This is a genomic window from Aquipseudomonas alcaligenes NBRC 14159 (assembly GCF_000467105.1).
In the GTDB taxonomy this organism is placed as follows: Bacteria; Pseudomonadota; Gammaproteobacteria; order Pseudomonadales; family Pseudomonadaceae; genus Aquipseudomonas; species Aquipseudomonas alcaligenes.
Genome location: NZ_BATI01000038.1, coordinates 1 through 57044, shown reverse-complemented (window position 1 = coordinate 57044; position 57044 = coordinate 1). Strand labels below are relative to the sequence as shown.

50 protein-coding genes are annotated in these 57044 nt (G+C 58.3%); 19 read left to right on the top strand and 31 right to left on the bottom strand.

What is annotated here, in order from left to right; translation table 11 throughout:
* The 14 genes from PA6_RS23760 to PA6_RS18775 all read left to right on the top strand — a co-directional run.
* Window positions 1-539 (top strand): hypothetical protein (locus PA6_RS23760; RefSeq protein ID WP_021702561.1); only part of this gene is annotated, 539 nt, incomplete at its 5' end.
* 977 nt (window positions 540-1516) lie between these two features.
* Window positions 1517-2293 carry an ABC transporter permease gene (locus PA6_RS18825; RefSeq protein WP_021702560.1) on the top strand — a complete coding sequence of 259 codons (777 nt, stop codon included), beginning with the start codon at window positions 1517-1519 and terminating at the stop codon, window positions 2291-2293.
* Window positions 2290-2994, top strand: a complete 705-nt coding sequence (locus tag PA6_RS18820) for an ABC transporter ATP-binding protein (RefSeq protein ID WP_021702559.1) — start codon at window positions 2290-2292, stop codon at window positions 2992-2994. The genes PA6_RS18825 and PA6_RS18820 overlap by 4 nt, the downstream gene beginning before the upstream one ends.
* Before the next feature lie 71 nt (window positions 2995-3065).
* On the top strand, window positions 3066-3827 hold the full coding sequence (locus PA6_RS18815; RefSeq protein ID WP_021702558.1) for a glycosyltransferase family 2 protein: 762 nt from the start codon (window positions 3066-3068) through the stop codon (window positions 3825-3827).
* Window position 3828: 1 nt separating this feature from the next.
* Window positions 3829-4485: a PI-PLC domain-containing protein gene (locus PA6_RS18810; RefSeq protein WP_021702557.1), complete on the top strand. Its 657-nt coding sequence runs from the start codon at window positions 3829-3831 to the stop codon at window positions 4483-4485.
* Window positions 4478-5125 (top strand): HAD family hydrolase, encoded by a 648-nt coding sequence (locus PA6_RS18805; RefSeq protein WP_021702556.1) that lies wholly within the window; start codon window positions 4478-4480, stop codon window positions 5123-5125. The genes PA6_RS18810 and PA6_RS18805 overlap by 8 nt, the downstream gene beginning before the upstream one ends.
* Window positions 5122-5859 carry a glycosyltransferase family 2 protein gene (locus PA6_RS18800; protein WP_021702555.1) on the top strand — a complete coding sequence of 246 codons (738 nt, stop codon included), beginning with the start codon at window positions 5122-5124 and terminating at the stop codon, window positions 5857-5859. Before PA6_RS18805 ends, PA6_RS18800 begins: the two co-directional genes overlap by 4 nt.
* A complete protein-coding gene (locus PA6_RS18795; protein WP_021702554.1) occupies window positions 5856-6182 on the top strand; it encodes a cupin domain-containing protein in 327 nt (108 codons plus the stop codon). Before PA6_RS18800 ends, PA6_RS18795 begins: the two co-directional genes overlap by 4 nt.
* Window positions 6183-6185: 3 nt before the next feature.
* Window positions 6186-7961: a hypothetical protein gene (locus tag PA6_RS18790; protein ID WP_021702553.1), complete on the top strand. Its 1776-nt coding sequence runs from the start codon at window positions 6186-6188 to the stop codon at window positions 7959-7961.
* A complete protein-coding gene (locus tag PA6_RS18785) occupies window positions 7958-8572 on the top strand; it encodes a hypothetical protein (RefSeq protein WP_021702552.1) in 615 nt (204 codons plus the stop codon). The genes PA6_RS18790 and PA6_RS18785 overlap by 4 nt, the downstream gene beginning before the upstream one ends.
* Before the next feature lie 22 nt (window positions 8573-8594).
* Window positions 8595-9788, top strand: coding sequence for a sulfotransferase (locus PA6_RS23485; protein ID WP_147289548.1), 1194 nt, complete (start codon window positions 8595-8597; stop codon window positions 9786-9788).
* A 36-nt stretch (window positions 9789-9824) separates the two neighbouring features.
* Window positions 9825-10430: an adenylyl-sulfate kinase gene (cysC, locus tag PA6_RS22950; RefSeq protein WP_021702550.1), complete on the top strand. Its 606-nt coding sequence runs from the start codon at window positions 9825-9827 to the stop codon at window positions 10428-10430.
* A gap of 4 nt (window positions 10431-10434) precedes the next feature.
* Window positions 10435-11481, top strand: a complete 1047-nt coding sequence (locus tag PA6_RS18780; protein WP_021702549.1) for a WavE lipopolysaccharide synthesis family protein — start codon at window positions 10435-10437, stop codon at window positions 11479-11481.
* Between the two features lie 9 nt (window positions 11482-11490).
* Entirely contained in the window at window positions 11491-12435 is a 945-nt protein-coding gene (locus PA6_RS18775; protein WP_021702548.1) for an NAD-dependent epimerase/dehydratase family protein, read from the top strand.
* A 106-nt stretch (window positions 12436-12541) separates the two neighbouring features.
* Here PA6_RS18775 and PA6_RS18770 read toward each other — a convergent pair whose 3' ends face one another.
* From PA6_RS18770 to rpmH, 26 genes are all read right to left on the bottom strand, one after another.
* Complete coding sequence (locus PA6_RS18770; RefSeq protein ID WP_021702547.1) at window positions 12542-14164, bottom strand: Tn7-like element transposition protein TnsE; 1623 nt, start codon at window positions 14162-14164, stop codon at window positions 12542-12544.
* Entirely contained in the window at window positions 14161-15660 is a 1500-nt protein-coding gene (locus tag PA6_RS18765; protein ID WP_021702546.1) for a TnsD family Tn7-like transposition protein, read from the bottom strand. The genes PA6_RS18770 and PA6_RS18765 overlap by 4 nt, the downstream gene beginning before the upstream one ends.
* 1 nt (window position 15661) lies before the next feature.
* Window positions 15662-17272 carry an ATP-binding protein gene (locus PA6_RS18760; protein ID WP_021702545.1) on the bottom strand — a complete coding sequence of 537 codons (1611 nt, stop codon included), beginning with the start codon at window positions 17270-17272 and terminating at the stop codon, window positions 15662-15664.
* Complete coding sequence (locus tag PA6_RS18755) at window positions 17265-19325, bottom strand: Mu transposase C-terminal domain-containing protein (RefSeq protein WP_052520197.1); 2061 nt, start codon at window positions 19323-19325, stop codon at window positions 17265-17267. The genes PA6_RS18760 and PA6_RS18755 overlap by 8 nt, the downstream gene beginning before the upstream one ends.
* A gap of 13 nt (window positions 19326-19338) precedes the next feature.
* Window positions 19339-20166: a heteromeric transposase endonuclease subunit TnsA gene (locus PA6_RS18750; protein WP_021702543.1), complete on the bottom strand. Its 828-nt coding sequence runs from the start codon at window positions 20164-20166 to the stop codon at window positions 19339-19341.
* Window positions 20167-20311: 145 nt separating this feature from the next.
* Window positions 20312-22147 (bottom strand): glutamine--fructose-6-phosphate transaminase (isomerizing), encoded by a 1836-nt coding sequence (gene glmS / locus PA6_RS18745; protein ID WP_021702542.1) that lies wholly within the window; start codon window positions 22145-22147, stop codon window positions 20312-20314.
* Window positions 22148-22158: 11 nt separating this feature from the next.
* Entirely contained in the window at window positions 22159-22926 is a 768-nt protein-coding gene (locus PA6_RS18740) for a DeoR/GlpR family DNA-binding transcription regulator (protein ID WP_021702541.1), read from the bottom strand.
* A gap of 115 nt (window positions 22927-23041) precedes the next feature.
* Window positions 23042-24406, bottom strand: a complete 1365-nt coding sequence (gene glmU / locus PA6_RS18735; protein WP_021702540.1) for a bifunctional UDP-N-acetylglucosamine diphosphorylase/glucosamine-1-phosphate N-acetyltransferase GlmU — start codon at window positions 24404-24406, stop codon at window positions 23042-23044.
* A gap of 188 nt (window positions 24407-24594) precedes the next feature.
* The gene (locus PA6_RS18730) at window positions 24595-25014 is read right to left on the bottom strand and encodes a F0F1 ATP synthase subunit epsilon (RefSeq protein ID WP_021702539.1); all 420 of its coding nucleotides are present in this window, start codon (window positions 25012-25014) and stop codon (window positions 24595-24597) included.
* Window positions 25015-25055: 41 nt separating this feature from the next.
* Window positions 25056-26432 carry a F0F1 ATP synthase subunit beta gene (gene atpD, locus PA6_RS18725; RefSeq protein WP_021702538.1) on the bottom strand — a complete coding sequence of 459 codons (1377 nt, stop codon included), beginning with the start codon at window positions 26430-26432 and terminating at the stop codon, window positions 25056-25058.
* Between the two features lie 30 nt (window positions 26433-26462).
* A complete protein-coding gene (atpG, locus tag PA6_RS18720; protein WP_021702537.1) occupies window positions 26463-27323 on the bottom strand; it encodes a F0F1 ATP synthase subunit gamma in 861 nt (286 codons plus the stop codon).
* Window positions 27324-27373: 50 nt separating this feature from the next.
* Complete coding sequence (gene atpA, locus PA6_RS18715; protein WP_021702536.1) at window positions 27374-28918, bottom strand: F0F1 ATP synthase subunit alpha; 1545 nt, start codon at window positions 28916-28918, stop codon at window positions 27374-27376.
* 21 nt (window positions 28919-28939) lie between these two features.
* Window positions 28940-29476: a F0F1 ATP synthase subunit delta gene (locus PA6_RS18710; RefSeq protein ID WP_021702535.1), complete on the bottom strand. Its 537-nt coding sequence runs from the start codon at window positions 29474-29476 to the stop codon at window positions 28940-28942.
* A 12-nt stretch (window positions 29477-29488) separates the two neighbouring features.
* Entirely contained in the window at window positions 29489-29959 is a 471-nt protein-coding gene (locus PA6_RS18705) for a F0F1 ATP synthase subunit B (RefSeq protein WP_021702534.1), read from the bottom strand.
* 55 nt (window positions 29960-30014) lie between these two features.
* A complete protein-coding gene (gene atpE, locus PA6_RS18700; protein WP_003097235.1) occupies window positions 30015-30272 on the bottom strand; it encodes a F0F1 ATP synthase subunit C in 258 nt (85 codons plus the stop codon).
* A gap of 82 nt (window positions 30273-30354) precedes the next feature.
* A complete protein-coding gene (atpB, locus tag PA6_RS18695; RefSeq protein WP_021702533.1) occupies window positions 30355-31224 on the bottom strand; it encodes a F0F1 ATP synthase subunit A in 870 nt (289 codons plus the stop codon).
* 16 nt (window positions 31225-31240) lie between these two features.
* Window positions 31241-31648, bottom strand: coding sequence for a F0F1 ATP synthase subunit I (locus tag PA6_RS18690; protein WP_021702532.1), 408 nt, complete (start codon window positions 31646-31648; stop codon window positions 31241-31243).
* 157 nt (window positions 31649-31805) lie between these two features.
* Window positions 31806-32678 (bottom strand): ParB/RepB/Spo0J family partition protein, encoded by an 873-nt coding sequence (locus PA6_RS18685; RefSeq protein WP_021702531.1) that lies wholly within the window; start codon window positions 32676-32678, stop codon window positions 31806-31808.
* 9 nt (window positions 32679-32687) lie between these two features.
* Complete coding sequence (locus PA6_RS18680) at window positions 32688-33476, bottom strand: ParA family protein (protein WP_021702530.1); 789 nt, start codon at window positions 33474-33476, stop codon at window positions 32688-32690.
* A gap of 12 nt (window positions 33477-33488) precedes the next feature.
* Entirely contained in the window at window positions 33489-34136 is a 648-nt protein-coding gene (rsmG, locus tag PA6_RS18675) for a 16S rRNA (guanine(527)-N(7))-methyltransferase RsmG (protein WP_021702529.1), read from the bottom strand.
* A complete protein-coding gene (gene mnmG / locus PA6_RS18670) occupies window positions 34136-36028 on the bottom strand; it encodes a tRNA uridine-5-carboxymethylaminomethyl(34) synthesis enzyme MnmG (protein WP_021702528.1) in 1893 nt (630 codons plus the stop codon). Before mnmG ends, rsmG begins: the two co-directional genes overlap by 1 nt.
* Before the next feature lie 413 nt (window positions 36029-36441).
* The gene (mnmE, locus tag PA6_RS18665; protein ID WP_021702527.1) at window positions 36442-37809 is read right to left on the bottom strand and encodes a tRNA uridine-5-carboxymethylaminomethyl(34) synthesis GTPase MnmE; all 1368 of its coding nucleotides are present in this window, start codon (window positions 37807-37809) and stop codon (window positions 36442-36444) included.
* Window positions 37810-37886: 77 nt separating this feature from the next.
* Window positions 37887-39557 carry a membrane protein insertase YidC gene (gene yidC, locus PA6_RS18660; protein ID WP_021702526.1) on the bottom strand — a complete coding sequence of 557 codons (1671 nt, stop codon included), beginning with the start codon at window positions 39555-39557 and terminating at the stop codon, window positions 37887-37889.
* Between the two features lie 3 nt (window positions 39558-39560).
* The gene (gene yidD / locus PA6_RS22945; protein ID WP_021702525.1) at window positions 39561-39797 is read right to left on the bottom strand and encodes a membrane protein insertion efficiency factor YidD; all 237 of its coding nucleotides are present in this window, start codon (window positions 39795-39797) and stop codon (window positions 39561-39563) included.
* Window positions 39790-40185 (bottom strand): ribonuclease P protein component, encoded by a 396-nt coding sequence (gene rnpA / locus PA6_RS22940; RefSeq protein ID WP_081694018.1) that lies wholly within the window; start codon window positions 40183-40185, stop codon window positions 39790-39792. The genes yidD and rnpA overlap by 8 nt, the downstream gene beginning before the upstream one ends.
* A 13-nt stretch (window positions 40186-40198) precedes the next feature.
* Entirely contained in the window at window positions 40199-40333 is a 135-nt protein-coding gene (rpmH, locus tag PA6_RS22935; protein WP_021702523.1) for a 50S ribosomal protein L34, read from the bottom strand.
* 525 nt (window positions 40334-40858) lie between these two features.
* Between rpmH and dnaA the strand changes: the two genes are divergently transcribed.
* From dnaA to gyrB, 4 genes are read left to right on the top strand one after another with little or no spacing between them, the layout of a single operon-like run.
* Entirely contained in the window at window positions 40859-42310 is a 1452-nt protein-coding gene (gene dnaA / locus PA6_RS18650) for a chromosomal replication initiator protein DnaA (RefSeq protein ID WP_021702522.1), read from the top strand.
* Window positions 42311-42339: 29 nt separating this feature from the next.
* Complete coding sequence (gene dnaN, locus PA6_RS18645; protein WP_021702521.1) at window positions 42340-43443, top strand: DNA polymerase III subunit beta; 1104 nt, start codon at window positions 42340-42342, stop codon at window positions 43441-43443.
* Window positions 43444-43453: 10 nt separating this feature from the next.
* Window positions 43454-44554 (top strand): DNA replication/repair protein RecF, encoded by a 1101-nt coding sequence (gene recF / locus PA6_RS18640; protein ID WP_021702520.1) that lies wholly within the window; start codon window positions 43454-43456, stop codon window positions 44552-44554.
* Window positions 44551-46974: a DNA topoisomerase (ATP-hydrolyzing) subunit B gene (gene gyrB / locus PA6_RS18635; protein ID WP_021702519.1), complete on the top strand. Its 2424-nt coding sequence runs from the start codon at window positions 44551-44553 to the stop codon at window positions 46972-46974. Before recF ends, gyrB begins: the two co-directional genes overlap by 4 nt.
* Window positions 46975-47112: 138 nt before the next feature.
* Here the strand turns inward: gyrB and PA6_RS18630 are convergent, their stop codons facing one another.
* The 4 genes from PA6_RS18630 to PA6_RS18610 all read right to left on the bottom strand — a co-directional run bounded on the left by PA6_RS18630 (window position 47113) and on the right by PA6_RS18610 (window position 54870).
* Window positions 47113-49350, bottom strand: a complete 2238-nt coding sequence (locus PA6_RS18630; protein ID WP_052520193.1) for an NERD domain-containing protein kinase family protein — start codon at window positions 49348-49350, stop codon at window positions 47113-47115.
* A 27-nt stretch (window positions 49351-49377) separates the two neighbouring features.
* Entirely contained in the window at window positions 49378-51795 is a 2418-nt protein-coding gene (locus PA6_RS18625; RefSeq protein ID WP_052520196.1) for a DEAD/DEAH box helicase, read from the bottom strand.
* Window positions 51796-52232: 437 nt separating this feature from the next.
* Window positions 52233-54449 (bottom strand): hypothetical protein, encoded by a 2217-nt coding sequence (locus PA6_RS24295; protein ID WP_255209940.1) that lies wholly within the window; start codon window positions 54447-54449, stop codon window positions 52233-52235.
* 175 nt (window positions 54450-54624) lie between these two features.
* A complete protein-coding gene (locus PA6_RS18610) occupies window positions 54625-54870 on the bottom strand; it encodes a hypothetical protein (protein WP_021702515.1) in 246 nt (81 codons plus the stop codon).
* A gap of 120 nt (window positions 54871-54990) precedes the next feature.
* On the opposite strand from PA6_RS18610, the gene PA6_RS18605 reads away from it, so the two are divergent.
* Window positions 54991-55863, top strand: a complete 873-nt coding sequence (locus tag PA6_RS18605) for a helix-turn-helix transcriptional regulator (RefSeq protein WP_021702514.1) — start codon at window positions 54991-54993, stop codon at window positions 55861-55863.
* A 289-nt stretch (window positions 55864-56152) separates the two neighbouring features.
* Here PA6_RS18605 and PA6_RS18600 read toward each other — a convergent pair whose 3' ends face one another.
* A complete protein-coding gene (locus PA6_RS18600) occupies window positions 56153-56878 on the bottom strand; it encodes a M48 family metallopeptidase (RefSeq protein WP_021702513.1) in 726 nt (241 codons plus the stop codon).
* Window positions 56879-57044: the final 166 nt, after the last annotated feature.

Here is a 57044-nt window from a genome sequence, read left to right as displayed (position 1 = left end):
TTTCCCTAGCGGTCTGCAGTGCTTCTATTTGCCTAGCGACGGAATTTACCGAAAGCATCGAGATTCCCGACAGCCAATGGCGCGTCGACACTCAGTGCTCAACCGTGAGCAAGGCGACGCAGTGCGCTATCTCTGTTAGCGATGGCACGCAGGAAGAGAAAGTACTCGACTACCCAGCAGCCCCGGTATCGGCAAGCTATGAAGCAGGTGTATTCCTACTGACTTTCGGTTGCGGAACTGCCTGCTCGGCAACTTACGCCTACAAGCTCGGTGGCTCGTTGGGCGGGCCATTTCCGTCGGTGGAAATCGCCGATAGCGAGCGGGAAGTGCTGATGAGCCTGGGCGACAGCTCGGTGCGCTTCTATCGGATGTTCGAGGCGAACGATAAGCCGCTGTATGAGATCACACCCGAGTTCGGCGGCTATAGCCTGTTGGAGAGCATCGCCGATACGGGCATCGAGGATCATGTATTTCGCGTGACCTACCAGGGCAAGGCGGACCTGGAGATGCTGGAATACGAAGCGCCTCCACTCCCCTAATCAACAAAGAAAGAGCGGGCCATTGGCCCGCTGTGGGATAAAAATAAAGATTCATCCTAATAACCTCACGAAACGCCCATTTTACGAGGGGCAATGATTAGCAAAGGTGCTTAAAGTTTCATCCTAAGAAATGGCATACAGCCAAAAGGGGTGTAAACCGTGAAAATAAAGTTTCATCCTGATCTTGCATGCATTACGAAGTACCGCCGGCCTCAGTTGATGCCTGATCGGTGGATATCCTCCATGGAGATCTCCTTGGCGACCCCGGAGATGTCGACCATGAGGACAATCATGCAGAACAAAGGAGGAGCAACGCATAGGTACTGGGCAAGCTCGATTGACCTCTGCCTTGTGAATGTCCGTTCAAGTCCCAGGGCTGAGTTACGTCGTAGCGCCGACCTTCGGTGTGTCCCACCACGCGGGCCAACGCGGTTTCAGTGCCGGAACGCATGTCCAAGGGCTCGGTGGCGAGCCAGATGCTATCGACGCGAGTCGCTGAGCGACCCTACGAACAAAGAGGGCCTCCTTCAGGATCGGAGGCTGGCAATGGCGGCCTGACTTAAACGAAACGGCCTCCACGAAAATCAGTGCGATTCAATTGATGCCACAGATTGGTATGATAACCCTGAAATTTGTGATGCACACCTCAACTGGAGTTAAGGATGATCCGTCCCGCACCGATTCAGCTCACTTAAACCGTCTGTCATTTCAGCAAAAAACTCGGGGCGGCTCTGACTCAAGCTGTTCGCGTATGACTCGATTAGTAAATCTGAAAATGCCCCCAACGTTGCCCCATCGCAACGATTTGGCCTTGCGGCTACCGCCGAAGGGCAAAATACGCTGATTGCGCGTTATAACGACGGAACTGCTTAGGGAAACCTTAGGTTTCGATGAGCGATTCAGTCATCGGAGATTTGGGGGCGATTAATTAAGCGCCTCCCTAGTTTTTTCAGACCATTCTTAAGGCTTCTAGCACTATGCTGATCCGAAGATTTATTGATTTATGCAAGTGGCGAGACTTAGTGTTCAATCTTGTCGCGAAGGAAATCAAGATCCGCTATATGGGGGCCGCACTAGGCTTTGCATGGTCACTGGGTAACCCACTCGTCGTCACCCTCACCTACTACATGGTGTTCACCTACATACTGCCTAGTAATCAGGACAGATTCGCCTTGCATCTTGTGACTGGGGTAGTCCACTGGATGCTCTTCAGTCAGATAATCCTGCAAAGTAGCGATTGGCTTATCGGCAATAATAGCCTGATTCGCAAGCTTAGTTTCCCTAGGATATTGCTACCACTGTCAGGTGCCCTGACTGTCGGCGCGTTCTGGCTGGTAGCTATTGCGGTCTATGCAGCTCTCTACAAGTTCCTCGGCGGTTATCCAGGTAGTGCGTTGCAGTGGTACCCCCTGGTGCTAATGCCCTATGTCCTGATGATTATGGGCCTTGCCTTGGCCATCAGTGTTTTGCAAATCACTTGGCGCGACATAAAGCATGTCACCGAGGTGTTTGTACCTCTTCTGTTCTGGCTCACCCCCATAGTTTGGGTTACCTCGGCACTGCCGCACGATATCGCTAAGATCGTTTCATTCAACCCGCTTGCACCATTCTTCAACAGCTTCACGGCGATTTTGCACGAGAGCGTGCAGCCATCCTTGCGAGACCTCGCCCTGTGCTGGGGGATAGGGTTAGCCTCAATCATCACCGGGCTACTGGTGTTTAAGCGTGCAGACAAGGTGGTCGAACTTTTATGAGCAAGGTCATCCTCAAGGTCGAAAGCCTAGTCAAAGACTTCACCATCCGTCACAACCACGGCGGCATGAAACACAAGCTTGCCGGGCTATTTAATCCGCGCTTCCAGGAGCGCATCGAAACACTCCGCGCCGTAAACGATGTCTCCTTCACCCTATGCAAGGGCGAATCTCTTTCGCTTATCGGCCACAACGGCTCAGGGAAAAGCACGCTACTCCAGCTGGTCAGCGGAATTCTCCTGCCGAGCAGCGGTTCGGTTCAGTCTTTCGGTCGAGTGGCACCTTTGATCGAGCTTGGGGTCGGCTTCCACCCGGAGCTGACCGGAGAGGAAAATATCTACTTGAATGCCAGCCTCTATGGGCTGAGAAACAAAGAAACCCGCGCTCGTTTCAACGACATCGCTGATTTCTCCGGGCTTGGAGACTTCATTGATACGCCCGTCAAAAACTACTCGTCAGGCATGTACATGCGCCTGGGCTTCTCTGTGGCCGTACATGTTGAGCCGCAGATACTGCTGGCTGATGAGGTTCTGGCGGTAGGTGACCAAGATTTCCAAGACAAGTGCTATCAGCGCATTCGCCATATGCAGGAAGACGGTATGGCTTTGATTCTGGTGACCCATTCAAAAGAGCAGGGTCAGCGGTTCTGCCAGCGGTTCCTGCATCTTGAAAAGGGGCGCGCTATCGATGAGGGCTGCTTCTAGCGCTCAGTAATCGACGAACGCGACACAGACACGCCATCAGGCAAACACATAGACCAACTAGAGGTGACTCTATGCTCCAAATTATCGTACCTATGGCTGGCGCCGGCAGCCGTTTCGCAGTAGCAGGCTACAAAGATCCCAAGCCGCTCATCCCTGTGCATGGCGTGCCGATGATCAAGGTTGTGATCGACAACCTCACCCCCCAACGTGACCACAAATTCATCTTTATCTGCCAGGCCGCGCATGTTGCAACTTATGGTTTGCGCGAAAAACTCAGCACTTGGGCGCCGGGTTGCGAGATCGTAGAACTCAACGGCGTGACCGATGGCGCAGCCTGCACCGTTCATGCAGCCAAGGCCCTGATAGACAACGAGCACCCGGTAATGATCGCCAACAGCGATCAGTATGTTGACCTGGATATCGACGATTACCTAGCCGCGATGGATAACGCAGCTGCTGACGGCATCATTATGACCATGAAGGCTGACGATCCTAAGTGGTCCTTCGTTGGCTTCAATGAAATGGGCACGATCAACCGCGTAGTCGAGAAAGAGGTTATTTCCGACGAGGCAACCGTGGGTATTTACAACTTCCGCAGCGGTCATCAGCTGATCGAGGCCATCGAGCAGATGTTCCAGAAGGATCTGCGCGTCAACGGCGAATTCTATGTCGCTCCAGCCTATAACGAGATCATCGAGAAAGGCGCCAGGATCATCCACTACACCGTAGGCTCCGAAGGCCAGGGCATGTACGGCCTTGGCATCCCGGCAGACCTCGATTACTTCCTCGCTCAACCTATCAGCCTGCAGGCAACTGCTGGGAAGGTTTGCTGATATGGAAATCATTAGCCATCGAGGCTACTGGCTTGAACTGCATGAACGGAATCAGCCTATCGCTTTCCATCGTTCATTCGACTTGGGGTTTGGTACTGAAACCGATGTTCGCGACTGCGCTGGGCGCCTTCTAATCTCCCATGACATGCCTGCAGGCGATGAAATGACCCTGGATGACCTTCTGGACATCATGGGGGATCGGAATTTGCCGCTTGCGATCAACATCAAGGCAGACGGCCTGGCCAAGGCTATTGCAGCCAAGTTCACCGAGCGTGGCCATACCAACTGGTTTGTTTTCGACATGGCAGTGCCGGACATGCGCAGCTATCTCGCTGAGGGCGTCAGTACCTACACGCGATACAGTGATGTAGAGCCCTCGCCAGCGTGGTTGGAGCCGTGCGCCGGTGTCTGGCTTGATCATTTTGAGTCGGGTTACCACCCAAATCGTGAAATCGTAAAGCACCTGAACCAAGGGAAAAAGGTCTGCGTGGTTTCACCTGAGCTGCATGGCCGCGATGTTACCCACGCTTGGGATTCCCTACGTCTGCTCAATGATCTACCTGGGCTTACGCTTTGCACCGACAGGCCAGAGCAGGCTCATGCGTTTTTCAATAAGGCTCGTAAAGCGGCCATTCGTAAGGGATTAAACGATGATTAAAGCTGTTATTTTCGATATGGATGGCGTCCTAATCGAAGCCAAAGACTGGCACTACGACGCCCTGAACAAGGCACTGAATCTGTTTGGCTACAACATCAGCCGCCATGACCATCTGACCAGTTATGACGGCTTGCCGACTTCTCACAAGCTGGAAATGCTGAGCGTTGAGCACGGCCTCCCGAAAGCACTGCACCCCTTCATCAACGAGATGAAGCAGTCCTACACGATGGAAATCGTATACGCCCAATGCAAGCCCACTTTCGTTCATCAGTACGCGCTGTCCTCCCTGAAAAACCAGGGCTACAAGCTGGCCGTGGCCTCCAACTCCATCCGCAATACGGTTGAAGTCATGATGGAGAAATCGTGCCTGGATAAGTACCTGGATCTGAAGCTATCCAACCAAGATGTTGCCAAAGGCAAGCCCTCGCCGGATATCTACATCAAGGCCATTCAGGATCTCGGCCTGCTGCCCCACCAATGCCTGATTGTCGAAGACAACGAGAACGGCATTCGTGCTGCCCGCGCTTCGGGTGCCCACGTCCTAGAAGTCGCGGAGACATCTGATGTCAACCTCGACAACATTCTCAACAAGATCGCCGAAATCAACGCCCAGCAGGCCGCTAAGGAGATCGCCCAGTGAACGCGACCCGAAACATCATCATCCTGGCTGGATCCAAGGTCGACGAATCTCGTCCTGAGGGCGAATTTCCGCGTTATTTGAGCGAGTTCGATGGTACTCCGCTCATCCAGTCGCTCGTGGACAAATGCGCCAACCTCAACCCCTCCAAAATTATCTGCATGTTGCCCCATGCAGACATGAACAAGTATCACCTGCGCAACATGGTTGCGCAGATGCACCCTGCAGCGGTTGCGCATCCAGTTCATGACGCCACCAAAGGCGCTGCCTGTACAGCGCTGCTCTCCAGCGCAATTATCGACACAGATTGCGAACTGGTAATCCTCGGTGCCAACGAGATCTTGGATGTTTCATTTGAGACTATCGTCAACCAATTCCGCACTCAGGGCCGGGACGCTGGAGTCGTTATTTTCAAGTCGCTACACCCGCGATACGCCTTCGTTCGTCTCACTGATGCAGGCGATGTTGTAGAGGCAGCCGAGAAAAATCCGATCAGCCCACACGCTGTAGTCGGCATGTACTGGTTCAAGAGCGGTGCAATGTTCGTTGAGGCGGTTAAGAACATGATCCGCAAGGATGCCAAGGTCAACGACTCCTTCTACATCGCGCCGGCGCTCAATGAACTGATCCTTCTTAACAAGAAAATCGGCTCCTATCGCGTTGAGCCAAACCAGTACCGGCCGCTCAAAAACCAGTCTCAAATCCACGCCTATGAAACACAGGAGAGCCGCGTATGAATTCTGCCAAGCTGGGCGATATGGTCAAAGGCTGGTTTGTCGGCGGCTTCAAGCCGACCGCCTTCAGCACCGAAGCCTGCGAGGTTGGCGTCAAAGCCTACAAGGCTGGCGACAGCGAAGCTGCCCATTACCACAAGATCGCAACTGAAATAACGCTGGTCTTGTCCGGCAGCGTTTCCATGCGCGGCCAGACCTGGTGTGAGGGCGACATTATCGTCCTCGAACCAGGGGACATTACTGCTTTCGAGGCCATCACCGATGCCACAACTGTTGTGGTGAAGGTGCCTGGTGCTCTTGACGATAAGTATGTTGTTGGCGAATAACCGATGAAAACGACCCTCCTCAAGCATCACAAATCTCTCGGCTATCTCTCGACCCGCAAGCTCTCTGAGCTCCCGGTCGATCTTCAGCTGCCGCACGAATGCTCGAACCTAGTTACCTTCCGAGGCAGCAGCAATACCAAGTCCGGTGAAGTGATCAAAAATCTGCACGCCGCCGTGCGCCCGATCAGCATGTTTGGGGAAGGGTCATACTGTTTCTTCGGCATCCAGAGCGACTCCCCGCTTGCGCCCTTGCTGCTCTGGGATGCTGCTCACTTCTTGTCGGTTGGTCAAAAGCTGACGGTGATCGAAGACACCGCAGTGGCTTGCTACCTCGACAGGGATTACTTCTGCGCCGGGCTTGTTGCTGTGTCCCGCACGCCTACAGTGGTCACCTACGAAAAAGTAGCCAAGCTGCCGGCCGAGGGCGATGACGATCTCGATAGCTGGACCTTCGGCATTCCGGTAGGGCCTGAAGATGCCACGGTGCTCAATGCCGTGGTCAAGCGCATTCTGGAGATCGACATCCCCAACAAGGAAATCATCCTGTGCGGGAGTCCGGGGAAAAACTTCGCCTACTTCGATCAGGTCCGAATCGTCGGTGAGGACATCACCGCACCGCCGGTACAAATCTGCAAGAAAAAAAATCGCCTGGCGATTGAGGCTAAGTACAACAACCTGGTGATCCTCCACGACCGGGTTTTCCTGCCTAAGCACTTCGGTGAAATGGTGCGCCGCTTTGGCCCGCGCTATCCGTTGATGACCCTGCAAAGCATGTTCTTTGATAACCGAGTATCCATGCACCCTCGTCGCTACTCGGATTACGGCCTGGCGATGGGCGAAATTGCACAGGGCCTACAGGGCTTGCATCGCACCTCCAGCGCTGCTGTGAGCATCGCCCCTTCGATCTTCACCGAAATCGAGCGCACGGGCTTCTGTTTCGCCAGCCCAATGCGTTTCACCAAAGACATGAGCTACCCCACAGGCAGCCTCTATGTGTGCCGTAAAGAAGTCTGGAACGCCTTCCCCTTGGATGAGGCCTTGTTCTGGGTTGAGTTTGAAGACATTGAACAGGGTCTCCGCGCTGGCAAAGCTGGCGTTCCGAGCCGGGTTAATCCATTCGGCATTACCCAGTCTGTCACTTCTAGGGCGTTGCTCGGGGTGCGTTCGCCTGTCGAAATGGCAAATGGGAAGCTTGGCCATACCAGCCCGAATTATTTCTCGATCCTCAACAAAAAACCTCTGTTCAAGGTTTCTACGGCGCTCGCGCTTAGCAAATTACGCACCTTCGCCAATGAGTATGTCGCGAGCCACGAGGGCTTTAGCATCCCTACTGGTGCCAAGAAAATGCCCGCCCGTGACTGGGTAGAGCTGGTCAACCTGGTGGTCCAGCAGTCTACCTTCGAGAACGACATTGAGTCGGTGCGCAAGTTCATCGCGGATTACGAGAAGCTGGTTCTCTTGGATCAGCTGCCGAACATTCAGCAAGACACGCTCTCACTTCAGTTCTTGGTTGATCCTGTTGCGGCTAAACAAACCCTGATCACCAGCAGCAGCGAAATTCGCAACATGCTCTACCAGCGACCTTATCAGAGCTGGTTCTATCAATGCCTGGGAGATTATTTTCACCACAACTGGCTTTCGCTGCCCGGCATCGTCATTTCCGCTGTCAGGGCGTACGCCGGCAACGGCAAGGTTTTTTACTTCGAAAGTTTGTTTGCAGCTGTAAAGGCCATCTACAACTCGACTCCCTTCAGTTCGTACGTGGAGAAATCCAAGTGAAAATCTACGTTGTCTCAAACGGTGGCCAGGCAACGGCTGATCAGCTCGTTAAACAACTTTCGCGGATCACGCTGCAGCATGGCAAGGCATCGCCGGTGATCGTGGTGGATGATCGCTATAACCTTGACCAGGTGTTGATGGATGATGCGCCAGTGGCGAACACCTCATACCACCTCGATGATTTTCTTCACGACAAGGGGAGCATCGCGGATGGGGTGATGATGGTTGATGCAAACCAGATAGCGACCAAGCTCAGGGCGCTGACCGCCGAATGGGTGCTGTTCGAATTCGGTCAGAACGACCAGGCGACATGCCTCGATTTTGTGCGAAAGCTGGCTCGTTACAACTACATGACGCCGACACTGCGTACAAAAAGTGTTGTTTTCTCGGTGCCCAGTATGTACCTCGCGTTTTTTGCCAGAACGCTTAACGAGTCATTCAACAGTCTCCCCTCCAGCCCAATTGCAGTTGCCCAGTCTGGGCAGGTTGGGATGCTGCTGTTATCTACTAAGATCGAACGTGTGTTTGTCAGCCTCCCGCTGCTTTCGGCGCCTTTGATCCGCCTGAATCGACTGATGATGTTCATTTATCGGCGATTTATGTCGGCGTGATATTTATTGGGATCTTGCACAAATGCAGAATACAACTTGGTTAAATATATCTGGATGCCCTCGAAGTGGTACAACAGCGCTCGGAGCGGAGCTTAACAAAAGCAGCGATATTTCTCTCCTACATGAGCATTTGCCACGCGACCTTTTCGGTCCGATAAATTTACTATTTCGAAATGAGAGTTTGCACATTGCGCACGAGGCTGAGGAGGGGCTATTTCAGTCAATTCTTTGCGCTGAGCGTGACTTACTCCCAATTGTTAAATCCATTTTCAGCTGTGTTTTTAAAAAGAACACCCCTGTCATCGGCACAAAATGTCCGAACCTACACAAGTACGATACCGATCAATACCCTTCAGGCCTAGAGCGAAAGCAAATTCATATAACTCGGCACCCGATTGCAGTTGTGAACTCTTATGTTGTAAAAGGTGACACAGTTTGTGTAGATGATCCGGAGCATGCTTTTTGCGACTGGCTAACATCGCTTAACTACGCCATCGAAAACTATCGCACACCAAATTTTATGTGCCTGCTCTACGAGTCTTTTGATGGTCAATCGAACCACGAACAGGCAAAGCAGGTAGCCTCGTTCTTGGGTGTCACATCAGACTTTGATTTAAGCGGTCTTCGAGCACCCGCAACGCATCCGATGCCTGATTTCCTAGAGCATCCAACAGGTAGTCGTGTGTTTTGTGCTATCAATCGACTTTTCGATCTGGAGAACTGGATTGGCTCGTATTCGGTAACTCTGGAAAAGGGCCGAATGGTTGGCTTCCCGCTGCAAAAGAGTGAAACGATATCCTTAAAAGCATCCGGTAACGGGTGGAAGTACATCCAGAGAGGCTTCTATCCTGCAGAAGCTGAAGGTTCTTGGACTCACGGGGGCGAAAGCGTTCTCTGCTTCACTCCTGACGAGCCACTATCAGGGCCGTTTGCAGTGATGCTTGATGTTTCCTGGTTGATTGAAATCCAAGATGAACCTACTCGATTCCATATTTACCTAGACGATACACTTCTAGGTAAATCCTCTATCCTGGTTGGGAAGTCAAATGGCAGCACTAATCTCTTTATTTTCAACATAGAGCGCTTTGAGCAGTTGTCCCCGTCGATAACTGTAAGGGTTGTGATCGAAAACCCACGCAATCCATCACTGATAGGGCTATCCAATGACAATCGAAATCTTGGCCTGATGGTTCGAGGTATTTCCTTTGTTTCGTAAAGAGAAAGACGCTATTTAGCCATTGGGAGCCAGATTATGAAAACTCAGCAGCAATCCTTGTCGGACGTGAGATGGCACGATAACTCAGTCAGCATAGAGATGCGATCCAAAAACATGGGCCAAAACGGTGCCTGCGTCTGGTTCACAGGGCTCTCTGGCTCTGGAAAGTCAACTCTCGCTAATGCGCTGGATGTTCAGCTTGTCTCCATGGGCATGAAAACGTTTTTACTGGATGGTGACAACCTGCGCCACGGGCTATGCAGCGACCTAGGCATGACCGAATCTGACCGCAGAGAGAACATTCGTCGCGCAGGTGAAGTAGCAAAATTGATGGCTGACTCTGGCCTCATTGTACCCTGTGCATTTATTTCACCATATGAAAGAGATAGAGCCTTGGTGCGAAGGCTTTTCAGTGAGTCACGGTTCCTGGAGGTTTATGTTGCTACTGATCTCCAAGTATGTGAGCGCCGCGATCCGAAGGGACTATATAGCAAGGCACGTCAAGGCTTGATAAGCAATTTTACCGGCATCGACTCTGCCTATGAGCCGCCTCTTCAGCCCGAACTGAAGGTCGACACGAATATCCAGACTGTCGAAACGGTTGTTTCGAAGTTACTTCAACTTTTGCAATTAAGAGCCTGAACGTATGCAGTCGTGGCGGACACAAGTTCCTTCTGAGTTAATTTCAGTAGTTATTCAAGGCCCTCTTCACCGATCACTGGCCCCAGCCAGGGGAATCGACGCCTGTATATCGTCCGTTCGGGCACATCTGCCCCACGCGGAAATTATCGTCTCCACTTGGGTTGATGAGGATCTGGAGGGAATAGAGGCCGATATTGTTGTGACTTCCGCCGATCCAGGCGTGCTGCTGGACTTCAACAGCAACCGGCACAACACAAACCGCCAGATCGTATCGACCCTAACAGGGATACGCGCAGCCTCACGCAAGCACGTCTTGAAGCTGCGATCTGATCATATCCTGACGGGCTCGCAAATCGCCGTGATGGGCGCCTATGACTCACTGGTGCCGGCGCCTGATCGCTTGCTTCGACAGCCAATAACAGTCACCACTCTGTTTATCCGCAATCCGGCAAAAGTGCCGCTGCTGTTTCACCTCTCAGACCTTGTTCAGTTCGGCGCCAGGGAAGACATGCTTGAGTTTTGGGGCCAACGCCTCAGGCTTCAGCATGAGGTGTTCGCCAAGGAGCCATACAAAAACCCTATCGGGAATTTTGTCGGCTACAGCGCGATGCGGATGACCCCTGAGCAGTGCTTGATGCTCGGTTTTATGGCCAAGAAGGGTTTCGACATCAGCCTGGAAACCCCGGGGGAAATTTCCCCTGAGCTTGTGAGGCTGTCTGACAAGCTGCTGGCAGAGAACTTCACCGTGCTCGACTGGGAAACCAGCGAGGTGGATTTCCCTGAGCGCTTCCGCAAAACCGGCTACTCGCTGAAAACGGTCTACACGGCCAGTGAGCTGAAGGCTGCTGGAGAACTTGATCCATATGGCCGTAAAGCGCGGTACCGAAAGATTTGGCTGAACAAGTACGTCTTCAACTATGGCCGCCTGGCTTGGTGGATTGCGCTGGCGTCGATCCTGCTCACAGCAGTGTCTCCAGACATCGCAAAGACCGCCAGGGCCTTCATGCGCAAAATCAGGGGGCTTGAGCACCCCAATAACGACAGGGTTTGAGGGGTAGTCGTGAAGGTATTGGTTACTGGTGCTTCAGGCTTTATGGCCCGTTCGTTACTGGCCCGTCTTCGGGCAACGCAGGGGCTTCAGGTCGTAACGCTTTCAAGGAAAAAGGAACTCCCTGACGTCCTCGACTCCAGCACCCTCAATCAGTGCTTCTCTACTGCGAACTTCCTGGACCTTCTCAGCGGCGTTGATGTTGTTGTCCATACCGCAGCACGAGCCCACGTCTTGAATGAGACCGCAGCCGATCCGCTCGCCGAGTACCGGAAGGTCAATGTAGATTTCACGCTCAACCTCGCCCGGCAATGCGTACAGAGTCAGGTGAAACGCTTCATCTACATCAGCTCAATCGGCGTTCATGGTGTTACCAGCGACCGGCCATTCACTGTATGCGACGTGCCCGCACCGGAGGAGCCATACGCCATTTCTAAGATCGAAGCGGAGCGTGGGCTGGTGAATCTATGCCAAGCTCGTGATATGGAGCTAGTCATCATTCGCCCACCACTAATCTACGGTCGGGAGGCTCCGGGCAACTTCGCCAGAATGGTAGGCTGGGTTTCCAGCGGTATACCTCTCCCCCTAGGGGCTGTCGATAACCGGCGATCACTGATCAGCGTCGCCAACCTCGTCGACCTTATCTTGGTCTGTCTCGATCACCCCCGTGCAGCAGGCAAGGTACTACTGGCCTCAGATGGGGAGGATGTTTCCACCCCCGATTTGCTGCGCCGCGTCGCACGAGCGATGGGCAAACCCGCCCGCCTGATCCCCGTCCCCACAACGGTTCTTCGTGCTGTCGCTAGTCTTGTAGGTAAAAAAAGCATGGCCAGACGGCTTACCGGCTCGCTGCAAGTTGACATGAGCAGCACGACCGCATTGCTCGGATGGACTCCACCCTTCAGCCTTGATGAAAGCCTAGCTCAATGCTTCGGGAGCCCCGATGTGCGCCAGTAAGGATCAGCACTCTCATACTCATGCCAAGCTGATTCGAGCACCCAACATTATTCAATCCTTGGCAAGCATATTGGCCGCACTAAGGTGATTCCAAGCGGTTCGGCGTTCAGCCTAGGGCATCACGTATACGCTGCTTCCAGCCATAAAACCCAGCATGGTTGGTGCCAGATAAACCTTCTTTGGGGTGATTTACAGAGTGCAAAGGCTCACAGAAGCCCGTCATAGTGCGCGGCCAGCGCAACGAACCTTTCACTGTCTGCCTCAGGATCTTGTCGATGCATTTCTCGGCTTCAACACCTGCTTTGAAGCCCATGATCCGCGTTGACATGGTCTTCCGGTTGTCTGAGGTATCTATTTCTAGAAGGTAGCGTTGATCGCCGTTTTGCAATTTGAACCTTGCCAGCAGATAGCAGCGTGATTTTTCGTGGTCGATCATGTGGTAGCTGCAACGTGGAACGGGCGGCAGCGGTCTCACCTCCAGTGATACCAACGCAACTCCAGACTCTTGGGTGATTTGTTCAAGAATCTCTCGGAGCAGCGAGAAGCGATCTGCAAGCCGTTCATGCTCGTCCCCATTACCCTCTCCCTCACCTAATTGTTGGAACTCTCCTGACGCTATGCTGCCCTCGCTCACAGGATCAGCCACGCAGAAGAGTTGGCTTTCTCTGCTCGGGCATTGCTCGTCGTCGACCTTCTTGCCGTGACCGTTGGCACGCTCCCCGTTGTAGGCGATCTTGGTGCGCAGCTGAGCATCAAACGTGACGCCCTCAACGGGCAGGTGAATCAACCTCTGATCCTTGGCAGCAGTCGGCTCTTCGTCAGCATCCACCTCCAACTCCTTGGCTCCCGACAGCACGGATACACAGCCTGTGCTATCTCCCCTGACGGGTAACTTGAGAGCAGGATGGTGGAAAAAAATTTCTCCGCGATGGCTAAACCGGAGCCCCTGAAGCTTTTCGATCTCCCAGACCAGCAATTCGTTGCTTTCCGGATCAAAGGGGCCTCGCACATCCATGGTGGTACCTTCGAGGGAAGGGGGTACTTGAAAGTCGAACTGCCACCTGGCATACGCCGACTCTTGCGGTACCTGCTCTTGCCTTTGATTGAGGCTTTGCCAGATTGACTCGAAGGATCGCTTCACATCCTGATTCAGCAGAAGCCAACTGAAATGGTCTCTATATCCCTTGATTTTGAGAAGCTGACTTGGCGCACCTGTCTTCGGGGGCGTATGGATATGAACAGCATCGCCCACTCTGTAGAGCGTGAATGCCATATCCAAGCCATTCGGTGCGAAGCCTGCACGGACGATGAAGGCAGCGTGGAAGAACATTTTCCGCGCTAGCTCGAATTTCGGTAACCAAACGGTCAGACCATCGATCTCGAACACAAAGCATCGCTGTCCAGATATCTCAGGATTTGCAGCAAGCCTTCTGGCCAGACGTGGGCACTCACCCAACTGCCGTTCCCACCAGGTATCTATTGCAGGAAGCACCACCGTCTTCTTGAAACCACTGGGACGATAAGGAGCCCCTTCTTCGCCAAGAAACTCGCGACCAACGGCCAAGACACACGACATCTCCTGTGCGAACCGCTGCAACTGCAACTGACCGTTACGCTCAAAGAGAGCCGCCAAGCGCCACTCAGCTGCCGGAGTCGGGGCCCTGAAAAAATTTCCAACGGCCAGCAACCTGGATCCGTTCGGGATCTGACGAAATACTGTCCTATTCAATCCATCATTCCTATCAATCGAATGAACGCAGTGGTCAGCGGTGCCACCCTGCTTTTTCCCAATCCACAACGCCTTTCCAGCTCCCAGCGCCTGGACGTTATGCCTGTCTGTACATCCTCCAGCATCGCTGCAGTCAGGCGACGGATCTGATACTCGCCGACTGACTCGGCATAGCGATCCAGGAAGGTGCGGCACAGAGGCAGTTGATCGAGATGGTGCTCGACTGATGCCCGATGGGGTAGTTGCTGCAGGAACCAGTTGCGACTCCTGCGCGGAAGGCCTAGGTCTTCTTCGCTACCTCTACCAATCCGGATCAGCAGGCGCACCAACCTTCTGTCACGCGCTCCCCAGTCGATGTGGCTGTTGTTGCCCTGTCGGCGCTGCCTGGCCTGGTTCGCAGCCATCAGCCAGTGTCGGTCATGACGATAGAGCCAGCCGTAACATGCCTCCCCTCCGTTTTTCCTGGCTGCCTTGGCTCCACCGTGATTATCCAGTGCTTGCAGCCAAACGGCTCGGTATTGCTGCTTTTGCTCAAACTCAGCGGGGAGCAGCTGCGCTGACCGGTCGGAGGCAAGGTCGACCTGGCGAGTATTCACCTCACCGATCAGCTCACCAGCATGCTGGCCGGGGCGCAGGCTGGTCCAGACGATAAGATGCTGCAGCGCACTGAATCCCTTGCGATGTTTCCTGAACATCGCCAACAGCCAGGGCGGAGGCTCCCCTGATGTCAGCAGACCGTTCGCAGCAAGCCAGTCCCTGCGATGGGATGCCAGGATCTTCTCCCAGATGAATTCAGCCCAGACCTGCCGACCGCGCCGGGCACCGCACTCTGTTGCCAGGTACCGATACAGGTTGGTCCAGCGCCCGTAGCCAGGCGATTGCACCTCTTCGAGCGCCAGCAGTTGCGTAGCGGCCGTGGCGATCCTGATAGCCTCTTCGCTCGCAGGACTCGCACGAAGATCACGAGGCAAAAACAGTGGGGAGGCTGGATGAAACTCATGCCGCTGCGCTCGACGAAACGGGATGGGTGAGTCCAAGAGCTGGCAGCCATGCTCTGGGCAGGCATCTATCCCTTGGATCTGCCAGCTACGCTGCCAGTAGGGCTCACCGAAACGATCCGCCATGTCCTCGAAGCAGACCGGGCAGTAACGCAGCCACTCGGGCCATTTGACCAAGGCCGTCGATGCCCCAGACAGGCCAATCGTCGGCCGGTCGGAAGCGAGCATGGCCTGAAAAAGTTCGGTACGACGCTCCGGCGGAATGAAAGGGGCATAGAGCGGGAACAGCGTGTGATTCAGGATCATGCCTTCCGCATCCAAGCCCGTGTTGTTCGCCAACGCAGTCAGGTGTGTGGGCAGATCGGTGATCGCAGCGACCTTGCTGTCACCGAACAGCATGTGCAGCAAGGTCTTGTGGTTGCCTATCCCCAGATGTACCCGGCACCGGGCAATACCGCTGTAAAGCAGTTCGTCCGGGTAGAGCCTGGGGAAGTACATGTCAGCTCGCTCTCAGCAGAGGCCGCAGATCGAGGATCAAGCCAGCCTGCTTGAATCTGTCATAGGCCTCGCTTTCAGGCCCATCGGCATAATGTCGGCGCAGATCCTCCTCGGATAGGCACCCCCAATCCGTCCTCTTAACTCTGGAAATGCCGGGCCTCTTGGGAGCGTCCTGCGCGAGGTAGGCCGTGGCCTTGTGAATCAGGGCCGCCAGCGGGATGTCCGGATTCTCCGCCAACAATTCATCGGCCATGGGAATGGCGATGTCCCTCGGGATTTCCATACCTTCGAGCAGGGCGGCCAGCCGCTTTGCCTTGTCATCAGCCGGAGGGGCCGGCGGTTTCGGTTGGGGGACGTTATCCAGAGCGCGCGTCAGGGTCAGCAACCGTCCCTCGATCTCTGGCATCAGCAGGTCGTCATATTTGGCGATCAGTTCGGGCCTACCGCTCCGCAAGGCCGCCAGCATCGGATGGACCGGTTTGAACTCGTCCTCGAAAACCTTGCGCAGCAACAGCGGCTTGATGCACTCGACGCCTGTCACTATCGCCCGGATCTGCGCCAGCGCGAACAGCTTGATGATGATGTCCATGACCCCTTGGGTGAGGTCGTACATGGTCGATTCTAGCTCGTCATCCAGCGGTGCTGCATTTCGCAGCCACTGGTACTTCCAGAGCCGCTTCAACAGGCGCTTCCAATGCTCGTCCCGAGGCAACCTATCCCAGCGGATGCTGCCCAACCCGGAGACCCGCCGAGCAGCCCGGAACGTGCGCTGGAAGAACTTGCTAGCCCGGTGGGTGCCGACCTGAATGATCGGAACACCGATGGTGTTCACCAGCGATACGAAGAAATTGTGCATTTTCTCGGCACCACCGGAGCGTGCCTCGTTGAGGTTCTGAACCTCGTCGATGATCAGCGCTCCGAGCGCGTGCAGATTGGCCACCTGGCACATGGATGCCAGCAGACGTTTGGTACCCAGCTTCTTGCGCCCGTGGCTACGGCTGTAGTGGGTACCCAGGATCTTGTCTACTTCGTTGAAGAAGCTCAGGCACAGCTCATCCAAGTCACCGTCAATTGGGCAGTCGATCTTCAGGTAGACCAATTGGGTGATGTTGTAATCAGGGTGATAGAGAGCTTGGGGGTACATGCCCAGAATTCGCTCCAGCGTGCGCGTCTTGCCGCAACCGGAGCAGCCGAACAGCGACAGGCTGTTGGCCGTAGAGGAGACACTCTGGTACACCGCCGCATCCAGATCCTCCTCCTCGACACGGCGATAGCCATTCTGCAGGTGCGCATACCAGGCACCGCTGGCCGGATTCCGACCGATGTACCCTTGACGGATCATCAGGCTGATCTTGCTCTCCAGCTCCAAATGATGGCTCAGCGGCTGGAAGAAGCCGTGCAACAGGCGGGCAATCGCATGTGCCCTGAGCCGACCATCCAGAAGCGCCTCCTGCGGCTCGAAACCGGGAAGCTGCTGCAATAGACCGACCACCTCCTGCAGATCAGGAATCGGAGGTAATGCGCTGATGAGCGGATTGTCCTGATACTCGGGAAGCTGCTGCTCCTGGTAACGCGCCAGGGGAATGACTCCGCGCTGGAATTCTTCAGTCATCCTCTTCCTCCTTGAATATCAGGTCACTGAGATCTGGAAAGGCATAATCTTCCTGCTTCTCGCCCCGCAGTGGGATCACCTCGGCTGGCTTTTCCTGCTGTACTTTCTCCGGTTTGAATGCTGTTTTCTGGCGTTCCTGGCGCTTTTCCTGCTGCTTGTTCTCGCGGATCTGGGTTCCCAGATCCTTCGTGGTCATACCCGTATTGACCGGACTGGCATCCTCTGCCTGAGCAACGATGGACTCGATCTGCTTCAGAAGATTGCCTCTCTCTACCAAAGCTTCCGCCGCCGCGTTGGTATCGCTACGCCGTTCCTCTCTGGACAGCAGCCAGACATCCCAGAAGGTCATCCCCCTGAAGCGTCGACTGCGGTCGGCAAGATCGCAAACCCAGTAGTCCTTGAGACTATTGGACGGCCGCAGATAGATGTGGTCGGCGCTACGTGGATCGTATGCGACCGTTACCCCTGTTGGCCGGCGCCCCTGGCCTCGGTGAAACCAACCCTCCCTGATTGCTTCCTGGCAGGTGTAGAAGCAGCCGAACAGCCTGATTCCCAGCTCCGAAACCGTGGCCGACTCATGGGGCAAAAGATTGATCCGCACCAGCTCCTCGGGCGCAGTACGTAACCGGCCGGTCAGGTTAGCCAAGCCCCAGTTCCACAGCATGACCGGGATGGCTGGCAGATCGCCCGGCATACCAGAGGTCCTGTCGTATTTGCTCAAGGTATGAAAGTTGTTGTGGTAGAGGATGCCGGCAATGATGATCTGGGTGAACTCGGGCAAGGTCAGACTGGCATCAAGTCTGTAGTCGTGGCCACCCCGCTTCCGGCTGGTGGTGTCCTCGACCACACCGCTGGCATAGGGCTTGAAACGCTCCTGCACCGTCCGGAAATAACGCTCGACGATCCCCTTGGCATCTCCTCGCCTGGCAGGTGCATTCTCGATGCGAACGCCGAAGGCTTGGGAAAATGCTTCCACCTTGGTGCCATTCAGTTCGCCCTTATCGGCCAGCACCACATCCGGCAAGCCTTTGACCGGCCAGTCGCTGGCATCGATCTCCACGCCATACTGGCGGCAATACTCAACCTTGTCGGCGACCGTGTTGGCCAATGCCACCATGGCACTGACCCAGGAAGGCCCCTCGAATCCGACGTACATACCAACGACCATGCGGCTGAACACGTCGATTACCATGTAAACGACAGGCCTGCCGACGATAAGGCTGCGATCATGTTCTGAAACCAGATAGATATCGGCGATGGTGGCATCGATCTGGTAGCGGTATCCGGGCCCCAGTGCCTCGGTCGTCGATGTACTGCTGAGCGGTCGAAAGTCCTTGGCAAAATCCACTGCGGACACCCTGCATGGCAAGGTGTCGGTGAAGTGATATTCGCGCCCATAGAAGTAACGGAACTGCCCCAATGTAGGCAGTTCGGAGGTCGGCAGCTCCGGCAGAACAGCACGGAGCAGGTTCAGCCCGGAGGAGTAGGCATCCGGAATGGACGGATGTTTTTCCTTGAGCAAGCGTTCCTCGATGACCCGGCGAAAAATGCGCTCGATGTCCGGCGTGACATTGCTCCCTTTCCCCTCCATCACCACTCTGGGCCTGCCCAGCTTGGCCTGGCTCGGCTTTCTGCGCTTGCCACGGGCGCCCGAGTTGACATAGTCCGGCAAAAGGGCGTTCCTGCACATGCCTCGCTGCCAGTAGCGCCTCAGTAACCTATACACCGTCTGATTAGTGACACCATGGCGCTCCATGATGCCTCTGACAATGAGCCCTCTGGGGCGCCGCACGAAAAGCTGGGGATCGTGCACAAAATCCGCCAGCATTGCCCAAGCTTCATCACGCTTCTGCTGATCAAGAGAACCTTCCTCAACCTCCCGTAGGACTGTCTCCTCGAAGGGATCGGCAATGCTCTCCAGCTCCCGCTCCATGAGCAGACGCTCCAGCTCTGCAACCGATATCGGTTCGGGCAACGCCGTGTCCGAATCGATATCGATCCAGATGGCCTGCTCGGTGCCGGACCACAGCAGGCGCTTTCGCAGTTCCCCTATCCGGAACACCTGATTAACGGGAAACACTGCTCAGCTCCTGATGCATTTGATGAGCGTTGGCAACCAGGTCTTTCGGCTTCAGCTCCCGGTAAGGAGTGTCAAGATCGAACAAGAAACAGTGCCGGGCCAACAACTGGCGTAGCCAATAGAGCGCCTGACCGGCCTCCAGCTGGCCGGAGGTATCCAGTCCTTGGGCAATAGCGGTCACCTTCCGGTCTGGGTGACGCTGAAACTCGAGCAGAAACAGCTGCTGGTAATGGGCGAGATCGTCCTGAGCGATGTCGTCTTCAGCATGGGCAGGATAGAGCCATTGGATATTGGCAAATGCCACCTTGGATACCTCGCGCTCCGTGACGATGGCCCAGGGAATACCTTTTTCCTGCCAGTAGCGCCTTTCAAGCTCAAGCCTCTCGGTAACTTCAGGCTTCTGCAGGTCGGTACTGTACTTGGCCTGAATCGCGATGCTCGGGCGCTGAGGATCTTCGAAATCCACCAGAAAGTCGCTGGTCAGTACCTGCGGGGTGCCCTTGTAACGCCCGTGGGGCAAGCCAAGCTCCTCGGCGATGCGCACCGTATCTTCGACCCGCATCGGAAACTGTTCACGGATATCGGTGACATGGGGAGACCGATCCAAGGTCAGGAAGATGGCCAGTTCAAGATCGGATAGAAGATGGTGTAAACGCCGGGTCTTGCTGCCAGGCAGGCGGTGGGAGCGCCCCAGCGAGGACACGTCCCTAGTGTAGATGAACGGCTTGTAGTCTGATCCCTGGCCTTGGCCACGCCCGTCCTTGAGCCTTCTATCGATCTGGGCCTGGGTCAGCCCCTTGAATGTTCCAGACATGAGAAAGCCTGCACCCCCTGTGTCGATGACCTCAACATAGCAGATACAGGCTCAGGATGAAACTTTATTTGCAAGGATGATACTTTATTAAAACGGATGAAACTTTATTTGCATCCCACACCCGCTTTCTCGTTTCGCTTTCGGCTTATTCCACCGTCACCGACTTGGCCAGGTTACGCGGCTGGTCCACGTCGGTGCCCTTGAGCACGGCCACGTAGTAAGACAGCAGCTGCAGCGGCACGGTGTAGAGGATCGGCGCCAACACGTCGTGGATGTGCGGCATATTGATGACGTGCGTGCCTTCGCCATTGCCCAGGCCGGCGGCGCCGTCGGCGAAGACGATCAGCTGGCCGCCACGGGCGCGGACTTCCTGCAGGTTGGACTTGAGCTTCTCCAGCAGCTCGTTGTTCGGTGCCACGGTGACCACCGGCATGTCGGCGTCGACCAGGGCCAGCGGGCCGTGCTTGAGTTCGCCGGCCGGGTAGGCCTCGGCGTGGATGTAGGAGATTTCCTTGAGCTTGAGCGCACCTTCCATGGCCACCGGGTATTGGGCACCGCGGCCGAGGAACAGGGTGTGGTGCTTCTCGGCGAACAGCTCGGCGACCTTCTCCACGGTCTTGTCCATGGCCAGCGCCTCGCCCAGGCGAGTCGGCAGGCGACGCAGCTCTTCCACCAGCTCGGCAGCGACACCGGCCTGCAGGGTGCCGCGCACCTGGCCGAGGGCCAGGGTCAGCAGCAGCAGGGAGACCAGCTGGGTGGTGAAGGCCTTGGTCGAGGCGACGCCGATTTCCGGACCAGCCTGGGTCAGCAGGCACAGGTCGGACTCGCGCACCAGGGAGCTGGTGCCGACATTGCAGATGGTCAGGCTGGCCAGATACCCGGCTTGTTTGGCATTGCGCAGGGCGGCCAGGGTGTCGGCAGTCTCGCCGGACTGGGAGATGGTGATGAACAGGCTGTCCGGCTGCACGGCCACCTGGCGGTAGCGGAATTCGCTGGCCACTTCGATCTGGCAGGGAATGCCGGTCAGCGCCTCCAGCCAGTAACGAGCGACCATGCCGGCGTGGTAGCTGGTACCGCAGGCGACGATCTGCACGTTGCGCACCTTGGCGAACAGTTCGGCGGCTTGCGGGCCGAAGGCCTGGACCAGCACGTGATCGCCGCCCAGGCGGCCTTCCAGGGTGCGCTGCACGACCTTGGGCTGCTCGTGGATTTCCTTGAGCATGAAGTGGCGGTACTCGCCCTTGTCGGCGGCCTCGGCGCCCTCGTGGTACTGCACCGACTCACGCTGTACCGGTTGGCCAGCAACGTCCCAGATCTGCACGCTGTCGCGACGGATCTCGGCGATATCGCCCTCCTCCAGGTACATAAAGCGGTCCGTCACTTGTCTCAATGCGAGCTGGTCGGAGGCGAGGAAGTTCTCGCCCAGGCCCAGGCCGATCACCAGGGGGCTGCCGCTGCGCGCGGCGAGGATGCGGTCCGGCTGCTTGGCGCTGATCACCGCCAGGCCGTAGGCGCCATGCAGCTCGGGAATCGCGGCCTTGAGCGCAGCAGTGAGGTCGCCGAGCTGCTGCAGCTTGTGCTGCAGCAGGTGGACGATGGTCTCGGTGTCGGTGTCGGAGGTGAAGACATAGCCAAGGCCTTTGAGGCGCTCGCGCAGCTCCTCGTGGTTCTCAATGATGCCGTTGTGCACCACGGCCAATTCTTCCCCGGAGAAATGCGGGTGGGCGTTGCGCTCGCTCGGCGCGCCGTGGGTGGCCCAGCGGGTGTGGGCGATGCCCAGGTTGCCGGTCAGCGGCTCAGCGGCTAGGGCCTGTTCCAGCTCGGCGACCTTGCCGACGCGGCGACGACGCTGCAGCGTACCGGCCTGGGTGAAGACCGCTACGCCGGCGCTGTCATAGCCGCGGTACTCCAGGCGCTTGAGGCCTTCGACCAGGATCGGGGTGATGTTGCGTTCGGCGACGGCGCCAACGATGCCACACATAGGGGTTCTCCTCAGGAAGCGGCGGCGAGGATCAGCTGGACCCCGCGCGCGCGTATCTGTTCGGCCACCTGGCTATCCAGGCGGTCGTCGGTGATCAGGGTATGGACGCTGCTCCAGGGCAGCTCCAGATTGGGAATACGCCGGCCGACCTTGTCGCTCTCGACCATGACGATGACCTCGCGGGCCACTTCGGCCATGACCCGCGACAGACCCAGCAGCTCGTTGAAGGTGGTAGTGCCGCGCTCCAGGTCAATGCCATCGGCACCGATGAACAGCTGGTCGAAATCATAGGAGCGCAGCACCTGTTCGGCGACCTGGCCCTGGAAGGACTCCGAGTGCGGGTCCCAGGTGCCGCCGGTCATCAGCAGCACCGGTTCGTGCTCGATATCGCGCAAGGCGTTGGCCACGTTCAGCGAGTTGGTCATCACCACCAGGCCCGGCTGGCGGCCAAGCTGCGGGATCATCGCCGCGGTGGTACTACCACTGTCGATGATGATGCGCGCGTGCTCGCGGATCAGGCCGACCGCCGCGCGGGCAATGGCCTGCTTGTGGCGGGAAATGGGCTGGGCCGGCTCGCCGATCAGCTCCTGCGGCATGGGCACCGCACCGCCGTAACGACGCAGCAGCAGACCGTTCTTCTCCAGTTCGGCCAGGTCCTTTCGGATCGTAACTTCGGAAGTGGCGAAATGCTGCGCCAAGGCATCTACGACTACCTCGCCCTGCTCGTTGAGCAAGGCCAGGATTGCGTGGCGGCGCTGGGGCGTGTTGCGTTTCGACATTTAAGTTTCGATTCGAAAGATAAGTGCGCGAATCAAAACCTAACGAAAGCGTCAGGTCAAGCGCCAGATTGACGAAAGGCGGCCTGAGCCGCCTTTCAGCACAATGGCAGGCCTGCTACTTCGGCGCCTTCTGCGGGCGCTTCCAGCCTTCGATATTGCGCTGCTTGGCACGCCCAACGGCCAGGGCGGCCGCCGGTACATCCTGGGTCACGGTAGAGCCGGCACCGGTGGTGGCGCCATTGCCCAGGGTCACGGGGGCGACGATGGAGCTATTGGAACCGATGAACACGTCTTCGCCCATCACGGTGCGGTGCTTGTTGGCGCCGTCGTAGTTGCAAGTGATGGTGCCGGCGCCGATGTTGGTGCGCGCGCCGATCTCGGCGTCGCCCAGGTAGCTCAGGTGCCCGGCCTTGGCACCGTCGCCCAGCACGGCGTTCTTCAGCTCGACGAAGTTGCCGACATGGGCCTTGGCGCCCAGCCTGGCGCCCGGACGCAGACGGGCAAACGGACCGCAATCGGCGCCCTCGCCCAGTTCGGCACCTTCCAGGTGGCTGTTGGCTTTGACGATGGCGCCGCGGCGCAGCACCGAGTCCTTGATTACGCAGTTCGGGCCGATCTGCACGTCGTCCTCGATGACCACCTTGCCTTCGAGGATCACGTTGACGTCGATCAGCACATCGCGGCCCACCGTTGCCTCACCCCGCAGGTCGAAGCGTGCCGGGTCCAGCAGGGTCACGCCTTGGGCCATCAGGCCGCGGGCAGCGCGCTGCTGGTAGTAGCGCTCGAGTTGCGCCAGCTGCAAACGGTCGTTGGCACCGAGCACTTCCAGTTCGTCCTGCGGGTGTTCGGTGACCACCGGAATACCGTCCGCCACCGCCAGCGCCACCACGTCGGTCAGGTAGTACTCGCCCTGGGCGTTGTTGTTGGACAACCGGCTCAGCCAATCGCCCAGGCGCTTGCCTGGCAGGGCGAAGATGCCGGTGTTGCCCTCCTTGATCGCCCGCTGTTCCGGCGTGGCGTCCTTCTGCTCGACGATGCCCAGCACGCGCCCGGCATCATCGCGCAGGATGCGGCCGTAGCCGGTGGGGTCCTGCATCACCACGCTGAGCAGCGCCGCCTGGTCCACGCTGGAGCGCTCCAGCAGACGGCGCAGGGTATCGGCCTGGATCAATGGCACATCGCCGTAGAGCACCAGGACTCGCTCGGCATCGATGCCCGGCACGGCCTGCGCCACGGCATGGCCGGTGCCCAGCTGCTCTGCCTGCAGCACGAAGTGAACATCGTCGGCCGCCAGGCGCTCGCGCACCCGTTCGGCACCGTGGCCGATCACCACGTGGATCTTGCGCGGCGCAAGCGCGCGGGCGGTGTCGATGACGTGGCCGAGCATGGGCTTGCCGGCCACCGGGTGCAGGACCTTGGGCAGAGCCGAACGCATGCGGGTGCCCTGGCCGGCGGCGAGAATGACGATATCGAGGGACATAGAGGCAGATCCTGTAACTGTATTGCCCGGATGCGAGCCCATGGAAGGCCGCCGATAGACAAGGGAGCTCACTCCCTCGCCCTAGCCCTTCTCCCGGGGGGAGAGGGGGATATATTCCGGCAGAAAAAGAAAAAGGGTAGCCAAGGCTACCCTTTTACTCGCTGACGCTGGAAGCCGGAGGACGAGCCTCAGTACTTCTTGCGCATCTGCTGGACGGTGCGCAGCTGAGCTGCCACTTCGGCCAGGTGAGCGGCGGCGGAACCATAGTTGAATTCCGAGCCTTTCTCGTTGAGCGCTTTCTCGGCGGCCTTGAGGGCCTCCTGAGCAGCAGCTTCGTCGATGTCGCCGGCACGAGTCACGGTGTCGGCCAGGACCTTCACCATGTTCGGCTGCACTTCGAGGAAACCACCCGAGATGTAGAACACCTCATGCTCGCCACCCTGCTTGACCAGGCGGATGGGGCCCGGCTTCAGGTCGGTGATCAGCGGGGCGTGGCCCGGAGCGATACCGAGATCGCCCAGGTTGCCGTGCGCGATCACCATCTCGACCAGACCGGAGAAGATCTCCGCTTCGGCACTGACGATGTCGCAATGGACAGTAATGGCCATACGCTTGCCTCACGAGCGCCCGTTGCCGGGCGCACAGGGGATTACAGTTTCTTGGCTTTCTCGATGGCTTCGTCGATGCTGCCAACCATGTAGAACGCCTGCTCCGGCAGGTGATCGTAGTCACCTTTCAGGATGCCGCTGAAACCAGCGATGGTGTCCTTCAGGGAAACGTACTTGCCCGGGGAGCCGGTGAAGACTTCAGCCACGAAGAACGGCTGGGACAGGAAGCGCTGGATCTTACGAGCACGGGCTACCAGTTGCTTGTCCGCTTCGGACAGCTCGTCCATACCGAGGATCGCGATGATGTCCTTCAGTTCCTTGTAGCGCTGCAGTACGTACTGCACGCCACGCGCGGTCTCGTAGTGCTCCTGACCAACCACCAGCGGATCGAGCTGACGGGAGGTGGAGTCCAGCGGATCCACAGCCGGGTAGATACCCAGGGAGGCGATGTCACGCGACAGTACGACGGTGGCGTCCAAGTGGGCGAAGGTGGTTGCCGGGCTCGGGTCGGTCAGGTCGTCCGCGGGTACGTATACGGCCTGTACCGAGGTGATCGAGCCGTTCTTGGTGGAGGTAATACGCTCCTGCAGAACGCCCATCTCTTCGGCCAGAGTCGGCTGGTAACCTACTGCGGAAGGCATACGGCCCAGCAGTGCGGATACTTCGGTACCGGCGAGGGTGTAACGGTAGATGTTGTCGACGAACAGCAGAACGTCACGACCTTCGTCACGGAACTTCTCGGCCATGGTCAGGCCGGTCAGTGCCACGCGCAAACGGTTGCCTGGCGGCTCGTTCATCTGGCCGTAGACCAGGGCCACTTTGTCGAGAACGTTGGAGTCCTTCATCTCGTGGTAGAAGTCGTTACCCTCACGAGTACGCTCACCCACACCAGCGAACACGGAATAACCGCTGTGTTCCATGGCGATGTTACGGATCAGTTCCATCATGTTCACGGTCTTGCCGACGCCGGCGCCACCGAACAGACCGACCTTACCGCCCTTGGCGAACGGGCAGACCAGGTCGATTACCTTGATACCGGTTTCCAGCAGGTCGTTGCCGCCCGCTTGCTCGGCGTACGACGGCGCAGCGCGGTGGATTTCCCACTGCTCTTCTTCGCCGATCGGGCCAGCTTCGTCAATCGGATTGCCCAGCACGTCCATGATCCGGCCCAGGGTCGCTTTACCGACCGGTACGGAGATGGCCTTGCCAGTACGGGTGACGTCCAGGCCACGCTTCAGACCTTCGGTCGAGCCCATGGCGATGGAACGCACCACACCGTCGCCCAGCTGCTGCTGAACTTCCAGGGTGGTTTCGGCGCCAACTACTTTCAGCGCTTCATAAACACTCGGCACTTGATCACGCGGGAATTCCACGTCGATAACGGCGCCGATGATTTGAACGATACGTCCGCTACTCATCTTTGGTTCCTCTGAATATTTGAACCGTTCTTAAACCGCGGCAGCGCCGCCGACGATTTCCGAAATTTCCTGGGTGATCGCTGCCTGACGCGCCTTGTTGTAAATCAGCTGCAGGTCTTTGATCAGATCGCCAGCGTTGTCGGTGGCGTTCTTCATTGCGATCATCCGTGCCGCCTGTTCAGCAGCAGCGTTCTCGACCACCGCCTGGTACACCTGCGACTCCACATAACGCACCATCAGACCGTCGAGCAGCTGTTTGGCGTCGGGTTCGTACAGGTAGTCCCAGTGGTGCTTGAGACCTTCATCCGGAGTCGCCACCAGGGGAACGAGCTGCTCCACTGTCGGCTTTTGCGTCATGGTATTGACGAACTTGTTCGAGACCACGGACAGACGATCGATGCGACCTTCCAGGTAAGCATCGAGCATGACCTTGACGGAACCGATCAGATCGTTGATCGAGGGTTCTTCGCCCAGGTGACTGATCGCAGCAACGACATTGCCACCAAAGTTGCGGAAGAACGCCGCACCCTTGCTGCCAATCACGCAGAGATCGATCTCCACGCCTTGCTCGCGATTGCTCGTCATGTCCTTGACCAGAGCCTTGAACAGGTTGGTATTCAGACCACCGCACAGACCACGGTCCGAACTCACCACCACGTAACCGACGCGCTTGACTTCACGCTCGATCATGAACGGGTGACGATATTCCGGGTTGGCGTTGGCCAGATGACCAATCACCTGGCGGATACGCTCCGCGTAGGGACGACTGGCAGCCATGCGCTGTTGAGCCCTGCGCATCTTGCTGGTCGCCACCTTCTCCATGGCGCTGGTGATCTTCTGCGTGCTTTTGATGCTCGCAATCTTGCTGCGAATCTCTTTTGCGCCTGCCATGTAACACCTATCAGGTTAGCAAGCGGGGACCTCGCGGCCCCCACTGCGGCTTACCAGGTTTGGGTGGCCTTGAACTTCTCGATACCGGCTTTCAGCTGGCCATCGATGTCGTCATTGAAGTCGCCCTTCTCGTTGATCTTCGCCATCAGTGCGGCGTTCTCACGGTTGAAGAAGGCGATCAGGGCCTGCTCGAAGCTGATGATCTTGGCGACTTCGACGTCGGCCAGGAAACCACGCTCGGCGGCATACAGGCTCACCGACATGTCGGCGATGGACATCGGCGCGTACTGCTTCTGCTTCATCAGCTCGGTAACGCGCTGACCGTGATCCAGCTGCTTGCGGGTAGCCTCGTCCAGGTCAGAAGCGAACTGGGCGAAAGCCGCCAGTTCACGGTACTGAGCCAGAGCGGTACGGATACCACCGGACAGCTTCTTGATGATCTTGGTCTGAGCGGCACCACCCACGCGGGAAACCGAGATACCGGCGTTGACGGCCGGACGGATACCCGAGTTGAACATGGCCGATTCCAGGAAGATCTGACCGTCGGTGATGGAGATCACGTTGGTAGGAACGAACGCGGAAACGTCACCAGCCTGGGTTTCGATGATCGGCAGAGCGGTCAGGGAACCGGTCTTGCCAGTCACGGCGCCATTGGTGAACTTCTCGACGTACTCTTCGGAAACGCGGGAAGCGCGCTCCAGCAGACGGCTGTGGAGATAGAACACGTCGCCCGGATAAGCTTCGCGGCCCGGCGGACGGCGCAGCAGCAGGGAGATCTGGCGGTAGGCAACAGCCTGTTTGGACAGGTCGTCGTACACGATCAGGGCGTCTTCACCGCGGTCGCGGAAGTATTCGCCCATGGTGCAACCGGCGTACGGAGCCAGGAACTGCAGAGCAGCCGACTCGGAAGCGCTAGCGGCTACCACGATGGTGTTGGCCAGGGCGCCAGCTTCTTCCAGCTTGCGCACTACGTTGGCGATGGTCGATTGCTTCTGACCGATGGCAACGTAGACGCAGCGGATACCGCTGTTCTTCTGGTTGATGATGGCGTCGACGGCCAGAGCGGTCTTACCGATCTGACGGTCACCGATGATCAGCTCGCGCTGACCACGGCCTACCGGGATCATGGCGTCAACCGACTTGTAACCGGTCTGTACCGGCTGGTCGACCGACTTACGCCAGATCACGCCCGGTGCAACTTTTTCAACGGCGTCGGTGGCCTGAGCATTGATCGGGCCTTTGCCGTCGATCGGGTTGCCCAGTGCGTCGACTACGCGACCCAGCAGTTCCGGACCAACCGGGACTTCCAGGATGCGGCCGGTGCACTTGGCGCTCATGCCTTCGGCGAGGCTGGTGTATGCACCCAGCACAACGGCACCAACGGAGTCTTGCTCCAGGTTCAGCGCCATACCGTAGACACCACCCGGGAACTCGATCATTTCGCCGTACATGACGTCGGCCAGACCGTAGATACGCACGATACCGTCGGAAACGGATACCACGGTACCTTCGTTGCGGGCTTGGGAAGAGACGTCGAGTTTCTCGATACGTCCCTTGATGATTTCACTAATTTCGGAAGGATTGAGTTGCTGCATTGCTCTGCTGCCCCTTCAAACTCAAGATTTCAACGCTTCGGCCAGTTTCGCGATTTTGCCGCGAACCGAGCCATCGATAACCAGGTCGCCTGCGCGGATAACCACACCACCGATGAGGGCGGCGTCTTCCGTCACATGCAGACGCACTTCTCGGCTGAGCCGTGCGTTGAGAACCTTGGCGAGTTTGTCTTGCTGTTCTGTGCTCAATGCGAAGGCACTGGTCACTTCCACGTCCACCGACTTTTCCTGCTCGGCCTTGTACAGCTCGAACTGGGCGGCGATTTCCGGCAACAGATCGAGACGACCGTTTTCGGCTACCACGGAAATGAAGTTGCGTGCCTGGGCGTCGAACTTGTCACCACACACTTCGTTGAAAGTGGTGGCCTTCTCTGCGCTCGTCAGACGCGGGGCCTTGAGCACGCGCTGCATGGTGTCGTCTTGCGACACCGCCGCAGCCAGGCCGAGCATGGCTGACCAGGAGGCCAGTTGCTGGTGGGCCTGAGCGTGCTCGAAAGCTGCCTTGGCGTAAGGTCGGGCCAGCGTGGTCAGTTCTGCCATGATCGCCCTCGCTTAGATTTCGGCAGCCAGTTTGTTAACCAGCTCCGCATGCGCGTTTTGATCGATGGATGCACCCAGGATCTTCTCGGCACCGCCAACAGCCAGGGCACCCACTTGGGCACGCAGGGCGTCTTTGACGCTGTTCAGTTCCTGTTCGATCTCGGCCTGAGCCTGAGCCTTCACACGGTCAGCTTCGACACGAGCCTGATCACGGGCTTCGTCGACGATCTGGGTCGCGCGCTTCTTGGCCTGCTCGATGATTTCAGCAGCCTGGGTTTTGGCTTCGCGCAGTTGCTGAGCCACTTTCTCGTGGGCCAGTTCCAGATCGCGAGCCGCACGGTTGGCGGCGTCCAGACCATCGGCGATCTTCTTTTGGCGTTCGCGCAGAGCCGTGATGACCGGAGGCCATACGAACTTCATGCAGAACAGCACGAAAATGAAGAACGCAACGGCCTGGCCAATCAGGGTTGCATTAATGTTCACGCCAGTACCTCGCTGTTCGTTGTTTCGTCAAACCAATCAACTCGCAAGCGAGTGATTAGCCGGCGATCTGACCAACGAAGGGGTTCGCGAAGGTGAAGAACAGAGCGATACCAACGCCGATCATGGTCACGGCGTCCAGCAGACCGGCGACGATGAACATTTTCACCTGCAGCATCGGAACCATTTCCGGCTGACGAGCAGCGCCTTCCAGGAACTTGCCGCCCAGCAGACCGAAGCCAATGGCAGTACCCAGAGCGCCCAGACCGATCAGCAGGGCAACAGCAATCGCGGTGAGACCAACTACAGTTTCCATTTTTCCTCCCGACTTTTACGTCGTATTGGTTTAGGTTGAAGCGATAAAGCGGTTTTCGTTTACCCCAAGAGGCGAGCGCCTCTTAGTGGTTGTCTTCGTGCGCCATCGACAGATAGACGATGGTCAACATCATGAAGATGAAGGCCTGCAGGGTGATGATCAGGATGTGGAACACGGCCCACGCCCAGTTCAGCGCCACGCCCAGAGTGCTCAGCAGGAACAGGCCGCTGCCGAACATCACGGCGATCAGGATGAAGATCAGTTCGCCGGCATACATGTTGCCGAACAGACGCAGAGCCAGGGAAATCGGCTTGGCGATCAGGGTGACGAACTCGAGCAGGAAGTTGACCGGGATCAGCAGGATCTGCACAACGATGTTGCTGCTGCTGAACGGGTGCAGGGTCAGCTCGCCGAGGAAGCCGCCGATGCCCTTGACCTTGATGCTGTAGAACACGATCAGGGCGAACACCGACAGGGCCAGGCCCAGGGTGGCGTTCGGGTCAGTGGTCGGCACCACGCGGAAGAACAGATGCTCGTTGCCGGTGATCTTGGCGGCCAGGACCGGCAGGAAGTCGACCGGCACCAGGTCCATCAGGTTCATCAGGAAGATCCAGACGAAGATGGTCAGGGCCAGCGGAGCGATCAGGGCGTTGCGGCCGTGGAAGGTGTCCTTGACGCTGCCGTCAACGAACTCGACCATGACTTCAACGAAGTTCTGCAGGGCACCTGGCTGGCCGCTGGTGGCGCGCTTGGCGGCCATGCGGAACAGCAGGATGAAGATCAGGCCAAGGAAAACGGACCAGCCGAGAGTATCGACGTGGAAGGCCCAGAAGCCCATTTCCTTTGCTTCTTGCGCGGTGTGGGCGAAGCCCCAGTCACCATTCGGCAGTTGCCCGAAGGTCAGGTTCTGCAGGTGGTGCTGGATGTAGCCCGAAGCGGTTTGTTCTGCCATGTTTGCCTCAAACGCTCTAAGGTCTCGAAAGTCTTGTTCTCATCAGCAGCGGGGCGAACCAGCCGACGCTGAGCGCCAGCACGAAGATGCCGAACAGCGCCGGCGCCTCCAGGGGTTTCACCACTACAAACGCCAGTGCAAACAGCACTGCCGTCAGAATCAGCTTGCCCGCTTCGCCGGCATAGAAAGACCGGACGATGCTCTGGGCCGCCCGCGCCCCGCTGAAACGGAACGCCTTGTGGGCGAAATACAGATTGGGGAGCCAGGCAATAAGCCCCCCGCAGAGTCCCGAGTAGCCACTCACTGCACCGCGCCAGCCGAACAGGGCGGCAGCGGCCAGCAGAATCACGGCCAGTTGGGCCAGCAGTACCGGAAACACCGGTAAACGATGGAAGGGCAGGCGGTTCGGCGTGCGGGCATCCATCTCTTGCTGTTCCTCTGGGTCGGCACGTTAAATCAACAACTTGGCATACTTTGTGCCGACAAAATGCGCGCAGAGTATAGGGGGGGTTCCCCCCCTGTTCAACTGGCCGGTAGTGAATTCCGACCGCCCGCTACACGGGCAACGATGAGCAATTGTTTCAGCGAATGTGGGCCAGTACACCCTGCAGTTCGTCCAGCGAACTGTAGCGGATCACCAGTTGCCCCTTGCCCTTGGCACCATGCTTGATCTGCACCGGAGCCCCTAGCTTCTCGGCCAGGCGCTGTTCCAGGCGGTTGATGTCCGGGTCGGCCTTGGCCTTCTCGGCGGGCTTGTCCTTGCTGTTCAGCCACTGGCGCACCAGTGCTTCGGTTTGGCGCACGGTGAGGCCGCGTGCGACAACATGTCGCGCGCCTTCCACCTGCTGTTCCAGCGGCAGACCGAGCAGGGCACGGGCATGGCCCATCTCCAGATCGCCATGGGCGAGCAGGGTCTTGATCTCTTCCGGCAGGGCGATCAGGCGCAGCAGGTTGGTGATGGTCACCCGCGACTTGCCGACCGCATCGGCGACCTGCTGCTGGGTCAGCTCGAACTCCTGCTGCAGGCGCTGCAGGGCCACGGCTTCCTCGATCGGGTTGAGGTCTTCGCGCTGGATGTTCTCGATCAGCGCCATGGCGATGGCGGCTTCGTCCGGCACTTCACGAACCATGGCCGGGATCTTGTCCAGGCCGGCCTGCTGGCTGGCACGCCAGCGGCGTTCACCGGCGATGATCTCGAAGCGACCACCGCCGATGGGGCGCACCACGATCGGCTGCATCACGCCCTGGACCTTGATCGAGTTGGCCAGCTCTTCCAGGGCAGAGGGGTCCATGTCGCGGCGCGGCTGGTACTTGCCGCGCTGGATCAGGTCCAGCGGCAGGTGCTGCAGCTCGCGGCTGTCGACCTTGACCGCTTCTTCTTCCAGGGTAGCGGCGGTGCTGCCGCCGAGCAGGGCGTCCAGTCCGCGGCCAAGTCCGCGTTTCTTGATGGCCATGAGATTCCTTTATGCGGTTGCGGTTTTCGCGGCGGCGCGCTGACGGCGCACCAGTTCGCCGGCCAGCGCCAGGTAGGCGATGGCGCCGCGTGATTGCTTGTCATAGGCCAGCGCCGGCATGCCGAAGCTGGGCGCCTCGGCCAGGCGCACGTTGCGCGGGATAACCACGTCGTACAGCTGCTCGCCGAAGTGCTCCTTGAGCTGGGCGCTGACGTCGTTGGTCAGGCTGATGCGCGGGTCATACATGGTGCGCAGCAGGCCTTCGATCTTCAGGCTCGGGTTGAGCAGCGCACCGATGCGCTGAATGCTGTTCATCAGGTCGGTCAGGCCCTCCAGCGCGTAGTACTCGCACTGCATGGGGATGATCACGCCGTCGGCGGCGACCAGGGCGTTGACCGTGAGCATCGACAGCGCCGGTGGGCAGTCGATGAGGATGTAGTCGTAGTTCTCGCGGATCGGCGCCAGTGCGTAACGCAGGCGGCTCTCCTTCATCTTCATCTCGAGCAGGGCCACTTCGGCGGCGGTCAGGTCGCGGTTGGCCGGCAGCAGCTGGTAGCCGCCGTGCTCGGAGAACTGCATGGCCTCGCCGACGGTGCTCTCGCCGATCAGCACGTCGTAGATGGAGTGCTCCAGGGCCTGCTTATCCACACCGCTGCCCATGGTGGCGTTGCCCTGTGGATCGAGGTCGATCAGCAGCACGCGGCGCTTGGTGGCGACCAGCGAGGCGGCCAGGTTGATGCAGGTGGTGGTCTTGCCGACCCCGCCTTTCTGATTGGCGATCGCGAATACCTTGGCCATCTGTGCTTCCCCCTAGACCGAGCGTCGCAGTATCAACAGGTGACGCTGGCCTTGGCAACCGGGAACCTTGAGCACGTCGCAGCTTTGCAGGCGGAAGTCCGCCGGCAGCGCCTGCAGCTCGTCGTCCGGCTGCACGCCCTTCATCGCCAGCCAGTGGGTATCGCCGTTGCCCAGATGACGGGTCCAGTCGGTGAAGTCCTGCAGCGAGCTGAAGGCGCGCGAGCAGATGCCGCTGAACGGAACTTGCGGACGGAACTCCTCGACCCGGCTGTGGATAACTTCCAGGTTGGCCAGCTTGAGCTCCAGCTTCACCTGGGTCAGAAAGCGCGTCTTCTTGCCGTTGGAATCGAGCAGGGTGAAACGCCGCTCGGGAAACAGGATCGCCAGGGGAATACCGGGCATGCCGCCGCCACTGCCGACGTCCAGCCAGTTGTCACCGTATTGGGCCACGAAGGGCACCACGCTGAGGCTGTCGAGCAGATGACGCGAGACCATCTCGTCCGGGTTGCGCACGGCAGTGAGGTTGTAGGCCTTGTTCCACTTGATCAGCAGGGCCAGATAGGCCAGCAGCTGTTCCTGCTGCAGAGGGCTGAGCGCCACGCCGAGCGTCTGCGCGCCCTGCGCGAGTTCATCGGCATGGCGTTGGGTGACCTGGGACATCAGGCGCTGGCCTCCAGAGTCTGGCCGGCGCTGCGCTTCTTCAGGTGGATCAGCAGCAGGGAGATGGCCGCCGGGGTCACGCCCGGGATACGCCCGGCTTGGCCGAGGGTCTCGGGGCGGATCTTGCCCAGCTTGCCCTGAATTTCCTTGGACAGGCCGGAGATGCTGGCGTAGTCGATATCGGCCGGCAGCTTGGTGTCCTCGCTGGCGCGCAGACGCTCGATCTCTTCCTGCTGGCGGTCGATGTAGCCGGCGTACTTGGTCTTGATCTCCACCTGCTCGGCAACCTGGGCATCCACGGCCGGGGCCTCGGTCACTTCGGCCAGGGCGGCGTAGTCGATTTCCGGACGGGCCAGCAGGTTGAGCAGGTTGTATTCATGGGCCAGCGGCGTACCGAAGCGCGCGACTATGGCATCGCCCTGCAGCGTGCCGGGGCGCACCCAGGTGCTCTTCAGGCGCTGTTCTTCCTGGGCGATGCCCTCGCGCTTGGCCTCGAACGCAGCCCAACGGCTGTCGTCGATCAGCCCCAGCTCGCGACCTTTCTCTGTCAGGCGCAGGTCGGCGTTGTCCTCGCGCAGGATCAGCCGGTACTCGGCGCGCGAAGTGAACATGCGGTAGGGCTCCTGGGTGCCCAGGGTGATCAGGTCGTCGACCAGCACGCCGATGTAGGCCTCGTCACGGCGCGGACACCAGGCATCCTTGCCCTGGGCGCGCAGCGCGGCGTTGGCCCCGGCCAGCAGGCCCTGGGCACCGGCTTCTTCATAGCCGGTGGTGCCGTTGATCTGGCCGGCGAAGAACAGGCCGCCGATGACCTTGGTCTCCAGGCTGTACTTGAGGTCGCGCGGATCGAAGTAGTCGTACTCGATGGCGTAGCCGGGACGCACGATATGGGCGTTCTCCATGCCGCGAATGGAGCGCACGATCTCCAACTGCACGTCGAACGGCAGCGAAGTGGAGATGCCGTTGGGATACAGCTCATGGGTGGTCAGGCCTTCCGGCTCGATGAACACCTGGTGGCTGTCCTTGTCGGCGAAGCGGTGGATCTTGTCTTCGATCGACGGGCAGTAGCGCGGGCCGATACCTTCGATCACGCCCGAGTACATCGGCGAGCGATCCAAGTTGCTGGCGATGATCTCGTGAGTGCGCGCGTTGGTGTGGGTCATCCAGCAGCTGATCTGGCGCGGATGCATGGCCTGATTGCCGAGGAAGGACATCACCGGGGTCGGGGTGTCGCCAGGCTGCTCGGTCATCACCGAGAAATCCACCGAGCGGCCATCGATACGCGGCGGGGTGCCGGTCTTCAGGCGGCCGACACGCAGCGGCAGCTCGCGCAGGCGTTTGGCCAGGGCGATCGAGGGCGGATCGCCGGCACGGCCGCCGGAGTAGTTCTGCAGGCCGATGTGGATAAGTCCGCCGAGGAAGGTGCCGGTGGTCAATACCACGTTGTCGGCCATGAAGCGCAGGCCCATCTGGGTGACCACGCCCTTGACCTGGTCCTGCTCGACGATCAGGTCGTCGGCGGCCTGCTGGAATATCCACAGGTTGGCCTGGTTCTCCAGGATCTCGCGGATCGCCGCCTTGTACAGCACGCGGTCGGCCTGGGCGCGAGTGGCGCGTACGGCCGGGCCCTTGCGGCTGTTGAGCACGCGGAACTGGATACCGCCCTTGTCGGTGGCCAGCGCCATGGCGCCGCCCAGGGCATCGATTTCCTTGACCAGGTGGCTCTTGCCGATACCGCCGATGGCCGGGTTACAGCTCATCTGGCCGAGGGTTTCCACGTTGTGGGTCAACAGCAGGGTCTTCACGCCCATGCGTGCGGCTGCCAGCGCAGCCTCGGTGCCGGCATGACCGCCGCCGATCACGATCACGTCAAAACGGGAAGGGAAGTCCACCACGCACCTCGTGCCTGTAGAAAAAGGGGGAATAGAGAAGGGGCGCAAGTATAGGGACTTAGCCGGGGTGAATGAAGCCTTCTGCACAAAAAATAGCCAGCTGGTCGGCTCTTAGGCTTATAGAGAATAAAAAGAATGAATTTATATAAAGCCTTATTTTTATTCTTATGTATGGTGCCGGCCGTTTCTGTGGATAGATTGCCAGAAGGCTTGTTGCTCATGGGCTGTAGCGAATGATAACCCTGTGGCGTTCCTGCCACTTTCCGGGGGGCAAGCTGCGGGCCAGCTGTGGATGGAAAGGTCTTTTATGCACAGGCCAGGTTATCTTCAGTATTCAAGCCGGCTTATCGACCGTGCTCAGGCCGGGTTTTCCACAGGGTTCCCGATGACCACTGGTACTCCCTGGAGCGTGGCTATTTGCCGATGCAGAAGCTGGAAAAGATGCGCCCGAGCAGATCGTCGGAGCTGAAGGCACCGGTGATCTCACCCAACGCCTGCTGGGCCTGACGCAGGTCCTCGGCCAGCAGCTCGCCGGCGCCCATCAGGGTCAGCTGGTTGCGGCCATGCTCCAGGCTGGCCTGGGCCTGGCTCAGGGCCTCCAGGTGACGACGACGGGCGCTGAAGCCGCTTTCGGCGGTCTGTTCGAAGCCCATGCATGCCTTCAGATGCTCGCGCAGCAGGTCCAGTCCGGCAGCTGACTTGGCCGACAGGGCGATGGTCACGTGGCCGTCGTTACAGGTTTCCAGGGCGACGGGCTCGCCCGACAGATCGGCTTTGTTGCGGATCAGGGTGACCCGTGCCGGATCAGGCTTGCTTTCGAGAAACTCCGGCCACAGGGCGAAGGGATCGGCGGCTTCCGGCGCCGTGGAGTCCACCACCAGCAGCACCCGGTCGGCCTCGCCGATGGCCTTGAGCGCGCGCTCTACGCCGATTCGCTCCACCTGGTCGTCGGTGTCGCGCAGGCCGGCGGTGTCAACCACGTGCAGCGGCATGCCATCAATGTGGATATGTTCGCGCAGCACATCGCGAGTGGTGCCGGCGATATCGGTGACGATGGCCGCCTCACGCCCGGCCAGGGCATTGAGCAGGCTGGACTTACCGGCGTTGGGCCGACCGGCGATGACCACGTTCATACCGTCACGCAGCAGCGCGCCCTGACCGGCTTCGCGCAGCACTGTGGATAAGTACTCGCGCACCGCATCGAGCTGACTCAGTACATGGCCGTCGGCGAGGAAGTCGATCTCTTCCTCGGGGAAGTCGATCGCGGCTTCGACGTAGATGCGCAGCTGGATCAGGCGTTCGGTCAGTTCGTGCACCCGCCGTGAAAACTCGCCCTGCAGCGAGCGCAGGGCGTTGCGCGCGGCCTGGGTCGAGCTGGCCTCGATCAGGTCGGCGATGGCTTCGGCCTGGGCCAGATCGAGCTTGTCGTTGAGGAAGGCACGCTCGCTGAATTCGCCCGGGCGGGCCTGCCGCGCGCCGAGCTGCAGGCAGCGCTGCAGCAGCATATCCAGCACCACCGGGCCACCGTGGCCCTGCAGCTCCAGTACGTCCTCGCCGGTGAACGAATGCGGGCCGGGGAAGAACAGCAGCAGGCCCTGGTCGATCACTTCGCCATCGTCGTCGTGCCAGGGGCCGTAGTGGGCGTGGCGCGGCTTGGGCTCCAGGCCAGACAGGCTGATGCCGATGGCGCGCGCACGAGGGCCGGACACGCGCACGATGCCGACGCCCCCGCGACCCTGGGCAGTGGCGACGGCGGCTATGGTTTCACGGGCGCTGGTCATGCTGGTGTTCTCGGCTGTGGATATCTGACAGATAGCAAAACGCCCCACGAGGGGGCGTCTTGTGCAGCTTAGCGGGTTCAGGCCTTGGCCGCGGCCGCTTCGATCTGGCGGGTAATGTACCACTGCTGGGCAATGGACAGGACGTTGTTGACCACCCAGTACAGCACCAGACCGGCCGGGAACCAGAGGAAGAAGAAGGTGAAGATGATCGGCATCATCTTCATCACCTTGGCCTGCATGGGGTCCGGCGGAGTCGGGTTGAGGTGCTGCTGGATGAACATGGTCGCGCCCATGATGATCGGCAGCAGGAAGAACGGGTCCTTGATCGACAGGTCGGTGATCCAGAACATCCACGGCGCCTGGCGCATCTCGACGCTTTCCAGGAGTACCCAGTAGAGCGCGAGGAACACCGGCATCTGCACCAGAATCGGCAGGCAGCCACCGAGCGGGTTGATCTTCTCCTTCTTGTACAGCTCCATCATCGCCTGGGACATCTTCTGGCGATCATCGCCGAACTGTTCCTTCAGCGCCTGCAGCTTGGGCGACACGGCGCGCATACGGGCCATGGAGCGATAGCTGGCAGCCGACAGCGGGAAGAAGGCCAGTTTGATGATGATGGTCAGGACGATGATCGACCAGCCCCAGTTACCGAGCAGGTTGTGGATATGTTCCAGCAGCCAGAAGATCGGTTGGGCGATGAACCACAGGATGCCGTAGTCGACGGTCAGTTCCAGACCAGGGGACAGCTGCTTCAGGTGTTCCTGGATCTTCGGACCGGCATACAGCACGGCACCGGTTTCGGCGCTGGCGCCGGCGGCGACACTCAGCTGCGGACCGGTGAAGCCGATGATGTAGTTACCCTGGCTGTCCTTGCGGGTCTGCACACTGTTGTTGTCGTCCTTGTTGGCGACCCAGGCGGTGACGAAGTAGTGCTGCAGCCAGGCGACCCAGCCGCCCTGCACGGTTTCGCGCAGGCTCTTCTCGTCCATGTCGCCCATCTTCACCTTCTTGTACGGCTCCTCGGCCGTCCACAGGGCGGCGCCCAGGTAGGTCGCGGTACCGGTGGCGGTGGTGGAAGACGGATCGGCGCTGTTGTCACGCTTGAGCTGGGCGTAGAAGTTGCCGCTCCAGGCCTGGCCGCTCTGGTTGTCGATCTTGTAATCGACCTTCAGATCATACTGACCACGCTCGAAGCTGAAGCGCTTGACGTAGTTGACCCCGGCTTCGGCGTAGTTCAGCTCCACCACCAGCTGGTCCTGACCATCGGCCATAGCGTAGCTGCGCTGAGCGCTGCTCCACAGGGCGCGACCGCTGGACTTGTCCGGTGCGTTGGTACCAATCAGGCCGCTCTGCGCCAGGTAGGTACGCTCGCCGCCGTTGTCGAACAGCTGGAACGGCACGTCCGGGCGATCCTGGCGACGCGGGTACTGCGGCAGCGTCAGCTGGACGATATCGCCGCCCTTGGGATCGATCGCCAGTTCGAGCACATCGGTCTTCACCCGTATCAGCTCGTCGCTGACCGCTGCCGGAGCCGCCAGCTGCGGGTTGGCCTCGGTATTGGCGGTCGGCACGTCATCGGCGGCATTGCTGGCCGGAACATCCGGCAGGCTCGCTGCCTGGTTGCCACTGACGGTGGTGCTGGCGGTCGCCGGAATGGCGGCTTGGCCGTAGTCCTCGTTCCACTGCAGAACCATCAGGTAGGACACGATGGCCAGGGCGACGAGCAGGATCGAGCGTTGGATGTCCATGGATTACTCGGTCATCGAAGGTGAGGAGGGAGGCGGAACCGGATCGTAACCACCGGGGTTCCAGGGATGGCAGCGACTCAGGCGGCGTAGGCCGAGCCAACCGCCACGCAGCACGCCATGGGTTTCGATGGCTTGCTGGGTGTAGCAGGAGCAGCTGGGATAGAAGCGACAGTGACTGGCCATCAAGGGGCTGATGGCGTAGCGGTAGAACTGGATCGGTAGAATGACCAGTTTACGCATGGGGGCTGTCGCCTACCCCGGGAGGTGCGGCTGTGGGACGCTGTTTGGCCAGGCGCTTCCAGAGTTTGCCGAACTGCTGATGCAGTTCTGGGTTGTCTAGATCGCCAAGACCTTTGCGTGCCACCACAACAATGTCCAGACCTGCCAGCAACTCCTGATGGTGCCGGAAGGAATCCCGGATCAGACGTTTCAGGCGGTTGCGCTCGACGGAGAGCTTGACGCTTTTCTTGCCGATCACCAACCCCAGACGAGGGTGTTCGAGATCGTTGGCACGTGCGAGGAGGAGGACGTTCTTGCCTGGTGCCTTGCCGCTCGGTGAGTCGAAGACTGCCTTGAATTGTCGGGGGGTCAGCAGACGCTTTTCCCGACCGTAGTCTCGACTCACCACCCGTTCCGAGTAATCAGACGGTTAGACGCTTGCGGCCCTTGGCGCGACGACGCGACAGGACGGCACGGCCGTTCTTGGTGGCCATGCGAGCGCGGAAACCGTGAACGCGAGCGCGCTTGAGGGTGCTGGGTTGGAAAGTACGTTTCATGCTGATCTACCTGGGTGGTCCATACGGGCCTGGATGGCCCCCGTTTAAAGAGACCGGCGATTCTAGTGAAACCGCAGCGCCAGGTCAATTTCCAACCAGCCTGGAATCCGTAAAGAAAGATAAAAGGAAAGAAAATCTTTAAAGAGCTTGTTCTAGTAAAACTTAATAGCCCTCAAGCGTGCTGTGGAAAAGTCGCTGGAAGCCTAGCATTTCGGGCCTTGGCGAGAAGGATAAGCTTGTCCGAAAGCGGTGTGCCGACTGTTCGCAGCCGGTGCACCGCCTGTGCAGGAAAGGTCCATTTACCCACAGAGGGCTTTTCCCGTGCGTTACCCCCAGGCTTTTGCCCAGCCTTCAGTTACATTTATCCACAGACTTTACGGATCTTGCTGTGAACGCGGGAAACACCAATAAATCCTTGATTCTATTCGGCTGATCGCGTCGATTCGTGTGGATAACTCTGCCCCTCAGGGCTACAATGCAGGCTGTTTTTTTGCATCGCAACCGTAGCGATCCCAGGGGATTTCAGTGTCCGTAGAACTTTGGCAGCAGTGTGTGGAGCTGCTTCGCGACGAGTTGCCCGCCCAGCAATTCAATACCTGGATCCGCCCATTGCAGGTGGAGTCGGCCGGCGACGAGCTGCGCGTCTATGCGCCGAATCGCTTCGTGCTCGACTGGGTCAACGAAAAGTACATGGTGCGCCTGCTCGAGCTGCTGGCCGAGCGTGCCAATGGTCTGGCACCGGCGCTGTCGCTGCTGATCGGCAGCAAGCGCAGTCCCGCCCCGCGCATGGCTGCCCCGACGCCGTCGCCTTCTATTAATAGTGCGCCGGTTGCGTCGGCTCCGGCTGCCGTCGCGGATGAGTCGCCCAGCAGCGATCCCCTGATCGTGGCGGCGCCACAGCCGGCCGCCAGCCGGCCGGTCGAGCGCACCGTGCAGGTGGAAGGTGCGCTCAAGCACACCAGTTACCTGAACCGCACCTTCACCTTCGAGAACTTCGTCGAGGGCAAGTCCAACCAGATGGCCCGTGCAGCGGCCTGGCAGGTGGCGGACAACCTCAAGCACGGCTACAACCCGCTGTTCCTTTATGGCGGCGTCGGTCTGGGCAAGACCCACCTGATGCATGCGGTGGGCAACCACCTGCTGAAGAAGAACCCCAATGCCAAGGTGGTGTACCTGCATTCCGAGCGCTTCGTCGCCGACATGGTCAAGGCGCTGCAGCTCAATGCGATCAACGAGTTCAAGCGTTTCTACCGCTCGGTGGATGCGCTGCTGATCGACGACATCCAGTTCTTCGCCAAGAAGGAGCGTTCTCAGGAAGAGTTCTTCCATACCTTCAATGCACTCCTTGAGGGCGGCCAGCAGGTGATCCTCACCAGCGACCGCTACCCGAAGGAGATCGAGGGCCTGGAAGAGCGTCTGAAATCGCGTTTCGGCTGGGGCCTGACGGTGGCGGTGGAGCCGCCTGAGCTGGAGACCCGCGTGGCCATCCTGATGAAGAAGGCCGAGCAGACCAAGGTCGATCTGCCGCACGATGCCGCCTTCTTCATCGCCCAGCGTATCCGCTCCAATGTGCGTGAACTGGAAGGTGCGCTGAAACGGGTGATCGCCCACTCGCACTTCACCAACCAGCCGATCAGTATCGAGCTGATCCGCGAGTCGCTGAAGGACCTGCTGGCCCTGCAGGACAAGCTGGTCAGCGTCGACAATATTCAGCGCACGGTGGCCGAGTACTACAAGATCAAGATCGCCGATCTGCTCTCCAAGCGTCGTTCCCGTTCGGTGGCGCGCCCGCGTCAGGTGGCCATGGCTCTGTCCAAGGAACTGACCAACCACAGCCTGCCGGAAATCGGTGATGCTTTTGGCGGAAGAGACCACACCACAGTGCTGCACGCCTGTCGTAAGATTGCGGAATTGCGCGAAGCCGACGCGGATATCCGCGAGGACTACAAGAACCTGCTGCGCACCCTGACCACCTGATCGCAGCCCACGAGGCAAGGGACTAGACCATGCATTTCACCATTCAACGCGAAGCCCTGTTGAAACCCCTGCAACTGGTCGCCGGCGTCGTCGAACGCCGCCAGACCCTGCCGGTCCTGTCGAACGTGCTGCTGGTGGTCGAAGGCCAGCAACTGTCGCTGACCGGTACCGACCTGGAAGTCGAGCTGGTTGGGCGCGTGACCCTGGAAGACAGTGCCGAGCCGGGTGAGATCACCGTACCGGCGCGCAAGCTGATGGACATCTGCAAGAGCCTGCCGAGCGATGCTCTGATCGACATCCGTGTCGACGAGCAGAAGCTGGTGGTCAAGGCCGGGCGCAGCCGCTTCACCCTGTCGACCCTGCCGGCCAACGACTTCCCCACCGTGGAGGAAGGCCCGGGCTCGCTGACCTTCAACCTGGTGCAGAGCAAGCTGCGTCGCCTGATCGACCGCACCAGCTTCGCCATGGCCCAGCAGGACGTACGCTACTACCTCAATGGCATGCTGATCGAGGTGCAGACCGGGGTGCTGCGCGCCGTCGCCACCGACGGTCACCGCCTGGCCATGTGCGCCATGGAAGCTGCCATCGAGCACACCGAGAAGCATCAGGTGATCGTGCCGCGCAAGGGCATCCTCGAGCTGGCTCGTCTGCTCACCGAGCAGGACGGCGAAGTCTCCATTGTGCTCGGTGCGAACCATATCCGTGCTACCACCGGCGAGTTCACCTTCACCTCCAAGCTGGTCGACGGCAAGTTCCCGGACTACGAGCGTGTGCTGCCGCGTGGTGGCGACAAGCTGGTGATCGGCGATCGCCAGGCCCTGCGCGAAGCCTTCAGCCGTACCGCGATCCTGTCCAACGAGAAGTACCGTGGCATCCGTCTGCAGCTGGCCAGCGGCCTGCTGAAGATCCAGGCCAACAACCCGGAGCAGGAAGAGGCGGAAGAGGAAGTGGTGGTCGACTACAACGGCGGCTCCCTGGAGATCGGCTTCAACGTAAGCTATCTGCTCGACGTGCTGGGCGTAATGACCACCGAACAGGTACGCCTGATCCTCTCCGATGCCAACAGCAGCGCCCTGGTGCAGGAAGCCGGCAATGACGACTCCTCTTACGTCGTTATGCCGATGCGTCTGTAATATCCGCTGAATGTCCCTTTCCCGCGTCACCGTCACCGCGGTGCGAAACCTGCACCCGGTGACGCTCTCCCCCTCCCCCCGCATCAATATCCTTCACGGCGCCAATGGCAGCGGCAAGACCAGCCTGCTGGAAGCCATCCATCTGCTTGGCCTCGCCCGCTCGTTCCGCAGCAACAAATTGCAGCCGATGATCCAGTACGAGCAGCCGGCCTGTACCGTGTTCGGTCAGGTGCAGCGCGAGGATGGCGTGCACAGCAACCTGGGTATCTCCCGTGACCGTCAGGGCGAGCTGCAGATTCGCATCGATGGACAGAACGCACGGAGTACTGCGCAGCTGGCCGAGATTCTGCCGTTGCAGGTGATCAATCCGGACAGCTTCCGTCTGCTCGAAGGGGCACCCAAGGTCCGTCGGCAGTTCCTCGATTGGGGAGTGTTCCACGTGGAACCACGCTTCCTGCCGGCCTGGCAGCGCCTGCAGAAGGCCCTGCGGCAGCGGAACTCGTGGCTGCGGCATGGTACACTGGACGCCGCGTCGCAAGCGGCCTGGGACCGGGAACTGTGCCTGGCCAGCGACGAGCTGGACGGCTATCGGCGTGCCTATATCCAGGCCCTGAAGCCGGTGTTCGAGCAGGTGCTGGGCGAGCTGGTGGAGATCGAGGGGCTGACCCTCAGCTACTACCGCGGCTGGGACAAGGACAAATCGCTGGCCGATGTACTGGCCACCACCCTGCCCCGTGACCAGCAGCTGGGACATACCCAGGCTGGCCCGCAACGCGCCGATCTGCGCCTGCGGCTGGGGGTGAACAATGCCGCGGAGATTCTGTCCCGCGGTCAGCAGAAGCTGGTGGTGTGTGCCTTGCGCATCGCCCAGGGGCATCTGCTGAATCAGGCCAAACAAGGCCAATGCATCTATCTGGTGGACGACCTGCCGTCGGAGCTGGATGAGCGACATCGACAGGCCCTGTGCCGCCTGCTGGACGATTTGCAGTGCCAGGTGTTCATCACCTGTGTCGACCATGAATATTTGAAGGATGGCTGGCGCACGGACACGCCGGTCGCCATGTTCCACGTGGAACATGGAGTGATCACCGCATCGGGAGTGAACGCATGAGCGACGAGAACAACACGTACGACTCCTCGAGTATCAAGGTACTCAAAGGTCTGGATGCCGTACGCAAGCGTCCGGGTATGTACATCGGCGATACCGATGACGGCACCGGTCTGCACCATATGGTGTTCGAGGTGGTGGACAACTCCATTGACGAAGCGCTGGCCGGCTACTGCTCCGAGATCAGCATCACCATCCATCCCGACGAATCCATCACCGTGCGCGACAACGGTCGCGGCATCCCGGTGGACACCCACAAGGAAGAAGGTGTCTCCGCAGCCGAAGTCATCATGACCGTGCTGCACGCCGGCGGTAAGTTCGACGACAACAGCTACAAGGTGTCCGGCGGCCTGCACGGCGTGGGTGTTTCGGTGGTTAACGCGCTGTCCAAGGAGCTGGTCCTGACCATCCGCCGCAGCGGCAAGATCTGGGAACAGACCTATGTGCATGGCGTCCCCCAGGCCCCCCTCGCTCCGGTCGGCGACAGCGAAGGTACCGGTACGCAGATTCACTTCAAGCCGTCCGACGATACTTTCAAGAACATCCATTTCAGCTGGGACATCCTGGCCAAGCGGATCCGCGAGCTGTCCTTCCTCAACTCCGGCGTGGGCATCGTCCTGCGTGACGAGCGTAGCGGCAAGGAAGAGCTGTTCAAGTACGAGGGTGGTCTGAAAGCCTTCGTCGAGTACCTGAACACCAACAAGACTGCGGTTAACCAGGTGTTCCACTTCAACTGCCAGCGCGAGGAAGACGGCGTCGGCGTGGAAGTGGCGCTGCAGTGGAACGACAGCTTCAACGAAAACATCCTCTGCTTCACCAACAACATCCCGCAGCGTGACGGTGGTACCCACCTGGCGGGCTTCCGCTCCGCCCTCACCCGCCATCTGAACAACTACATCGAGCAGGAAGGCCTGGCGAAGAAGTTCAAGATCGCCACCACCGGCGACGACGCCCGTGAAGGCCTGACCGCGATCATCTCGGTCAAGGTGCCGGACCCGAAGTTCAGCTCGCAGACCAAGGACAAGCTGGTCTCTTCCGAAGTGAAGACCGCCGTCGAGCAGGAGATGGGCAAGTACTTCGGCGACTTCCTGCTGGAGAACCCCAACGAGGCCAAGGCCGTGGTCGGCAAGATGATCGACGCCGCCCGTGCCCGTGAAGCCGCGCGCAAGGCCCGCGAGATGACCCGCCGCAAGGGCGCTCTGGATATTGCAGGCCTGCCCGGCAAGCTGGCTGACTGCCAGGAAAAAGACCCGGCGCTGTCCGAACTCTACATCGTGGAAGGTGACTCCGCGGGCGGTTCTGCCAAGCAGGGCCGCAACCGCAAGACCCAGGCGATCCTGCCGCTCAAGGGCAAGATCCTCAACGTCGAGAAGGCGCGCTTCGACAAGATGCTCTCCTCCCAGGAGGTCGGTACCCTGATCACCGCCCTCGGCTGTGGCATCGGCCGCGAGGAGTACAACATCGACAAGCTGCGTTACCACAACATCATCATCATGACCGATGCCGACGTTGACGGTTCGCACATCCGTACCCTGTTGCTGACCTTCTTCTTCCGCCAGCTGCCGGAGCTGATCGAGCGTGGCTACATCTATATCGCTCAGCCGCCGCTGTACAAGGTGAAGAAGGGCAAGCAGGAACAGTACATCAAGGACGACGAGGCCATGGACGAATACATGACCCAGTCGGCCCTGGAAGAGGCCAGCCTGCACGTCAATGAGAATGCACCGGGCCTGTCCGGCGAAGCGCTGGAGCGACTGGTCAATGACTACCGCGCGGTGATCAAGACCCTCGGCCGCCTGTCCCGCGTCTACCCGCAGGACATCACCGAGCACATGGTCTACCTGCCGCGCGTATCGGTCGAGCAACTGGCCGACCAGGCCGCCATGCAGGCCTGGCTGCAAACCTTCCAGGCACGCCTGAAGGGCGCCGAGAAGTCTGGCCAAACCTACAGCGCCAGCCTGCGTGAGGACCGCGAGCGCCATCTGTGGCTGCCGGAAGTCGAAGTGCTGGCTCACGGCCTGTCCAGCTACATCACCTTCAACCGCGACTTCTTCGCCAGCAACGACTACAAGGCGGTCACCGCGCTGGGTGACCAGCTAAACAGCCTGCTGGAAGACGGTGCCTATGTGCAGCGTGGCGAGCGCAAGAAGGCGGTCAGCACCTTCAAGGAAGCCTTCGAGTGGCTGAAGGTCGAGAGCACCAAGCGCCATAGCATCCAGCGCTATAAGGGTCTCGGCGAGATGAACCCGGAGCAGCTGTGGGAAACCACCATGGACCCGACCGTGCGCCGCATGCTCAAGGTGACCATCGAGGACGCTATCGCCGCCGACCAGATCTTCAACACCCTGATGGGCGATGCCGTGGAGCCGCGCCGCGACTTCATCGAGTCCAACGCCCTGGCGGTGTCGAACCTGGACTTCTGACCCCATGTAGGCGGGCAAAGTTATTTGCCACTTCGGCCAAAGTTAAGCGGTTCGGCCAAAGTTATTTGCCTGTAGCTTGAAAGTAAAAGCCCCTGCTGGCGCGAGTCCGCAGGGGCTTTTTTTGCTTAGCTGAGGTCTCTACTGGGCTGCGTTCCAATCGGCCAAGAAGGCAACAGTCAGGCGATGCTTGGTCTTGTACTCCTCAACGATCCCGGCTGATTTCATTCTGCTGAAGGTCGCATTCATAGAGGCTTTGTTGGTTCTGTTTCCTGGTATGCGCCTGGTTCTCAAGGCATCAATAACCCATTGGCTGCGAATGCGTGGTCGTTGATCGTTCAACATGTCCACAACCAAGAACGTCATGTAGCCCTTGCTGATACCCCACTTTTTGGCAAAAGCGTCGGGTAGATCTTTGGTTTGCTGGGCAGTGATGTCGAGCCCAAACCATACAACGTAGTCATCAGCATGGAATGCAGTGCCTTCGTTAAGCAGCTTCGCTACTTTGACTTTCAGCGCATCATTAAGCGCAGGGTGAGTGATTTGCTGTAGCGCTCGCTCAAGATCACCCCCTGCTTGCTTCAATACGCCGGGCTGTAGGCCATCTAGCAATGAAGCCCAAAGCGCATACAAATCTGCAAAAGCAGACCAGCCCTGCTCGATAACGCCTGGAAACTTATATCGAAGATCACCTACTCGACGATCCTCTGCTGGCAGGGAGCTCATGCCAACCAAGGTTGCCCTGACGCCATCCACTAGGATATTGAGGGGGGTTATGTTCCTGTGGGTGAACCCAAGCCTGTGTAGGTAGCCAAGGCCCGCGAGTAATTGCTCCAGCCACAGCTGGAACTCTTCGGCACTGATAGACACTTGGTCAAAGAGCGTCTCACCACTCGCCCATGCTCGACTGATGAAGTAAGCATCGCTGTTCGGGATTCGAGCAAGATCGAACACCCGCTCCAGCGCAGGATGATAAATCTGGGCGAGCCGATGATATTGATCAGCTACCAACTCCCAAACTTCATCTGCATCGTCGTAGATCTGAACCGCGCAATCGAAGCGTCCAGCTACGTGGCGAGACCGCCAGATGCTTGAAAATGCATCTTCATCGACCTGTTCGACCAATTCATAACGATTGTCGAGAATTGCGCCTGGCTCAGCCTCAAAAGGAGCGTCTGACGAGGCAAGTGCAGTTGAGGCGCCCACGTTCATAAGGTTCGCTATCAACTGTGATAGGCACTCTGAGGCCGCCTGCCCTTCTGCATCATTGCTTTCTGAGATTGCTAATCGAAGAGTGTCTGCCAAGGGTTTAAACAGTGAGGTGATGAGGTCGATGTCTTCGTCAGCACTATGGTTGTTCAGGACATCGATGAAGCAAACCTCACCCGCGTCGGTGAGATAGATCGAGTTTGCGGAAACCTTACCCAGTGTGGCGCCACGTCGATGGATTCCCTGGATCGCTGCTAAGGCAGAAATCAGCGTCGACCTAGCTGACTCCTCGGAATACGCAGAGAGATCAACCAGCGAGAGAGGTTTGCCCTTGGGCATGCTGATTGGTAGAACCATCAGCTCACCATCATCAATCAGCGGTGCGCTGTAGGTCACACCCGTTAACCCAGCCAGTTCTTGTAGTAACCGAAACTCGTCACGCAGTTGCGCTTGCAGCTGTTCGCGCCGCTCCTGGCTCTCACAGTTGGGGCGGTTCACGACTTTCAGCATCCATTTGGAGCTCCAGTTCTCCAGGCGATACTCGGCCATCCATAGCTCAAAACCATTCTGATCGAGCAAGCACTGTGTTTTTTGGTACTGCTGGAATCTATTGTTTTCAGCTATCTGCTGACGCAATTGCCCAAGAGTGGCGAGGACAAGTTCACGCTGAGCATCGATCAACTCATACGCTTTGGTGGCTGTAAGCCCCTCTGCACTGGTCAACGCCTTGGTGATTGAGTCTGGAGTCCACACCTGTAATGAGGGCTCATCCTTAACGAGCGAGATGCTATGACCTTTATCCCCTGTTACCAGCACCACTCCCTGACACCACGGCGCGTACAAACCGACTCCAGCTCGGTTACGGATACGACCTGCAAGTACACGAGAGTTCTGGTTGGCCTTGCGCAACGCGTTATCTACAGGGCGGCCATCCAGTAGCCAAACGTCCTTCCCCGCTTCTAGCGTCCCGCTGTAGCCCTTCACGTCGATCAAATACACGCCCCAGTCACCGACGACTACTGCATCAATTTCCATTGCCTGACCGGTTTCTGTCAGCAACTCGATATTGGTCAGAAGCCAATAGTGATCTGGGAGGGCGTTTTTCAGCAGAGAAAATGCCCACTCTTCTGCGGCGTTAACTGCTTTTGCGAAGGGGACGTGCTTTGCCATTACATGATCCTTGTCCTGCATGGAGCCTTAATTTGAGACTGTCCAGCCTGCGGCAGCCCAGTCCAAATTCTCGGGTATCAGGTAGCGGTTACTGGCATCAGCCAGTCGCTGGTTAGCCATATCTTCTGCGGTCTTGAACAGCAATTTGGAGGCTTCAGTATCTGGGCTCAGGGTGCTGTGCTCGGCAGTTGTCAGCAGCCATTGGCTGGCTTTTGCAGGGTTCAGTTTGGCTTTGCCGTCGTTAACCTGAATGGCTACAAACTCCTGCCGCATGCGTTTGCCCTGTGGGCCTTGCCAGCGCAGCATGGCTCCAAGTAGTGCACCCTCGCCGAGTTCTGGCGCTTTGAGCATTGCAGCCAAACCACCGAAGTCGTGCTCGCAGGCTTTACCCAGCAGGTACTGCATCAGCTTGGAGTTGAGGTCGAGTATGTGGGTGTCAGGGCGGTTTGCGGCCAGCATGCGATCCAAGGTCACGTCCATACGCTGTGAGGCCTTTGGGGATAGCCCCATGTCGCGCATCACCTGCTCGGACAGTCGAATACGCAGCAACCGTTCTTTGTGGCTGCGCTCTGCGACCTCAATACCCAGTTGATCGAACATCCCGAGGACAAAGCTGTAGAGGTGATCGACCGTAATTTCGAGCTCATCGCGTAGTTCATTGGGGTCGCTGGTGGCCGCATGGGCAAACAGTTCTCGTTGTTTAGCGGCAGCAGTACGCGCCTGCTTCAGCGCTTCGTCGATGCGCTCGCGGGTACGGTCTATGCCGAGTTTTGTCGCCTGTTGCAGGATGTCTTCTACGTCGATTAGCTCGGCCAGCTCGCCGAGGATTTCATCCTTCAGACCTTCGTTGAACTCATGCCGCTGCACCTCGGCGAGGTCGGTCACCACGCTGTCGATTCGCTCATACATCAGGTCGACGATGTTCTGATCCAGACTGTCGGTCTGCTGGATGTTGAACACGACAACCTTCTTTTTCTGGCCATAGCGATACAGGCGGCCAATGCGCTGCACAAGGCGCATTGGGTTCCATGGCAGGTCATAGTTGACCATGACGTGGCATTTGCTCTGAAGGTTGATGCCTTCCCCGCCTGCCTCGGTCGAAATCAGAAAGCGACCTTGCTCCTCGAAACGCTTGATGGCCTCACGTCGCTCAGCATGTTGCATGGAGCCATTGATGAGCTCGACTTGGTCGCTGCCATAGTGGTCAGCTAGTGCTTCGCGCAGGTAGTTTTGAGTGGTGCGGTATTCGGTAAAGATCAGCACCTTCTCGTCGGCATTGGCGGCGTGGATCCTGCCGATGATGTCTTCGATAAACAGCTTCAGTTTGAGGTCGTTTGCTTTCAGGGCAGCTGCTTCGGCAATCAGGTCTTTAAGCAGCTGCACTTCACCAGCGAAGAATTCGCGGGCATCGCTGGTGAATTGCTCTTCCCACTCGCCTAAGTAGCGTTGATCTCTGGGTTCTTCCTCTGAGATGCCGTTGGCTTCATCATCGAGAAGACGCTGAAGACGATTGCACAGTGCCCGGTGAATGGCTGCTGCGCTGGAGGCAGCCAGCTTGCGGTAGACCGTCATCACGAACCCAATGGCGTTACCGGTACGGCCTAGTGCTTCACCCGCGTCATAGCCTTTGCGCAGATAGCCCTGAAGCGTTTTATCGAATTCTATGGATTCAGGGCTGCTGGGCACCTGCAAAGCTTTCGTTATTTTGCCCTGGAAAATGAAGTTCCCTTCGGCATCTGTGACGTCAGCCTTGTGGTTGCGGAACACCATATCGTGCAGGATCTCTGGCTTGACGTTGAGTGCCATGAGCTCGGTACGGCGCTCGGGTCGAAGCAGTTCTAGTAGTGCCACAAACTTGTCTTGCATGCCCTGGTGAGGGGTCGCACTCAGCAACAGCATGTGCTTGGTTTGGCTGCGCAAGTTTTTCGCCAGGTCATAGCGTTCAGAGCTATCCAGCTTTTGCCCATACTGGCGGCGGCTGAGCCGATGTCCCTCGTCAAAAATCACCAGATCCCAGGGCTCTGCCTGAAGCAGGCTTTCCAGGTGATCTGCTTGTTTCAGACGATCCATCGAGCCGATGACGCAATCGTGCATCTTCCATTGGCGGGGCTCATTGATGAAGAAGTCCTCGTTGTAGATCTCGAAGTCTTCCAGCTTGAACTTGTGGTATAGCTCTTCCTGCCATTGCTTGGTCAGGCCTGCGGGTGTGATCAGCAGGATGCGCTTGACCAGGTCTCGTTGCCGCAGGGCATGTAGCAACATCCCTGTCTCGATGGTTTTACCCAAACCCACGTCATCTGCGATCAGCCAGTTGAAGTTACCGGAGGCGAGGATGTGGTGTACGAGGTGAATCTGGTGCGGCAGAGGCTCAATCTCTAGGTGGGAAAGGGCACCGGTGTTTTCATTCCACACTTTTATGGCATGGGCCAGCATGCGCAGGCGCATACGCTCGGCATCGTGTGCTTCCCCTTTGCTGGCGGTGACAAAGCGATGCTTAACGCCCTTTACCTGACGCAGATATTGATAGGGCAGCCAATGGCGCTCACCGCGCTCAGGAAAATCGACCAACACTTGCTCGCTGCCTGCCAAGGCACGCTGCTGCATGATGACGCCCTGCCCTAGTGAGCGAACACCGCTACCAGGGGTTTCGTCGACCACGTCCATGCCATTTTGAAAGCCTGAGCGCACAGCAGATGCATCGACATAGGCCAGTTTCTTCTCCGGACTGAACCAGTGAACCTGAATCTGATCTTCGGCTTCTTTAGCAATGGCCATTTTGACGATGCCCCGGCGTTCGCCCTGGCCGCTGGGTAGAGTCTGGCTGACCCAGCAACCAGGAACGTGGGAGAGTTTGAGGGGCTTCATGGGTTAGTCCTTTATCCTTACGGCTCAATGTTTGGCGAAGGTTGGTCGATATTCTGTGTGTGCAAGGCAGATGCGAGCGGTGCAGCTGACCATTGAGGTACTGTTTCGCCAGCCTCATCGTCAATGCTCTCGTTGTCAGCTTCACCTTGAAGCTCTTCATACACGGACTGGGCCTTTACACGCCTTGCTAGTTCTTCGGGCGAATTGAAGATTGGCCTTTCTTTAACTGGGTATTTGTCACTGAAGTAGCAACTGGGCTCCTGGGGATGCTTTGTTTGGAAAACACCAAATTCCCGCAGGCGCTGGGTCTTCTCGATTTCTAGCGTGTCGCAAAGTCCCAGATCACTGTATTCCTCAGCTGGTAGCTCGCGAGGATCATGAAAATCAAAGTGCTGGCTGGCCGGTAGGCAACCTTCTAGACTGGCAAACCTGAACCATAGGTAGCGCGCAAAGGCTTTAAACGCACGGCGCAAGGTGCTGTTTTCGTACCAGGACGCAAATAGGTTTTCGAGGAAGACCTCGATCTCTTCTACTTGGGGAAGCGACTCGAAGGAGCGCACGATCAGCAGTGCTGTCGGCCAGGACAGAACGTAGTAGGACAGGCGACTACTGCCGGTTTTATCGAAGGCGATCCAGTAGATATCGTTTTCGGCCCAGATCACTTTGATGTGCGCAGCAAGGATCAGCTCCTCAGGAGTGAGCCCTTTTTCGATCTCTCTCTCCAATGCAAGACGAGTTGCCCCCCAGCCGCTCATGACAAAAATCTGCTGAACCAAGGGCAGTGTGCTGAGTGGCCAGTTGGCTTTACCAATCAGCTCCGCAGCTTTCTGAAGTGCGCGATCTTCACGGGAAAGTTTGTCTGCCAGCCAATCATTGGGCTCGGCTGCTGCCGGCTCCTCATTGTCAAAGACTTCATCCGGGTCAAAGGCATAAGCCGCGTAGTCATCATCTAGATCGCGGAAGTCGTCCAGATCAGAGTTGGCACCCTCTTCGTGCTCTTTGCCCAGCTCGATGATGGTCAGATCATGCAGGTCATGATCGAAGTCGATGTCATCTTCAGGGTCTTCAAGCCTCTGGCCCATTTGCACCGGACTAGGTACGTCCAGCTCAAGTTCACCTTGAGGAAGATCGTCATCGTGCTCGTCGAGGATCTCGTCACGAACCTCGGAGGGGATGACTGGTTCTTCGGGAACTGGAGCAGTATCCGGCAGCTCAGGTAGCTCATCAGTGTCTGGTTCTGGTGGGCTCAACGGTGATGTAGGGATGATTCTTAGAGATCGCCCCGATTTATTGAATACTTTGACGCTGACCTTCGATTCGCTGGGCTCAGTGGGTTTTCTTGGCAAGCCAAGTTTGAGAAGGGGCTTTTTAGGGGGGGGCGAAAAGGCCTCGTCTTCACCTACCTGCTCCTCCACATCCTCTGTAATCGCCGAGGATGCATCAAGAGCGCCGGTCTCCTCGCCAGCAACTGTGAGCTCACTCGTGTCAGTCGTTTCAATAGAGGTGGGTTCAACATGGTTTTCCCACCAACCGTCCTGGTTTAAGGGCGGGAGCTGGGCAGCAGCCTGTTGAATGAAACTGAGCTCGTTGTCGACTGCCACCGTCGAGGTCTGGGCACTGGGCACCGATGGGAGTTCCAGTGTGGCCAATGAAGTGGCTGAGTCGTTTAGAAATGCTAGGTCGCTAGCTGTTGGTAGGTCGTCGTCTTCTGACTCTACTGGAGCTGTTTCAACAAAGGCCTGCTGTTGGCGCTTAAGCAGCAGTTCCCGCTGCTTTGCCTTGGCCGCATCAAGCGGGCGATGTTGCAGCATATATATGCGGCCAAGCAGATTTAGATAGTCAGGTTCCTCAGCAGACTCATTGGCTTCTAGCAGGAGCGACTCTGCTGCTTGAAGCTTGCCCGAGGTAACGAGGTCATTGACCTCGTGGAGTAGGGTTTCTTTGCTACGTTGCTTGCTTTTGAGCGAAGGCGGTTGGGGCGCTCGACTTTTTTTGAAATGCAGAATGAGCTCAAGGCGGCGTCGTATGTCATCCGCTGCCTGATGGCTTTTAAGAAATTCGCTGAGAAGCGTTCGCGCTGTGGCGTGCTGGCCTTGGGTAATCAGAAGTGCAATGGCTTGAAGAAGGCCATCCGAGGAATGACCTTTCAGGCATGCACGAATTTTAGCTTCCAGCTCATTAGGATCTGATGCCGCATGGCGCCAAAGCTCGTCTAACAGCGATTCCCAATCCATTTCCACTCCGACTCCGTGACGACACAGTTCAGCTTTTTATGGTCTTGGAGCGGTAGCGCCTTGACCGCTCCACCGCTGCTTAATCCTGTGCCGTTGGTCACATTATCCAGACCGACTTTGTGGGTAAAGGCAAAAAGCCAGCTGAGCACTAATTAATTGTCCGATCAGCCAACACCTACCATTTGGACTCAAGGAGCCTTGAGAGATGGGCTAACTGGCCCTTATGGGCTCTGAGCATGGATTTCAGCTCGGCATTCTCGTGTTCCAGTCGAATGATTGTGTGGCGACGTAGCTCGCTGATCTGGGTTTGCCCGGCAATTAGCACCTGGTTTGCCCGGTTCTTTTGCGCCATCGCAATGCCAAATAAGCCAAAAACCATGAGGGAAAGCACCGCTAGCTCTCCATAAACCCACTGATCCATGTGGTCTCCCGTTGAAGGTTGCCGCCCGGATTGAACTGCCAGTGACACCTTATGTAAGGTTTGGCGACATAGAAATATTGGTTACATGAACAGGTAAACTTTCTGAGCAGGATGCCCCGTATGAAGCGCAAGCAATCCATAGCCAGTGTTCGTTGGGATCTGGCACTACGTTACCGATTGATTGAGACCATCGCCTTGTGGGAAGGGCGTCTTACTACGGGGCATTTGATGCAGAGCTTCGGCATCAGTCGGCAACAGGCCTCGAAAGACATCAACAGTTACCTGGCGGACTACGCGCCCGGTAACCTGGATTACGACAAGCACATCAAAGGGTACGTACCCAGTCGCCGATTCAGCCCGCTATTCATTGATGACAGCGCCAGCGCCTATTTGCACTTGCTGAATCAGAATAGCGAGCGGGCCCCCCACATCGAGGGCTTAGCGCTGGCATACGCGCACACCGAGGTTTTGAATGTGCCTGATCGCTCGGTTAGGCCCGAAGTTCTTCGCCCTCTGTTGCGTGCCTGTCGTGAGGGGTTGCGACTTGAGTGTGACTACGTTTCTTTGGCTAATCCCGTAGCCGAAACTCGCCTGATTGCTCCGCACACCCTGGTCTACACGGGAATGCGCTGGCACGTTCGGGCTTACTGCGAAAAGAACCGCGACTATCGGGACTTTGTCTTGAGTCGCTTCAGGGGGGAGCTGGACGTGCTGGGCGAGTCCGATCAAGGCCGTGATGCGGATGACGGTTGGAATAATGAGGTCGAAGTGGTGATAGAACCCGACCCTCGGCTTAAATCCGACCAGCGCAGCATTATCGAGGTCGACTTTGGGATGCAGACTGGGCAGCTGAGAGTGGCGACTCGTGGGGCCCTGGTGCAGTACGTGCTCCAGCGCTATCAGATCGACCCGCACAAGGTGCAGTCCAAGGCCAGCGCCCAACAGATAGTGGTTAGCAATCTCGATGAACTGGCCGTTTGGTTGTACTCCTAGGGCGTGGGAGTTATTCCGCTGGGCCGTAGGCAATCCGGGCGAGTAGCCAAAAGACGCCGCCTAAGATTGTTGCGAGCAATCCTGCATCAATTGAGCTGAACATCCACATCGAACACCTCCAGGTCGTGTTAATGATGACCCTACCGGCATGTTGTGGAGTGATCGACCTGTCGACTTTTCGTGCGTAAACGATTGGTACAGGTATCTGTTGCGATGCAGTAATTGCCAATTCCGTTTGAAACATCAGTCCCGGTTAAGCTAGCTAACCGGGCTTTTCTATTAAGGGGGCTTACCAGCGCTCTTCAGCAAGATGTGAGTTATTCAGCAGCTCTCTGAGCTGACCCCATTGAGGAAGGTGTTGATCCAGTAGGCTGATGAAACGGTCATTGTGATGCCGCTCATGCAGGTGAGCCAGCTCATGCACCAGGATGTACTCCAGGCACTGAACGGGTTTCTTGGCCAACTCCAGATTGAGCCAGATGCGCCGGGCTTCGATGTTGCAGGTGCCCCATTTGGTCTTCATGCGCTTAATGCCCCAAGCGCGCACTTCAACACCTAACTTCGGCTGCCACTTTTCCAGTAGCTCTGGCACCAGGCGTTTCAATTCGGCGCGATAGAAGTCCTGTAGCACCTGCTCGCGTCGCTCGACGGTGGTCTCCGGGCGTACAAACAGATCCATGCAGGCCTTCCCGCGAAGCGCTATATGCAGTGCTGCGCCACTACTCTCGTGCACGCGCAGGCGATACCGCTGCCCAAAGAAATAATGGCTTTCACCACTGACCATGCGCCGCTGGGACTGCCGGGGCTGGGCCTGAAACTTCGCACGCTGGCGTTTGATCCAGCCGAGCTTACCTACGACTGCCAGGCGCACGGCTTCGTCATCTACCGCCAACGGCGCGGCCACACGCACACGTCCTTGCGGCGGATAAACGCCCAGATGCAGGTTCTTGATCGGCTTGCGCACGACCTCCACGGTCAAACCGCTGACCGTGATATTGCGGGACTCAATACTCATGCTGATGCTTGACCAGTTCCAGCAAGGCATCCAGCCGTTCGTTGTCCTGTCCTGCGGAATAGTCGCCCAAGGCCTCAGCGGCGTCTTTACCCCACTGATCCAGCACATGCTTGATCGCCAGGCGTACGCGTTTGATCTTCATGGCATTGCCGCGCCAGTCGTGCGG

What these genes read in the sequence shown, in the direction of transcription:
- rsmG (WP_021702529.1), bottom strand. Translation starts at nt 34,136, where the DNA reads ATGTCCCAGGTCACCCAACGCCATGCCGATGAACTCGCGCAGGGCGCG.
- PA6_RS18795 (WP_021702554.1), top strand. Translation starts at nt 5,856, where the DNA reads ATGAATTCTGCCAAGCTGGGCGATATGGTCAAAGGCTGGTTTGTCGGC.
- PA6_RS18740 (WP_021702541.1), bottom strand. Translation starts at nt 22,926, where the DNA reads ATGTCGAAACGCAACACGCCCCAGCGCCGCCACGCAATCCTGGCCTTG.
- PA6_RS24295 (WP_255209940.1), bottom strand. Translation starts at nt 54,449, where the DNA reads ATGGATTGGGAATCGCTGTTAGACGAGCTTTGGCGCCATGCGGCATCA.
- recF (WP_021702520.1), top strand. Translation starts at nt 43,454, where the DNA reads ATGTCCCTTTCCCGCGTCACCGTCACCGCGGTGCGAAACCTGCACCCG.
- PA6_RS18760 (WP_021702545.1), bottom strand. Translation starts at nt 17,272, where the DNA reads ATGACTGAAGAATTCCAGCGCGGAGTCATTCCCCTGGCGCGTTACCAG.
- PA6_RS18810 (WP_021702557.1), top strand. Translation starts at nt 3,829, where the DNA reads ATGGAAATCATTAGCCATCGAGGCTACTGGCTTGAACTGCATGAACGG.
- PA6_RS18750 (WP_021702543.1), bottom strand. Translation starts at nt 20,166, where the DNA reads ATGTCTGGAACATTCAAGGGGCTGACCCAGGCCCAGATCGATAGAAGG.
- atpG (WP_021702537.1), bottom strand. Translation starts at nt 27,323, where the DNA reads ATGGCAGGCGCAAAAGAGATTCGCAGCAAGATTGCGAGCATCAAAAGC.
- glmS (WP_021702542.1), bottom strand. Translation starts at nt 22,147, where the DNA reads ATGTGTGGCATCGTTGGCGCCGTCGCCGAACGCAACATCACCCCGATC.
- PA6_RS18625 (WP_052520196.1), bottom strand. Translation starts at nt 51,795, where the DNA reads ATGCGCCTGCGCATGCTGGCCCATGCCATAAAAGTGTGGAATGAAAAC.
- glmU (WP_021702540.1), bottom strand. Translation starts at nt 24,406, where the DNA reads ATGTCCCTCGATATCGTCATTCTCGCCGCCGGCCAGGGCACCCGCATG.
- PA6_RS18730 (WP_021702539.1), bottom strand. Translation starts at nt 25,014, where the DNA reads ATGGCCATTACTGTCCATTGCGACATCGTCAGTGCCGAAGCGGAGATC.
- PA6_RS18600 (WP_021702513.1), bottom strand. Translation starts at nt 56,878, where the DNA reads ATGAGTATTGAGTCCCGCAATATCACGGTCAGCGGTTTGACCGTGGAG.
- PA6_RS18605 (WP_021702514.1), top strand. Translation starts at nt 54,991, where the DNA reads ATGAAGCGCAAGCAATCCATAGCCAGTGTTCGTTGGGATCTGGCACTA.
- yidC (WP_021702526.1), bottom strand. Translation starts at nt 39,557, where the DNA reads ATGGACATCCAACGCTCGATCCTGCTCGTCGCCCTGGCCATCGTGTCC.
- PA6_RS23485 (WP_147289548.1), top strand. Translation starts at nt 8,595, where the DNA reads ATGCAGAATACAACTTGGTTAAATATATCTGGATGCCCTCGAAGTGGT.
- PA6_RS18685 (WP_021702531.1), bottom strand. Translation starts at nt 32,678, where the DNA reads ATGGCCATCAAGAAACGCGGACTTGGCCGCGGACTGGACGCCCTGCTC.
- PA6_RS18680 (WP_021702530.1), bottom strand. Translation starts at nt 33,476, where the DNA reads ATGGCCAAGGTATTCGCGATCGCCAATCAGAAAGGCGGGGTCGGCAAG.
- gyrB (WP_021702519.1), top strand. Translation starts at nt 44,551, where the DNA reads ATGAGCGACGAGAACAACACGTACGACTCCTCGAGTATCAAGGTACTC.
- yidD (WP_021702525.1), bottom strand. Translation starts at nt 39,797, where the DNA reads ATGCGTAAACTGGTCATTCTACCGATCCAGTTCTACCGCTACGCCATC.
- PA6_RS18825 (WP_021702560.1), top strand. Translation starts at nt 1,517, where the DNA reads ATGCTGATCCGAAGATTTATTGATTTATGCAAGTGGCGAGACTTAGTG.
- PA6_RS18630 (WP_052520193.1), bottom strand. Translation starts at nt 49,350, where the DNA reads ATGGCAAAGCACGTCCCCTTCGCAAAAGCAGTTAACGCCGCAGAAGAG.
- PA6_RS18815 (WP_021702558.1), top strand. Translation starts at nt 3,066, where the DNA reads ATGCTCCAAATTATCGTACCTATGGCTGGCGCCGGCAGCCGTTTCGCA.
- atpA (WP_021702536.1), bottom strand. Translation starts at nt 28,918, where the DNA reads ATGCAGCAACTCAATCCTTCCGAAATTAGTGAAATCATCAAGGGACGT.
- atpE (WP_003097235.1), bottom strand. Translation starts at nt 30,272, where the DNA reads ATGGAAACTGTAGTTGGTCTCACCGCGATTGCTGTTGCCCTGCTGATC.
- PA6_RS18610 (WP_021702515.1), bottom strand. Translation starts at nt 54,870, where the DNA reads ATGGATCAGTGGGTTTATGGAGAGCTAGCGGTGCTTTCCCTCATGGTT.
- rpmH (WP_021702523.1), bottom strand. Translation starts at nt 40,333, where the DNA reads ATGAAACGTACTTTCCAACCCAGCACCCTCAAGCGCGCTCGCGTTCAC.
- mnmE (WP_021702527.1), bottom strand. Translation starts at nt 37,809, where the DNA reads ATGACCAGCGCCCGTGAAACCATAGCCGCCGTCGCCACTGCCCAGGGT.
- atpB (WP_021702533.1), bottom strand. Translation starts at nt 31,224, where the DNA reads ATGGCAGAACAAACCGCTTCGGGCTACATCCAGCACCACCTGCAGAAC.
- PA6_RS18765 (WP_021702546.1), bottom strand. Translation starts at nt 15,660, where the DNA reads ATGTACTTCCCCAGGCTCTACCCGGACGAACTGCTTTACAGCGGTATT.
- cysC (WP_021702550.1), top strand. Translation starts at nt 9,825, where the DNA reads ATGAAAACTCAGCAGCAATCCTTGTCGGACGTGAGATGGCACGATAAC.
- atpD (WP_021702538.1), bottom strand. Translation starts at nt 26,432, where the DNA reads ATGAGTAGCGGACGTATCGTTCAAATCATCGGCGCCGTTATCGACGTG.
- PA6_RS18790 (WP_021702553.1), top strand. Translation starts at nt 6,186, where the DNA reads ATGAAAACGACCCTCCTCAAGCATCACAAATCTCTCGGCTATCTCTCG.
- PA6_RS18710 (WP_021702535.1), bottom strand. Translation starts at nt 29,476, where the DNA reads ATGGCAGAACTGACCACGCTGGCCCGACCTTACGCCAAGGCAGCTTTC.
- dnaN (WP_021702521.1), top strand. Translation starts at nt 42,340, where the DNA reads ATGCATTTCACCATTCAACGCGAAGCCCTGTTGAAACCCCTGCAACTG.
- PA6_RS18820 (WP_021702559.1), top strand. Translation starts at nt 2,290, where the DNA reads ATGAGCAAGGTCATCCTCAAGGTCGAAAGCCTAGTCAAAGACTTCACC.
- PA6_RS18805 (WP_021702556.1), top strand. Translation starts at nt 4,478, where the DNA reads ATGATTAAAGCTGTTATTTTCGATATGGATGGCGTCCTAATCGAAGCC.
- PA6_RS18780 (WP_021702549.1), top strand. Translation starts at nt 10,435, where the DNA reads ATGCAGTCGTGGCGGACACAAGTTCCTTCTGAGTTAATTTCAGTAGTT.
- PA6_RS18690 (WP_021702532.1), bottom strand. Translation starts at nt 31,648, where the DNA reads ATGGATGCCCGCACGCCGAACCGCCTGCCCTTCCATCGTTTACCGGTG.